The following is a 57,671-nucleotide window of genomic DNA, read 5'->3' as shown; positions in this document are numbered from 1 at the left end:
AAAAGGCTAGTGAGTAAAACAAAACTGCTTGTAGTTAATTTAAATATTCTGTTCATAAGACTAAATTCTGTATTGATTTATGCTGAGGGTATTATCTGTTTATACCTTTTCCTCGTCAATAAAATTAAGGCTGGCTTTTTTAGCTGGAATATAAAGCATTGACGTTATAATATTTTGGAAATCAAAACTCTGTTCTTGTACATGTTTAGCAGTAAAATCTAGGAGTTGTTGTTTATCAGGAATTTTCTTGATAGAAATAATTAGAACTATATTTTTATGATCTGGATATTCAACTAAAGTCACATAGTTAAAAGCTTGGCGTATTAATAGTAAGATTTGCTGTAATTGAGCTGCATCTTTAGGAAGTAAGTTTAAAAATATGACTCCATCTTCATTTAGTTGTTGTTTCAATTTATGATAAAAATCGACTTTAAGTACGCAACTACTATGATCTTCACTGTTAAAAATAATAAGGGACTGAAAAACCAAAGGTGATTGCTCAGTTTTCTTAGTTGCGAGCCAACGGTACCCTTTATGTTCTCTTACTTTTGCAATTGCATCAGTTGATGTGCATTTATCTACTGATGGTTTAAATCTTGTATCAGGCTCTGGGGTTACAGTTTCTTTACCAAAAATGGCGACTTTAGTGCCTAGGGATGCATTAATTGTAAGAGAAAAAGAAACATTCATTTTAACGGTTGATGAAAACGATGAAGCACAAAAAATAAATGTATTAGTTGGCTTAGGAATAGCTGAGTGGGTATCGATTTCTGGAAATATTAATGCGGGAACAGAGGTGATTATTCGTGGTGCAGAGCGATTACAATCTGGTGATAAAGTAAGGCGTCAGAAGGATTTAGTAGCAAAAAGATAGCGCAATATACAAGCCCCTACTTTAGGGGCTTAATTTAACTTTAGTTAATTTTTTATAGTGCTTCTATCGTTGCAATAGCTTGACTAAACGCTGATAAATAAAGCTCTAGACATTCGCCTTCTTCTTGCCAATTAACACCTATGATGACACCATCTTCATTTAAATCTTCAACCCAAAACTCAAGCCATTCAGCTACTGATATTTCCGCTGGCGTATAGTTTTTCCATTCATCTACACAGTGAAGTTGAGCCAGTTCACTACTTGACCATGTTGGCATAACATCAGCGTTTTCAAAATTAATAGAATCTAAAACAACCCAATCTTCACTTTCCTTATCTTGAAGCGCCCAAAGTATTTGTGTTGGCTTAATATCAGCTAAAAATGTGGTCAGTGTTTGATTGTTATCTGTCATGGTTTGCTCATTTAAATATAATTAAGAATAAGATTATACGGGGAAGTGTTTTAATGGACAAATTAATAAAAGGTTAAAAAATTAGCTAATAAAATTTGAAAGCTTGGATAGCTAAAATTTGGCTCTGTTGTAGCTAATTGTTGTTTATAATTATCAGTGCCCATAATGCTTTGAAGATAAAGACAATGAAGACTAAATCATTCACTCTAAAACGTAACCAAATAACTTCAGCACTTTTATCTATGACACTAGCACAAAGAGAGGTCATTCATCGATCAATTCGAACATCTCAAGTATAAATGCTCATTCAGGAACTCAGGAACTGTTTCAGCCTATTTTTGATACCAACCCTTCTTGTCCTCACTGTTCTTCAGCACATTTAAGAAAGTGGGGAAAGTCAGGTGGAGCACAAAGATATCGTTGTAATTGTTGCGCTAAAACCTTCAACATTAAGACAAAAACACCTTTGGCTCGGTTAAGGATGTGCCATCTATGGGAAGAGTATGCGCGTTGTATGGAGCTAAAATTAACACTTCGCCAAGCGGCATCTACTTGTAATATTAACCTTAAAACTGAATTTTTATGGCGCATGGCCTTATGTGAATATTGCAGAGCATAAAAACTGTGATCATAAACGATTAATTAATTGAAAAGGCACAGTGATAGAAAATGTTTATCACATCCAAACCGTTAATTGTTTTAAATCACACACTTCAAGAGCTGGGTCATAGGCAAAATGAAAGGATAGCAACTAAGTATTTACCAAGTTATCTCGCTTGGTTTAGAGAAAGCAGCTCAAAGTATGATTTTAAACAAATTTTGGTCACAGCTTATAGGTGACAATAGTGTAATGGAACAGAGCCTAAATTTAAGTGATAAAAACACTTATTTTAGCGCCATTATTGGTAATGACGCTCATCGTTTTAAATTCTGGAATATTATTCTATCATCCTAAAGAAAATTTAACTGTGTGGTTCAGCTTATGGGTAATTTACCCGCTATTTTCTGCGTTACCCCAGAAGTGATTTATCGCACTTTTATATTTAAGCGCTATAAATCATTACTGCCTAATATCAATCAAAGGGTTATTTTAAGCAGTCTTGCTTTTGGCTTTTTACATATCGTTTTTCGTAATTGGCAAGCTGTTGTGCTTTTAATATTGGCAAGTATTATTTTTTGCAATACGTATGTGAAATCTAAATCAGTATTTTTAGTAACGCTTGAGCATAGTTGCTTTGGTTTAATCGCTTATATACAACAGGGATTGGTTATTACTTTGATAGCAGTTTAATTAGTTAGTAATAATTTATGTTTTTAGTTTAATTACACTTAAAATTTCTCTAGAATTCACCCCTTATTTTTATACCTTTTCTGGTTTGATTGAAACCTATACATAAAAATTGAGCAATAGTAATGAATTTTAATAAAGTAGTGGATTTTTCTGCGAAACTAAAAAATAATAAGGTTTTTGAGATTTTTGTGATCTCAATTATTGTATTATCGGCCCTTTTAATAGGTGCAAAAACCTATGAAATACCTGCATCGGCGCTTGGAGCATTAAAATTTTTAGATTGGTTTATAACACTGATCTTTTTATTCGAAATTGTGATCAGGTTCATTGCAGAGCAAGATAAAAAACGCTTCTTTTATAAAGCGTGGAATGTTTTTGATACTTTGATTGTAATTGTGAGTTTAATTCCAATTGAAGACAGTGAGTTAGCTTTAGTAGGGCGTTTAATTCGTATTTTCCGGGTGATGAGAATGGTATCCTTTGTACCTGAACTAAGGTTATTATTAAACTCCTTGTTAAGAGCATTGCCGCAATTAGGTTACGTTGTATTGCTGATGTTTATTATTTTCTATATTTATGCAGCAATTGGCAGTAGTTTTTTTGCAGAAATTAACCCTGTTTTATGGGGACACATATCTATCTCAATGTTGACCCTATTTAGGGTTATGACATTCGAAGATTGGACTGATGTCATGTACGAAATCATGGATGTGCACTCATTATCTTGGATATATTTCTTATCTTTTATTTTTTTAACAACGTTCGCGTTTTTAAACATGGTAATAGGTATTGTTGTAAATGTATTAGAAGATGAGCATTCAAAAGAAAAAGAAGCGCAAGATAAAGAGGATGGCAAACTAACCATTGAAGATTTATCTGCGCAAATTGAAGAGTTGAAAAAAATCATTGCGCAGAAGTAATAAGTTTATATTGGCTGTTACTTTTTTGAAGGTATCAATTTTACATTAATCTTATTGGTATTTGATTTTTCAAAAATCACTCCAGTTGGCCCTTTACTTGGTATTGGGCCTAGTTCTAAATTTAGTTCATTTATTTTCGATTCTTTAGCTAAATATACAGCCCAATAATATATATGCTTAGACTTTGGTGCTTTTATAAATCCGACTCCAATTTTATCTTGTTCATGATAAAACTTTAATTTGCCTAATAGATGTGTTGCATGAGATTTTGACCCTTTGAAACCAGCCCAAACATTTACCGAACTTTCTTGACCGCCGGCTAATGCCTCAACTTGATTTGCCATTCCTATGCCATAATAGTCAGGTAGGGGAAAGTTTTGATCTCTCAAGCGCCTATTTGCCCCACTGTGTATTACCCATCCTGATTCAGCCATTTCTTTAACTTTAATTGTAGCCGCTCTAGTAAGTCTGGCATCGCAGGTTAGGTGGCGCCTTAATTGAGTTGAGTCATTTATAATTAACTGTGTTAATTCTTGAGCTTGGATGTTGTTTCCACATTCATTGTCTTGATTACAAAATGATGAAAAAGATAGTGTTAGCATTGAAAAAAATATTGAATTTTTGAAAAACATGTTTTTAAACCAAATTAATGTAATTCTGATACATTAACACAAAATTTAACAATATGATTTTCGAAAAGTGAAATCAGTTTACTAAGCTGTTAAAATACAGCTAACAATTAATGAGAGATAATAGTTATGTCAGCATTTTGGAATTTTAGAGTTATTTTGTGTGAAGCTGATGGCGATAATGAAGCTTTGTATCAAATCCATGAAGTAGAATATAACCTTAAAGGTAAAGCGGTTAACTGGTCAGAAACAAGCGTCGCACCTTATGGTAAAAGTCTAAATGAATTACAAGAAGATGTTTCGCGCCAACAAAGTGCATTTGAAAAGCCGATTCTAAAACTAAAACGCAAACAACGTGGATATGAATTAGTGGATGTTGCAACGGGAGATGATGCGTTTTCTGAAATCCCAGCAGGTTTAGTTCAAGAGTCGTAAGCTATTCTTGTTGTAGATATAAAAAAAGCGCATATGCGCTTTTTTTATATCTGAAATTAAGTGTCAAAACTAGGCTTGTTTAATATCTGTCACATTTTCAGCTTTGTTAGGATCAGCTTTCTTTTCTTTTGCTGCTTTTTCAGCAGGTGCTTTATTCCCTTTTAAGGCACTCATAAATAATTCTTTATTTTTAGCTATTTCAAGTGCTAAAGTCTCAACTTGCTGTTCACTTAAAGCAACATCAATTTTTTCTAACATTTGCTCCATTGATTCAGCGATATCGAGCATTTTGTCGTAGGCATCAGCATCTTTTTTGCTGGTAAAGGTCATACGCTCCACTCCATTTCTTTCAACCACATATTTGATAACAACAGCCATTATTTATTCCTACAGTACACTGGTTTTTTATACAGTAAACTTTACAGGGTAAAATTTCAAGTCACAAAAGCATTTATTATATTATTTTTGACAAATAGAGAGTTATATTCTTTATTTAAAGGGAAGGTTTTGTAACTTTTATAGTTAACTGTTAATTATCGTCCAAAGATGGACATCATGGAGGAAGAACATGAAGTTTAATACAATTATCGTTTTTATTTTTACATTATTAATGAGTGCGCCTACTACAGTAGTCGCCCAAAACTCTGCTGAAAATGAAGTGGTTGTAAATAATCACTTAATCAACCTTAATACTGCTGATCAAAAATCGCTAGAATTATTACCGGGAATTGGTAAATCGAAAGCAGCTGCAATTATCTTACATAGAGATAAAAATGGGGATTTTAAATCAATAGAAGATTTAAAAAACGTAAAAGGATTAGGTAAAAAGGCCGTCGCGAAACTGGATGGAAAAGTAAGGTTTTAATTAGTTCAAATTAAAAGAGTAAACTAACGGCTTTAGATTACTCTTTTTATAATTGTAGCTAATTATCGAAAAATTCAGATTTAGCCTGTTCAATATATTTTTGGGCAAAATGTAAAGAAACAGGGGTCGTGATTAATGGATAACAAAACCCTACAATCAGTAAGTAAAACATAATTTCCCAGCTATCAATCTTCGCTATAATTAAAAAGATCGGTGTAAGTAATAATAATTTTAAAATATTTAAAATTGTTTTTTGCGGAACTGATAAATGAGTTAACGCTAAACGAACAATTTGAGCACGTTGGGTATACTTTAACCCTTTTAATTCAGGCATATTTCTTGATGTGAAGTACATTTTGTTTCCTATTAAATACGCTTTTTCAGTAAATTAGTTAATATCACTGTAATTAAAATTAAACTGTAAATACCAAAGATAACTTGCATCCAATAAGGCATTGATAAATCTAAAAATTGCCAACTTATTTCACCACAATCCCCCGGTGCGGCAAAAAAGCTAGGGATCCATTCATGTAATGGCATGATACTAGGGAAATTAGGTGTAACTTCACATGAATAGGCAAAGATATCAGTAGTTGTTTGCATATCGATATGTTCTACAGCGATGAAATATCCCCAAATAGCAGAAATTGACCAAATACCATAAGCAATAATCCTAACAAAAATATTATTCGGGTTAGTTAAAGCAATAAGTCCTGCGATAAATATGCCTAAAACAGCCGTTCTTTGGTATATACACATAATGCATGGCGCTAGGTCCATTTTGTATTGAAAAATAAGCGCGGTTACTTCTAGAATTAAAGCACTCATCATGAGAATAAACCATGCAGAACGTTTGAATACTAAATTAGCAATATAAGTCATAAGGACCCTTAATAAAAAAAATGTTTTAAGCGATAAAAAGTCATTCTTTTTTAGCGCTTGTTAGTTATGCTTGATCTGGTACAATCAGTTTAACATAGAGATATTATACCCATTATATCAATTCCATTGAGTCTTAATCAATTTTATTAAATAAGTGTGTGTAGTGGCCAATGTATTGAGGTAAATTATTATTTTGGAAATATCATGAAAATTTTTAACGCAAAAAGCCCCGCTGGCTTTGCTGAAGAATACATTGTTGACTCGATTTGGAATGGTGATTTTCAACCTGGTTCTATCTTACCGGCTGAACGTGAACTATCTGAAATTATTGGTGTTACAAGAACAACCTTACGAGAAGTATTACAACGATTATCTAGAGATGGTTGGTTAACGATCCGTCATGGCAAACCAACTAGAGTTAATGATTTTTGGGAAACATCAGGCCTTAATATCTTAGAAACGTTAGCGCGTTTAGATAATGAGAAAATGCCAGAGTTAATAGATCAATTATTATCTGCGAGAACAAATATCAGTGCGATATATACGCGTGCTGCAATAAAAAATAATGCAGAAAAAGTGATTAAAATCTTAAAAAGGGGCGAAGAGATAGCAGATACTGCTGAGGCGATTGCTGAGTATGATTATCGAATGCACCATGAATTGGCTTTTGCATGTGGTAATCCTATTTATGTATTAACTCTTAATGGCTTTAAAGGTTTTTATTCAAGAATCGCAACACATTACTTTTCGGATCAACGTACTCGTGATTTAGCTCGTTCTTTTTATAAAGATTTAATATCACTTGCAGAGCTAGGTAAACACGACCAAGCGATATATCTAATTCGTCAATATGGTATAGATTCAGGGGTTATTTGGCAAGAATTAAAAGAAACCTTACCTGAAGGCATTATGGATATATAAAACATAATGCTTTGTAGAATAGTTCGTTCTTGAGCGAACTATTTTTTGTTTGTTTTCCCACCGTTCGTTTTTATCAATTATATACATCGTAAAATACAATTGTTATTTAATTGATTATCCCCTTATGATGTTCTCAGAAAATAAAAAATGAAAAATAATTGAAAATTCATAAGTTTCTACTTGGGTTTTTATATTTAGTCACTATATTAATAGCGACGGACATTTTCCGTTATATCGAATTAAATTAATTTATTGGAGATCACAATGGGTGTATTAGTAGGCCGTCAGGCACCAGATTTTACAGCTGCAGCAGTACTTGGTAACGGTGAAATCGTAGATGCGTATAACCTTCACGAGTCAATTAAAGGTAAAAAAGCAGTAATTTTCTTTTACCCGTTAGATTTCACTTTCGTATGTCCTTCAGAGTTAATCGCATTTGATAAACGTTTTGCTGAATTCCAAAAACGTGGTGTTGAAGTAATTGGTGTTTCTATTGATTCACAATTCTCACACAACGCATGGAGAAACACACCAGTAAATGAAGGCGGTATCGGTCCAGTACAGTACCCTCTAATTGCTGATGTAAAACATGATATCTGTCAAGCATATGACGTTGAGCATCCAGAAGCTGGTGTTGCGTTCCGTGGTTCATTCCTTATCGATGAAGCTGGTGTTGTACGTCATCAAGTAATCAATGATTTACCACTAGGTCGTGATATTGACGAAATGTTACGTATGGTTGATGCTTTAGCATTCCACACTGAGCACGGTGAAGTATGTCCTGCTGGTTGGTCTGAAGGTAAAAAAGGCATGGACGCAAGCCCAGAAGGCGTTGCTAAGTTCCTAGCTGAGAACGAAAACGACCTATAACTTTATAATTATAATCGTTTAAGAAACCGCCTTTTGGCGGTTTTTTCATTTCTATAACAGATAAATTTATTAGCTAAACTCGCATCTTGAAGTTGATTGGGTATAATGTCGAAAAATTTAGCTCTGTGGATAACCCAATGCAAATTCTTGCTGATCAAAACATGCCTTTAGTTGAAGAGTATTTTTCTGATTTTGGTCAAATAACCCGTTTTGATGGTCGTTCAATCACTTCCGATATGCTGATTGATGTCGATGTATTATTAACGCGCTCTGTCACTAATGTAAATGCTGATTTATTGGCTCATGCTAATAAATTAAAATTTGTTGGTACAGCTACAATAGGCACGGATCATATTGATCAAACTTATTTAGCGGATAAAAATATTTATTTTACGAGTGCACCCGCATGTAATTCAGTTGCCGTTGCAGAATATGTTATTAGCGCTATATATGCTTTATCTCAAGAAGATGACTTTAAAGTTCAAGATAAAGTGGTTGGTATTATCGGTATTGGCAATATTGGTACACGATTAAATGCGAAATTAAAAGCGCTGGGTATTAAAACTTTATTGTGTGATCCATTAAATCAATCTAATGATTTAGAGTATGTTTCTTTTGAAACCCTTATCGCACAATCAGATGTCATTTCATTGCATGTACCTTTGATTAGTGAAGGCAAAAATAAAACAAAGCATTTATTTAATGGGCGAATATTAAATACTTTAAAACCAGGTACTATTTTAATCAATGCGAGTCGCGGTGATGTGATTGATAATCATGCGTTACTTGATCTTATGAAGCAAAATAAATCGCTTTCGTTAGTATTAGATGTTTGGGAAAACGAACCAAATATTTTAACTGAACTACTAGATTATGTGCGTTTTGGCTCTGTTCATATTGCAGGACATACATTAGAAGGTAAAGCCCGTGGTACATTCATGTTATACCAAGCTTTATGTAAACAAAATAATGTTGAAATTAAATATCAGTTAAATGATTTCTTACCAGAACCTGTTATTAAAAATATAAGCATTAATCAAAATTTTGGGCCGTCGGATTTAAGATCTCTAGTGCATCATATTTATGATGTGCGCTGCGATCATAGTCTGATCCGGCACCAATTAACAGTTAAAGGTTTTGATTGCTTAAGAAAAAATTACCCTGTTAGGCGTGAGTTTTCCGCTATAAATATATTGGGCACAAACAAACAACAAGCCGATCAATTATCAAAGTTAGGCTTTGCTATACATAATGAGGAAAAATAATGTCACAACAATTTAATGTTGCAATATTAGGAGCAACCGGCTTAGTTGGTCGTCAAATTATAGAAACATTAGCTGATAGAAAGTTTCCAGTTGAGGAGCTTTTTCTATTAGCTAGCGATAAAAGTGCAGGCGAAGAAATTAAGTTTCAGGGTAAAGAAATTGAAGTGCAAGATGTTGCTAATTTTGATTTTTCAAAAGCTCATATTGCTCTATTCTCTGCGGGAAGTGAAGCGGCTGAGCAATACGCATATGTAGCAGCTGATTCGGGCTGTATTGTCATTGATAATTCTTCAAAATTTCGCTCATCATACGATGTGCCATTAGTGGTACCTGAAGTGAATCCTGATACGTTAGCTGATTACCGTAATCATAATATTATAGCTAATCCAAACTGCGCCACAATTCAACTGATGTTGGTGCTAAAGCCAATTTATGATGCATATGGCATAGATCGTGTAAACGTATGTACGTATCAATCAGTATCAGGCGCAGGTAAAAAAGCATTAGATGAATTAGCAAAGCAAACTGCTAATTTAATGAATGCACGCCCACTAGATAATGATGTTTTTGATAAACAGATCGCATTTAATGTATTACCAAAAATTGATGATTTTGCTGATAATGGTTATACATTAGAAGAAATGAAGATTGTTGAAGAAACGCAAAAGATATTAGGTGATAGCAGTGTAATGGTAAACCCAACAGCTGTTCGTGTCCCTGTATTTTATGGTCATGCTGAAGCGGTTCATTTAGAAACGCGTTCTCCTGTTGATATTGAGCATATAAAACATTTATTAAATGATGCGCCTGGTGTTCAATTAATTGAAGATGAAAATGACTACCCAACACCTGTCACTGATGGCAGTGGCTCAGATGAAGTTTTTGTGGGTCGTCTAAGAGCGGATATTAGCCATCCTATGGGATTAAATCTTTGGATTGTATCGGATAATACCCGTAAAGGAGCTGCAACAAATAGTGTGCAAATAGCTGAAACTTTAATAGCATCATATTTATAGACTTAGTTAAACAAAAAAGGCCTTAGGGTCTTTTTTTGCCTCTTATGAATACAAATTTTTATTTTTTTCCTATAAGAAACCTTCTAATAATTTAATTTTTCTTAATTTTTTTCTACTTAGATATCTAACACTCTAATTTTTAAAGTCTTTCAATGGAAATTACAGAACATCTAGTTTATAGTTTGAAATTGGAATAATGCTTGCAACAATTTTAATGAAAATATAATTAAATTTCTAAATCTCGCTTTTAAAAGCATGATTGTTTGAATAATAAGTAAAGGAATCGCATGCGCAGTTTAGCTTCAATTTTTCTTTTAGTGTCTATTTTCTTATCTGCCACTACTTTGGCCGAAGAAACTCGATTAAAAGGCCCTAAAAATGCAGATTATGGTAAGCAGGGGCGTTCAATAGGCCCAATTAAAGATACTGATACTTTGTGGCGAATTGCAATGAAGGTAAGACCTAATAAATCAATTAGTATTTATCAAGTCATGCATGCATTATATGAAAAAAACCCTCAATCTTTTCTAGATAAAAATATGAATCACTTACGTACTGGTTCTTATTTAAAAATCCCTTCAATTCGTGAATTCCATAGCATAGAGCCTGAACTTGCAAAGAAAAAATCAGACCAAGATGATTCTTTATGGGAGAAAAAGAAACAAGGTAAATTAACAACCAATGAGATAGATTTAGTAGCAAAAAAAGTAACGCAAGCTAAAAAATCAGATGTTGACGCTGCAAAAGACGAATTAAAAATTCAATTAAATGAAATCCAACAAGACCAAGGAAAGAAACTTGCTGACTTAAAAGATAAGTTTAGGGAGTCGGTAGAAAGTTCAAAAGTTATTCTAGATGAAAATGAAAAGTTACAATCTCAATTAAACTTAATTTCAAATGAGTTAGATTTAGTTAAAGAGCAATTAGGTAATGATAGTAAAATACAACAACAATTACGTGAGTTATTAGCCAAGCAAAATGAATTTTTAATTCAACAAAAACAAGCTGAAATGGAGCGAAATAAAGGAATGAAGTGGGACGATCCTATTTTTATTGCTTTATATGCCAGTATACCTGCACTTTTACTGATAGGTGCAATGGTTGCCTTCTTCCGCCGTCGCAAACAAAATGAAGCACCAGCAGATGATATATCATTTGATAAGCCAACTGCAGAAGTACCACCACCGCCACCTTTTGAAGCAGAACCAGCAAACTTATCTAGCGAGCCTGATTTAAATGATTCATTAGAAGATGATTTACTAAATGATGATTTATTAGCAGAAGACTCTATTCAATTAGATGATGCTCTTGATGGTGACATGTTGCCTGAGCCTGATGAAATCCTTTATGAGGAAGATGAGCCGGATTTAGATTTTGACGAATTAGATGGAGATTCACTGCTAAATCAAGATGAATTAGATGGATTATTAAGTGATGAAATAGTTTTTGATGAAGAACCTGATGATTTACTGCCAGATGAGCCAAGTGCTGCAACCGATTTATTAGATAATGATGATATTGACGCGTTTTTAGAGCAAGATTTTGATCAACCGGTCTCTGAAATAGATGAAGATGGTATGTCTGATGAACTTTCAATGGGTGATATGTTAGGTGAGGCTGATATCGCTTTAGACATCCCTGAAGATCTTGAACCAACAGATGAAATAGCAGCAGATGATGATATAGATTCATTATTAGACAGTGTATCAGTTGATGCCGAGCCTAGCGATGAAATAGCAGCAGTTGATGCCGAGCCTAGCGATGAAATAGCAGCAGATGATGATATAGATTCATTATTAGACAGTGTTTCAGTTGATGAAGAGCCTAGCGATGAAATAGCAGCAGATGATGATATAGATTCATTATTAGACAGTGTTTCAGTTGATGCCGAGCCTAGCGATGAAATAGCAGCAGATGATGATATAGATTCATTATTAGACAGTGTTTCAGTTGATGAAGAGCCTAGCGATGAAATAGCAGCAGATGATGATATAGATTCATTATTAGGCAGTGTTTCAGTTGATGGAGAGCCTAGCGATGAAATAGCAGCAGATGATGATGATATAGATTCATTGTTAGACAGTGTTTCAGTTGATGGAGAGCCTAGCGATGAAATAGCAGCAGATGATGATATAGATTCATTATTATCTGAAAATTTAGGCGATGCACTTGGTGACGATGTAGAAGCTGAGTTAGAGGTTACTCCTGAACCTGAAATCGAACAACAAGATTTAAATAAAAGTGCTGATTTAGATGCGCTTGATGATATAGACGCTTTATTAGCAGATGATTTAGATGATGAACTCGGTGACGATTTAGAAACTGATTTAGAAGTTACTCCTGAACCTGAAATCGAACAACAAGATTTAAATGAAAGTGCTGATTTAGATAAACTTGATGATATAGACGCTTTATTGGGTGATGAGTTAGACGATGAACTCGGTGACGATTTAGAAACTGATTTAGAAGTTACTCCTGAACCTGAAATTGAACAACAAGATTTAAATGAAAGTGCTGATTTAGATGCTAAGTTAGAGGTCACAGCCGAGCCAGAAATCGAACAACAAGATTTAAATGAAAGTGCTGATTTAGATAAACTTGATGATATAGACGCTTTATTAGCAGATGATTTAGATGATGAACTAGGTGACGATTTAGAAACTGATTTAGAGGTTACAACCGAGCCAGAAATCGAACAACAAGATTTAAATGAAAGTGCTGATTTAGATAAACTTGATGATATAGACGCTTTATTGGGTGATGAGTTAGACGATGAACTCGGTGACGATTTAGAAACTGATTTAGAAGTTACTCCTGAACCTGAAATTGAACAACAAGATTTAAATGAAAGTGCTGATTTAGATAAACTTGATGATATAGACGCTCTATTGGGTGATGAGTTAGACGATGAACTCGGTAACGATTTAGAAACTGATTTAGAAGTTACTCCTGAACCTGAAATTGAACAACAAGATTTAAATGAAAGTGCTGATTTAGATAAACTTGATGATATAGACGCTTTATTGGGTGATGAGTTAGACGATGAACTCGGTGACGATTTAGAAGCTGAGTTAGAGGTTACTCCCGAGCCAGAAAAAGATCCAACTTTAGATGAGAGTGAGTTTGTACATGAAAACTTAGATAACTTTGATGAAGAACTAAACACAAGTGCTGAATATTTAGAAATCGATTTAGGTGATGACCCTCTACTAGAAGCCGGTGATTTTGATTTGTCATCAGAAGATGAATCAATAAATGATGCGCAAATTTCATTAGAGCAAGAACATGCAGATTCACCAAGCGAAGAATTAGAAGAGTATCCTGAGTTAGCACTTGACGATGCACTTGCTGAAATTGAAGCTAATGAAGAAAGTGTCCAGCTTTCTCAAGCCGAAATTGAACTTGCGGAATCAATGAGAGCACCAACATCAATTGAAATAGAAGATGATTTTGGTTTAAAAGAAGAAGCCCTAGGTAATTTATCATTAATTGAAGATGATGAATTGGACGCTGTGCGTGACGATGAGGACTTACTAAACTTATCATCTGATGATTCGGAAAATGACTTAGAACAGTTAGAATCTGATTTAATGTCAACAGATCAAAACCTATCTACAATAGACATTGATGAAAAAACGCATGAAATTGAAATGGATCTCGAAGGTCTATTAGAAGAAACTAGTGACGATACTTTATTAGAATCTCAAAATGAGAGTAGTGAGATTGATGACTCGTTAAGTGATTTAGAAAGTACAGATTTTGATTCATTACTTAATGAGTTAGCTGAACCAGAAGATTTGACCAATCTTGATTCGCAAGAGTTTGAAATTGATTTTGATAGTTTATTATCAGAAGAAAATACATTAGAAAACGCAATTGAGATAGATGATGATCTTGAACTAGAAGATGACTTTGAATTAGAAACTAGCCTAGGCGGTGATACCGACTTTTTGAATATTACGGATTTAATTGAAGAAAGCGATGATATTGAACCTATAGACGAACCTTACGATAGTGTTGATATGGATGTTGGTTTAAGTGAATTTGATGAATTACTAGCTGGAGAAGAAAGTTTAGATGTTGATGCTCAAAATGGCGGTTATTCGGCTAAGTTAGATTTAGCGCTGGCTTATTTAGAGATTGAAGACTTTGAAAGTGCATCTAAAGCAATTCAAGATGTTATTGATAATGGCCCACCTGAAGTTCAAAGAGAAGCCCAGCAATTGAAGAAAAAAATTAAACTATAATCTTTTAGTTAATCAAATAACAAAAAACACTGCTATTTATATCAGTGTTTTTTTGTTTTTAAGCTTGTCGCCCTAGTCGCATTTTTGGCTTAAATGGGTATAATACGGCGCTTTAGTAGTTTCTATTGGATTAATATGCGAATAGCACTTGGTATAGAGTATGATGGCTCACAATATTATGGCTGGCAACGCCAAGATAATGTGATCAGTGTACAGGAAGAGGTTGAAACCGCACTTTCCAAGATTTGTAATGAAAAGGTTGTGGTTTTTTGTGCAGGCAGAACTGATGCTGGTGTACATGGCACAGGACAAGTTGTACATTTTGAAACAACATCTGTGCGCGATATGAGTGCATTTACATTAGGTATGAACTCTTTATTACCAGATACAGTTGCTATTCGTTGGGCAAAAGAAATTCCATTTGATTTTCATGCAAGATATAGCGCGGTGGCAAGGCGTTACCGTTATATTATTTATAATAGCCCATTACGACCTGGCATTTTAAAAAATGGTGTAAGCCATTATTATCAGCCTTTAGATGTAGAGAAAATGCAACAAGCTTGTCCTCACATTGTAGGTGAACATGACTTTACTTCATTTAGAGCAATACACTGCCAAGCTAATTCACCAAACCGAAAGATAATTCACTTAAAAGTAGATCGTTATGGTGATTTTATTGTTATAGATGTTAAAGCTAATGCTTTTTTACATCATATGGTTAGAAATATAACAGGATGTTTGATTGATATTGGTTTACATAAACAAAAACCAGAATGGATGAAAGAGATTTTAGAACTAAAAGATAGATCTCAAGCAAGTCCAACAGCAAAAGCAGGCGGTTTATATTTAGTTGATGTGGAGTATCCTGAAAAATGGGGAATAGAAAAAACACATCCAGGACCCCTGTTTTTACCTGATTTCTAAACAGACCCACAGCTAAGACCAGTTTTTTATACCTTACTGATAGAAATCGTGTTCTAATTGATAAAATTTATCTGTATGTATAAATATATAGGCAGGTAATAGACTAAATTTATAAGAATTAAGAGAATCGCACATGAGTTGGTTAGAAAAAATCTTACCTAAAACAAAATCTTCAGGTCGTAAAGAAATTCCTGAAGGCGTATGGGCTAAATGCGGAGACTGTGATGCTATTTTATATAAAGCTGAATTAGAAAAATCACTAAACGTTTGTCCTAAATGTGATCACCATATGCGTCAAAGTGCGCGAAGTCGCATTGAAGCTTTCTTAGATACTGCTGATAGAGTAGAGCTTGGCCTAGATTTAGAAGCGCAAGATTTATTAAAATTTAAAGATTCTAAAAAATATACTGATCGTCTTAACTCTGCTAAAAAAGTGAGTGGTGAAAACGATGCATTAGTAGCGATGACTGGTCGCTTAAAAGGCATTCCTGTTGCTGTTGTTGCATTTGAATTCTCATTTATGGGCGGTTCTATGGCATCAGTTGTAGGTGCGCGTTTTGTTGAAGCGGTTAACAAATGTCTAGAAAATGATATGCCGTTAGTCTGTTTTTCTGCATCAGGTGGCGCAAGAATGCAAGAGGCATTAATGTCTTTAATGCAAATGGCTAAAACAAGTGCAGCCCTTGCTAAAATGAGTGAAAAAGGCCTACCTTACATTTCAGTGTTAACAGATCCAACTATGGGCGGTGTTTCTGCTTCTTTGGCTATGTTAGGTGATGTAAATATTGGTGAACCTAAAGCATTAATTGGTTTTGCTGGCCCACGTGTAATTGAACAAACAGTACGTGAAACTTTACCTGAAGGTTTTCAGCGTAGTGAGTTCTTATTAGAGCACGGTGCCATTGATATGATTGTAGATCGCCGTGAAATGCGCGATACGATTGCAAGAATTGTTGCTAAATATATGAACTTACCTTCAACAGAACAAGAACATAGAGTTGCTTAGTTTTGTCGCTTTTGAGCGGTATTTTATATAAAATACTGCTCAAGCCAAGATTAATTACAAAAGTGAAAATATGTCACAGTGTATTTTAAGCCAATCATCAAGCCTTGATGATTGGCTTTGTTATTTAGAAAGTATCCATCCTGCCAATATAGAAATGGGTTTAACACGTGTTGAGAAGGTTGCTCAACAGCAAGGGTTATCAAATCTTTCTAGCAAAATAATCTTAATTGCAGGTACTAATGGCAAAGGAACAACAGCACGCTGTTTAGAAGCGATGTTACTCGCTCAAGGCTACTCTGTTGGTACTTATGCTTCACCTCATATATTTCATTATAATGAAAGAGTCAGGATAAATGGCAATAAACTTGACGATCAAGAGCATGTTGATGCATTTCATGCTTTAGAGCATGGACGTGGTGAAACGACACTGACTTATTTTGAATATTCGACCTTAGCGGGTTTAGAGATATTTAAACGTCATCAAGTTGACTATATATTGCTAGAAGTCGGTTTAGGTGGCAGATTAGACGCGACTAACATTGTATCTCCTATCGCTTCAGTGATCACAACAATTGATTTAGACCATAAAGACTACCTTGGCGATACCAGGGAGTTAGTTGGTTTTGAAAAAGCGGGAATTTTTAGAAAAGATACGCCTGCGATAGTGGGAGATTTGAATATACCACAATCAGTAATTGATTATGGTACTAAAATATCAGCCAATATGATTTTATCTGGTACTGATTTTAAATATCTCGACCATGGTTCGTCATTTGAGTGGCACTATGAATCAAATAAGATTGAATATAAGCAACCTGCCATTCCAGCTCAAAATATTGCGACAGCATTAACAACACTTAAGAGTTTAAACTTACTCCCTAGTGATAAAATAATAACTCAGGTGATCAATACATTAAAAGTAGAAGGGCGCTTTGAGTGTTTAAGCCAATCTCCATTAGTGTATGTTGATGTGGCACATAACCCAGAATCTGCACGTTACTTAGCTAAACAGCTACAAATATTAAAGTCACAAGATTATAAAATAAATGCATTAGTGGGCATGTTAGAAGATAAAGATCAAAAAGCGGTTTTATCAGAGCTAACACAGATTGTTGATAATTGGTCCATTGCAACACTAACATGTTTTAGAGGTGCTAAAAATGATGTGTTAGCAGAAAAATTATCGTGTTTAGGCATAAACGATGCTCAAAAATTTGCGTCTGTTGACAATGCGTTAGATAATCTTTTATCAAAGATGCAAGGAACAGATAAAAATGGTGAAAAACAACTGTTGATTGTTTTTGGTTCATTTTACACTGTGGCAGATGCAATGCTTTTTCTTAGCTAAGGGGAAATTTAGGTGAATTTAGGGTTTATAAATAGGTTAGTAGGCACAACTATCGTTGTTATTGCAGCAGTTGTGTTTATTCCAAATATCTTAGATGGTGAAAAGGTCCAATTTAAAGAGGGTTTTAAAACAATGCCCGATCGCCCTGAATTTAAAACAGTTGATTTAGATTTAGAGCAAGCACAAGCTGACTTAGAATCTAAATTACCAGATACCTCGACTGAAATATTGGATGAAATAGCGCTTGATATTACACCATCAGAAATAGCAAACACACAAGTAAAGCACGTCGACACGGCCACAGAAAGTGTTACAACTAATACAACAGCAAAGAGCGATGTTGTTGAGGTGAGTACATATAAACCTGAACCTAAAAATGAAAAACGTGCTAAAAGCGAAAACTTAACTGATTTTGCTTATGTTATTCAGTTGGGTAGTTTTTCTCATAAAGCAAATGTAGCAAGTTTATTAGCTAAATTAAAAAAAGCAGGTTTTACAACTTTTACGAAACCTATATCAACACCATCTGGTCAGCTGACTAAGGTTTTTGTTGGCCCTATGATTAAAAAGTCTGCATTAGAGCGCAAACTACCAGCATTAAAAACGCTAACGGGTCTAAATGGTAAAGTAACTGTATTTGATGTTACAAAATGATCTGGCATTTTAGGCTCGTGTCTTATAAAATGCGCCCGAAATTAACAAAGGCTAATTTATATGATTTGGGTTGATTATGCCATATTAGGCATTATTACACTTTCTGCTATGATAAGTTTGATCAGAGGTTTTATAAAAGAAGCAATCTCCCTTGCTATTTGGGTTGCTGCCTTTTTCATCTCTAGCTTTTTCTATGAGCACTTAGCTGCTTTTCTAACATCCATTTCAGAACCTTTATTAAAAAATGCCGCCGCTATCTCTATTTTGTTTGTATCCACTCTTTTCTTAGGCGGATTATTTAACTTTATTTTAGGTAAGCTAGTTGAACATACTGGTTTATCAGGCACAGATCGTGTTATCGGTCTTGCATTTGGTGCACTTAGAGGTGTATTAGTTGTTAGTGCTATATTATTTTTTCTAGATGCTTTCACCAGCGCGCCAAAAACGCATTGGTGGGAGACTTCAACGTTAATCCCTGAATTTGGCTTTGTTATTGAATGGTTTTTTGCATACCTTGAAAATAACTCTAGCTTTTTAACTTCAGTAAACCCTTAGTCGGCAAGGATAAATAACATGTGCGGTATTGTTGGTATAGTCGGGAATTCTCCTGTTAATCAGGCAATTTATGATGGCTTAACTGTGTTACAACATCGAGGTCAAGATGCGGCTGGTATAATCACCATTAACAACCATACTTTTAGTTTGCGTAAAGATAATGGTTTAGTGAAAGATGTATTCCATACTCGTCATATGAAGCGTTTACAAGGTGATATGGGCATAGGCCACGTCCGTTACCCAACTGCAGGTTCATCTAGCTCAGCTGAAGCGCAACCTTTTTATGTAAACTCACCTTTTGGTATTTCATTAGCCCATAATGGTAATCTAACGAATGCAGAAGCTTTAAAACAAGAGTTATTTTCAGTTGCTAGACGTCATGTAAATACGACTTCAGACTCTGAAGTTTTATTGAATGTATTAGCACATGAAATCGCATTGACTGAAAAGCTAAGTTTAGAACCAAAAGATATCTTTAAGGCTGTGACAGCTGTAAATGATAAAGCTGTTGGTGGTTATGCTGCAATTGCTATGATCATTGGTCAAGGCATGATTGCATTTCGTGATCCAAATGGTATTCGTCCATTAGTATTTGGTAAGCGCGAATCAGATAAAGGCACAGAGTATATGTTTGCCTCTGAAAGTGTTGCACTCGATAGCTGTGGTTTTGAATTTATCCGTGATGTTGCCCCTGGTGAAAGTATTTTTGTTAATAACGACGGCCAGTTGTTTTCACAGCAATGTTCAGAGCATGCTTCTTATTCTCCATGTATTTTTGAATTTGTATACTTTGCACGCCCAGATTCTACATTAGATAATATCTCTGTTTATGCGGCACGTGTAAATATGGGTACTAAACTAGGTGAAAAAGTAGCGAAAGAATGGGCTGATAAAGAGATTGACGTTATCATTCCAATTCCTGAAACATCATGTGATATCGCACTTGAAATGGCTGCAGTGCTTAAAATTCCATATCGCCAAGGTTTTGTAAAAAATAGATATATCGGCAGAACGTTTATCATGCCGGGCCAAGAAATGCGTAAAAAGTCAGTTCGTCAAAAACTTAATGCAATTGGCCGTGAGTTTAAAGGTAAAAATGTATTATTAGTTGATGATTCAATTGTACGTGGTACTACATCGGCTCAAATCGTTCAAATGGCAAGAGAGTCAGGCGCTAAAAATGTGTATTTTGCATCAGCGGCACCTGAAATTCGTTTCCCGAACGTTTATGGTATTGATATGCCATCTGTGACTGAATTAATTGCACATGGCCGTGAAGTTGAAGATATTAATGAATGTATTGGTGCTGATGGTTTAATTTTTCAATCTTTACCTGACTTAATTGAAGCTGTTTCAAAAGAAAACCCTGAAGTTAAGGCATATGAAACGTCAGTATTTAATGGTCAATATGTGACAGGCGATATCGATCAAACATATTTAAATCGTATCAATGATTTAAGAAATGACTCTGCTAAATTTGATAATGAGCAAGCAATGTCATCAGGACTTGAATTACACAATCAAGACTCTATCGATTAATAAATTTGATTAGCGAGTTAAGATAATAAAAAGGAGCTAAATAGCTCCTTTTTTAATGCTTTAATAATGACTTTTAAACTACTCTCAGCCAACTAAGCAAACATAGGTCCATAACCTGTTGTCCACATCATGGCGGTTAAAGCCAAAATACATACAAGTAGAATTAAGCCAGTTGTTACTACAGAGCTTGCATAAATAAAACCGCGTTCTTCAGGAATATGCATTAAAATTGGTACGCCGGTATATAGCAAATAAACAGAATAAGCTAAAGCGAAACATCCCACTACGACGATAAACCATAAAACAGGATAAAATGCAGCGAACGCCGTCATAAAAATTGGGGTTGCTGTATATGCTGCCAGCTCAAGTGTTTGTGTATATGTTGGATTTGCACCAAAAGTTTTAGCCATCCAATGTGCTAATAACCCTAAAGCACACACACCACCAATTAATGCGAAGTACATGGCAGTCGCAATCAGCATGGCACTAGATTCTGTTAAATGAATTGGATCCCCAGTACCAATACTCCAGCCTAAATGAACGGAAGAATAATAGCCCATAATTGATGGAATTAATGCAATTAGTAAAATGTGAGAAATGCTATATTTTAAACTTTCATGACGTTTATCAATGGTTTGCCATTCATCTTTTGGATGTGCGTATATACCCCAGAGGTGATTTAAAATCATAATTATTACTTCCTTCTTTTATTATTTTGAGTTGTTTTTATTAGTCTTACCTTTTAGGTATTGTTGAATGTTAATATTTTGTCAAGTTTATAAGTGTTTTAATCAATAATAGGCATGAGAAAAAATGATTATATGAAGCCTTCTTATGGATAGAGAACAAGATGTACTTGTTTGATTATGATAAAATGTATTTTTAAATTTAGCTTCTTAATATGAGATATTCATGACTAGCGAACAGTTATTAGCACCCATTAAAGCATTTTTACAATGTGATACTCCTGATGAATGGATTAATGAAGCTAAAAAGCCTGAAAACTTAAAAATATTATTATTAGATCACCTTATTTGTGAGCTAAAAGCGGGGCAAACAGCGATGTGGCTGATCCGTAAATATGCTGTTGATAAAGAAAGTGGCAAAGCTTTGCTTGAATGGTTTCAACCATATGAGAAATACGTATATAAAAAAGAAGGGACTTTAGAAAGTTTAGCTGAACACGCTAAGTTATCTAAGGCAATAGTGCCTAAAAGCAGCTCTGTTTTTGGTCAGGATTTAATTGATAAAATGGTATTATTAATTAAAGAAGAGCTTCATCACTTTTATCAAGTATTAGAAATAATGAATGATAGAGGCATCGCGTATGAAAATATTACGGCTGGGCGATACGCAAAAGGCATGATGACACATGTACGTACTCACGAACCTGCAATATTAATAGATAAATTGATTTGTGGTGCATATATAGAAGCACGTTCTTGTGAACGCTTCGCAAAAATAGCACCGCACTTAGATGATGACTTAAATAAGTTTTATGTCTCTTTATTACGTTCAGAAGCACGTCATTATCAAGATTATTTGAGTTTAGCGCAGCAAGTTGCAGGTGAAGATGTTGATATCAGCGATAGAGTGAAATTTTTTGGTGAAGTAGAAGCACAACTGATTACTTCAGAAGATACTGACTTTAAGTTTCACTCAGGATCACCAAGTTTAACATCAGGCTAATTTAAAAAATTTTACTCAAAGTCAGTAAAAATAAGCTCTTGAGCGTCTTTTGTAACAACTAAGTACGAACCTTGTGTATACCAGTCACCTAAAACAATACGTTTGGCTGGTGTACCATCAATATCGTGTTCATGTACTTTTGGTCTATGCGTATGTCCATGGATCATTAAATGAGTTTGAAATTTTTTGAAAGTATCTATTACGGCATCATGTGTTACATCAAGTACTTCAGGTGCTTTATCCATTTGGGAAGCTTTACTACGTTCTCTTGCTTTTTTAGCAACGCTTTGTCGATAAAACAATGGCATAGCTAACATGAGTTTAGGCCACCACCAACCTCGGCTTTTCTTTCTGAATTTTTGGTACTCTATATCTTGAGTACACATTTCATCTCCATGAAGAATTAAAGTTGGGGTACCGTATAAATCAATCACTGTTCTTTCATTTAATATTGATATTCCAGATAGCTCAGCATATTTTTTACTGACTAAAAAATCTCTATTTCCATGAATAAAATAAACAGGGATCCCTTTATTTGTAATTGCATTTAATTCTTGAGCTATTTTTAATGTCAAATCAGTTTGATAATCATCACCAACCCAAACTTCAAAAAAATCACCAAGAATATAAAGCGCATCTAGTTCACTCGTTACTTGATTATCTAGGAAGTCAAAAAATGCTTTACTAATATCTGGTCTAGACTCGGTTAAATGCAGATCTGAGATAAATAAGGTTTTATTCATAAATAAATTTGCTTCGAATATTTATTTGGGCCACTTTGTGGAGAAAAGAAAGGGCTAAAAGATTAGCCCTTAGGTATTACTATGCTTCTACTGTGACTTTAGTGATAATAACATCTTCAAGCGGTACATCTTGGTGGAAGCCTTCACTACCAGTTGCTACATTTTTGATAGTTTCAACAATATCAAGACCTTCAACAACTTCAGCGAATACACAGTATCCCCAACCTTGAGATGTCTCACTTGTAAAATCTAGGAAGTTGTTATCATTAACATTGATAAAAAATTGCGCTGTAGCTGAATGTGGATCAGGAGTACGAGCCATAGCTAAAGTACCTTTCTTATTAGAAAGACCATTTGTTGCTTCATTTTGGATTGGATCTTGTACTTCTTTTTGCTCCATACCAGGTAAGAAACCACCGCCTTGAACCATGAAACCATCGATTACACGGTGAAAAATAGTGCCATCGTAAAAGCCTGAATTAGCATATTTTAAAAAGTTTTCTACCGTTTGAGGTGCTTTTTCAGCGTTTAGAGCGATTTTGATATCACCGAAGTTGGTATGTAAAGTAACCATGAAATTTCCTATCTTAAAATAGAGTGTTTATATTAATTGTATTCTATCTAAGTTCGCAGCGTTCTACAAAGTGATATGGCTAACAGAAGCAGTAATTAAGACACTTTTTGATAATTGCATTCACCTAACAAAAGTATCTAGAGCAAGTTGGCTGTAAGTGATAAGATAGCACTCAAATAAATTTGACCCCAAAAAGTGAAGGATTTTTAGTAAATGGTACAAATATACAACACACTGACAAGACAAAAAGAGGCATTTAAACCCCTAGTTGATGGCAAAATCGATATGTATGTGTGTGGTATCACTATTTACGATTACTGTCATATAGGACACGCAAGAACATTTGTTAGTTTTGATGTTATTGCGAGATACCTTCGACATATCGGTTTTGATTTAAAGTTTGTACGTAATATTACAGACGTAGATGATAAAATCATCAATCGCGCAAATGAAAATGGTGAAACAATTGATGCGTTAACTAAACGTATGACAAAAGCCATGCACCAAGATTTTGATAATTTAGGCATGTTACGTCCAGATGTAGAGCCTACAGTAACAGATCATATTCCTGAAATTATTGAAATGGTTGAGCGTTTGATCAATAAAGGGCATGCATATGTTGCTGAAAATGGCGATGTATTATTTAGTGTTTCAAGTTTTGAAAATTATGGTCAGTTATCACAGCAAGATTTAGATATGCTACAAGCGGGCTCTCGTGTTGAAGTTGATGAGAATAAAAATTCTCCTTTAGATTTTGTTTTATGGAAAAAAGCAAAAGTTGATGAGCCATCTTGGCAGTCACCATGGGGAGCAGGACGTCCAGGTTGGCATATCGAATGTTCAGCTATGAGCAACAAACATTTAGGTGAACACTTTGATATTCATGGTGGTGGTTCAGATCTACAATTTCCACATCATGAAAATGAAATAGCACAGTCTTGTTGTGCTAATAACGGTAAATATGCTGATACTTGGATCCACACAGGCATGGTTCAAGTTAACAAAGAAAAAATGTCTAAATCTTTAGGTAATTTTTTCACTGTAAGAGACGTATTAAAAAAATATGATGCAGAATCTGTTCGTTACTTTTTAATTTCAGGTCATTATAGAAGCCAACTTAATTATTCTCAGGATAATTTAGACCAAGCACGTTCTTCATTAGAGCGTATCTATACTGCCCTACGTGGTGTAACACCTATTGCAGTTGAATTAACTGATAATGAATATGCAATAAAATTCAGAAAAGCGATGGATGATGACTTTAATACACCTGAAGCGTTATCTGTTGTGTTCGAATTAGCTAAGGAATTAAACCGTATTAAAGAAACAGATGACAATAAAGCATCTCAATTGAGTTTTATATTACGCAGTCTTGGTGAAGTTTTAGGTATTGCACAACAAGTACCGACTGATTTCTTACAAGGCGATCAAGAAGATGACGAAGTAGCAATCATTGAAGCTTTAATTAAACAGCGCAATCAAGCAAGATCAGATAAAGATTGGGCTATGGCTGATGATGCAAGAGATAAGTTAAATGAAATGAAAATTGTTTTAGAAGATAGTGCTGCTGGTACTACTTGGCGTAAAGCTTAAATTTAGTCATAAAAAAACCGCATTCTATGCGGTTTTTTTATGACTAAATTATCGATTTAATAATTAGCTATGGTAATTTTCACATGCTTCTAAAGTATTTTCTATCAAACTTGCAACTGTCATTGGGCCTACGCCACCAGGCACTGGCGTGATAAAGCTGGCATTGTTTTGTGCAACATCATATTCAACATCACCCACTAACTTACCTGAATCTAAACGGTTGATACCCACATCTATTACAATTGCACCTTCTTTAATCCAATCACCAGGAATAAATGCCGGTTTACCAACGGCAACAACTACTAAATCAGCACGACGAACGTGGTCTTCAAGATCCTTTGTGAATTTATGACATACAGTAGTAGTACAGCCTGCAAGTAATAATTCTAAAGACATAGGGCGGCCTACTATATTAGATGCACCAACAACAACAGCGTGCATACCTCTGTATTTAACACCCGTTGAATCAAGTAAAGTAATAATCCCTTTTGGAGTACAAGGACGAAGTGCTGGCATACGTTGTGCTAGTCTACCTATATTGTATGGATGGAAGCCATCAACATCTTTATGAGGAGTAATGCGTTCAAGTACTTTTTCGGCATTTAATCCTTCAGGTAAAGGCAGCTGAACTAAAATACCATCTACTTCAGGGTCATTATTTAACGAATCAACCAGATCTAAAATTTGCTCTTCAGTTGAATCTACTGGTAGGTCATAAGATTTAGATAAAAATCCAACTTCTTCACAGGCTTTGCGTTTTGAACCTACATATACTTGACTGGCAGGATCTAAACCTACAAGTACAACAGCTAAGCCAGGAGCTCGTAAACCATTTTCTAGACGCTGTTTTACTTTTGAAGCTACTGCATTTCTAACTTGTTTCGCAATTGCTTTACCATCTATGATGTTTGCCGTCATGGGTGACCTTTAAATTTGGGGTTATAGGACTTTTGTTACAGGTTATTTTCTCACGAAACGGGTGATGCGCCAAGTAAGTCTGCTTTAGATAATAAAGATAATGATGTTTTATAATTAAAAGCAGACAAAGATTAATCAAAAAACCTAAAAAACAGTCAGTATGATTTAATTTTAGGCACTTAGAAATATTTATTAAAAAAAGGTTTGACCTGCCTACATCAAATCTCTATTATGCACCCCGTTGCCAACGAGTACTTACTCGAAAGTAACTGAATATTCGGCGATTAGCGCAGTTTGGTAGCGCACTTGGTTTGGGTCCAAGGGGTCGCAGGTTCAAATCCTGCATCGCCGACCACTTTATTTTTATAAAGATAAGTGGTTAAATAAAATAAAATGCGCCCTTAGCTCAGCTGGATAGAGCAACGCCCTTCTAAGGCGTGGGTCGAAGGTTCGAATCCTTCAGGGCGCACCATTTTATTTTTATATTCAAAGATTTAAATTATGGCGGTTGTAGCTCAGTTGGTAGAGCCCTGGATTGTGATTCCGGTGGTCGCGGGTTCGAGCCCCGTCAATCGCCCCAATTTGATTCTAAAAATAAGTATAGTTCGGCGATTAGCGCAGTTTGGTAGCGCACTTGGTTTGGGTCCAAGGGGTCGCAGGTTCAAATCCTGCATCGCCGACCATTTATAAATTAGTTCATAAATATAGTTCACATTTAAAATTTTATTTTCGGCGATTAGCGCAGTTTGGTAGCGCACTTGGTTTGGGTCCAAGGGGTCGCAGGTTCAAATCCTGCATCGCCGACCATCTTAAAATACCTCAATTAAAGAAATAAATACGGCGATTAGCGCAGTTTGGTAGCGCACTTGGTTTGGGTCCAAGGGGTCGCAGGTTCAAATCCTGCATCGCCGACCATTTCTTAAAGTTTCTATCTACATCTTATCTATATTTAATTAATCATTTTTATCGCTCAAGATACTTATTCAATTTGCGATACACAGCTCGTTTATCGTTAGTTTTTACAAAATCACCATTCAAAAATTTTAATTTGTCACTCTTATTTAAAAAATCATATTGGTTACTCGACTATCTGAATATTTACGCTATAATGCCGCGACTAATATTAAATAAAAAACGTCTACGGACGATCAAGCAGTAATTTTTATTGTTTGAAAGGAAGGCGTATTGAACGCCAAAATATATAGATTGAGGTAAATCATGCAAGTTTCTGTTGAGACGACTCAAGGCCTAGAGCGCCGTTTGACTATCACTGTTCCAGCTGTGAACATCGATACTGAAGTAAAAAAACGCTTACAACAATTATCAAAAACTCAACGTATTGATGGTTTCCGCGCAGGTAAAGTTCCAGTTTCTGTAATCAAAAAACGTTACGGTGCAGCTGTACACCAAGAAGTTGCTGGTGAACTTATGCAACGTCATTACATTGATGCTGTTGTTGCTGAAAAATTAAATCCAGCAGGCGCACCTACTTTTGCTCCTAAAGCATTAGAAGCAGGTAAAGACCTAGAATTCGCTGCAACTTTAGAAGTTTACCCTGAAGTTGAATTAAAAGATTTAGAAACTATCAAAGTTGAAAAGCCAGCTGTTACTGTAACTGACGCTGATCTTGAAAACATGTTAGAAACTTTACGTAAGCAACACGCTAACTGGACTGTATCTGAAGATGCTGCGTCAGAAAGCGCTCGTGTTACTATCGATTTTATCGGTAAAGTTGACGGTGAAGAGTTTGAAGGTGGCAAATCTGAAGATTTCCCTCTAGAACTTGGCCAAGGTCGTATGATCCCAGGTTTCGAAGATAACATCATAGGTAAAAAAGCAGGCGAAGAATTAGTTGCTTCTGTAACTTTCCCTGAAGAATACCACGCTGAAAACCTTAAAGGTAAAGACGCCGAGTTCGCAATCACAGTTAAAAAAGTTGAAGTTCAGGAATTACCAGAACTTAACGACGAGTTTGCTGTTGTATTCGGTGTAGCTGAAGGCGGTGTTGACGCACTTAAAGTTGAAGTTAAAAAGAACATGACTCGTGAACTTGACCAAGCTGTTAAAGCAAAAGTTAAAGAGCAAGTAATTGAAGGTCTTTTATCAACTAATGATGTTGAAGTACCAAGCGCTTTAGTTTCTCAAGAAGTTGATACTTTACGTCAGCAAGCTGCACAACGTTTTGGTGGCGACGCTAAAAACATGCCTGAGCTTCCTGCTGAATTATTTAAAGAGCAAGCTGAGAAGCGTGTTAAGACTGGCCTATTATTAGGTGAAGTGATCAAATCAAACGAAATCAAAGTTGATGATTCTAAAGTTGAAGAACTTATCTCAACTATGGCTTCTGCATATGAAGATCCAACTGAAGTTGTTGAGTACTACAAATCTAACGAGCAAATGATGCAGCAAATGCGCAATGTTGCTATGGAAGAGCAAGCTGTAGAGACTCTTTTAGCAAAAGCAACTATCTCAGATGTTGAGACTGCTTTTGATGATATTATGAACCCACAAGCGGCTCAATAATACACCTTTAGCATAAAGTCATTGACTTAAATCTCTGCTAAAGTTTAAATGGCTCGTGTATCTGTGTTATTTCACTTGATACTCGGGCCTTTTTACATTTTAGCCTATAATTTTTCTCCTAATAAAAAGCGAATAAGGAAATTGATTTAAATGTTTAATAATATTACAGCTCCTTCAGACGCATTAGTTCCTATGGTTGTTGAACAGACACCAAAAGGCGAGCGCTCTTATGATATTTATTCTCGATTACTAAAAGAGCGAGTTATATTTCTGACAGGTCAAGTTGAAGATAATATGGCTGACTTAATTGTTGCCCAATTATTATTTTTAGAATCAGAAAATCCAGAAAAGGATATTTTCATCTATATCAATTCGCCAGGCGGTTCAGTGACTGCTGGAATGGCAATTTATGATACGATGAATTTCATCAAACCAAATATTAGTACTGTATGTGTTGGTCAAGCAGCAAGTATGGGTGCTTTTTTATTATCAGGTGGCACAAAAGGTAAGCGTTTTTGTTTACCCAATGCACGCGTGATGATCCATCAACCTTTAGGTGGGTTCCAAGGCCAGGCATCTGATTTTGAAATTCATGCTAAAGAAATCTTGTCTATTAAAGATAAGTTAAATAGATTACTTGCAGAACATAGTGGGCAACCATTAGAAGTTGTTGCAAACGATACAGATCGTGATAACTTTATGAGTGCTGAACAAGCTGTTGAATATGGCATCGTTGATGCTGTACTTACACAACGCGATTAGTGCAAAATAAACGAATAATTAAATAAGTGTGCGCATCTAAGTTTTTTTTACTAATATTTTAGTATAAAGACCTTAGTGATGCGCTAGGAAAGAGGTAGCTTAATGTCCGACACTACTGACGGCGATAAGAACAGTAAACTTTTATACTGCTCATTCTGTGGCAAAAGCCAACATGAAGTACGCAAATTAATAGCAGGTCCGTCTGTTTATGTTTGTGATGAGTGTGTAGAGTTATGTAATGATATCATCAGGGAAGAAATACAAGATATTGCTCCTAAGCATATCGCATCTGAAAAACTGCCTGTGCCAAAAGAGATACGCGCACACCTTGATGACTATGTTATAGGCCAAGAGCATGCTAAAAAAGTATTGTCTGTTGCTGTTTATAACCATTACAAGCGCTTAAAAAATCAATCTACAACAACATCTTCAGTTGAATTAGGTAAAAGTAATATTTTACTTATTGGGCCTACAGGTAGTGGTAAAACTCTATTAGCTGAAACATTAGCTAAATTATTAGATGTACCATTTACAATGGCTGATGCAACAACATTAACTGAAGCTGGTTATGTTGGTGAGGATGTTGAAAACATCATTCAAAAATTACTGCAAAAATGTGATTATGATGTAGATAAAGCACAACGTGGTATCGTTTACGTTGATGAAATTGATAAAATTTCACGTAAATCAGATAATCCATCTATTACCCGTGATGTATCAGGTGAAGGTGTTCAACAAGCTTTACTTAAACTTATTGAAGGTACTGTTGCATCTGTGCCACCTCAAGGTGGTAGAAAACACCCACAACAAGAGTTTTTACAAGTTGATACTTCTAAAATATTATTTATTTGTGGCGGCGCATTTGCCGGCTTAGATAAAGTTGTTGAAGCTCGTGGTCATAAAAATACGGGTATTGGTTTTGGTGTAGATGTTAAATCATCAGAGAAAACACAAACGTTAAGTGATAACTTAAAAGATGTGCAACCTGAAGATTTAATCAAATTTGGTTTAATTCCTGAATTTATCGGTCGTTTACCTGTTGTAGCCACTTTAGGTGAGTTAGATCAAGATGCATTGATCCAAATATTAAACGAACCTAAAAATGCATTAACAAAGCAGTATGATGCCTTGTTCCAAATGGAAGATGTTGGACTTGAATTCCGCGAAGATGCATTAATTGCAATTGCTGAAAAAGCAATGGAAAGAAAGACAGGCGCACGTGGTTTACGTTCGATTGTTGAAGCCGTATTACTTGATATCATGTATGAATTACCTTCTATGGAAAATGTTAGCAAGGTTGTTATAGATGAAACAGTAATTAAAGGTGAGTCTGATCCTATATTAATTTATGAAAACCCGCCTACAGATAAAGCAGCATCTGAATAGCTTGATTTTTAGCTGGTTTAGTATATAAAACAAACAAAAAGGAACCATTCGGTTCCTTTTTTCATAAAATGATTGATCTTTAGTTTAGTTATCCCCATATTCAATTCATGCCCTTTTTTTTTAAATACCAATGCAAATAAATTATAAGTAAAAAAACTTAATTTTTTGTATTGATATCAGCCTCAAGAGAATAATAATGACGCTTGAACGAACTGATTGTGTTGAGATTCCAGTATTAGCCCTAAGAGATGTGGTTGTTTACCCACATATGGTGATCCCTTTATTTGTTGGACGTGAAAAATCTATCAAATGCTTAGAAGCGGCAATGGACAATGACAAACAAATATTTTTAGTAGCACAAAAAGATGCCAGCATTGATGAACCTGAAGTTGAAGATGTTTATCAGGTTGGTACGATTGCGACGATCCTACAATTGTTAAAGCTACCTGATGGTACGGTTAAAGTCTTAGTCGAGGGCACACAGCGTGCTCAAATTACAGAGTTTACTCAAACTGATGAATTTTTCATTGCACAGTCGCAATATATCGTATCTGAAGAAATTGACGAGCAAGAGCATGATGTATTTATTCGTAGTGCTGTTAGTCAATTTGAAGGCTACGTTAAACTTAATAAGAAAATCCCACCTGAAGTACTGACATCAGTTTCGGGCATAGATGAGCCTGCACGTTTGGCTGATACTATGGCGGCACATATGCCATTAAAAGTAGCTGAAAAACAAAAAGTACTTGAAATTGCTAATGTGACTGAACGCCTAGAGTTTTTGATGGCTCAAATGGAAGGTGAAATTGACTTACTTCAAGTAGAAAAGAAAATTCGCTCTCGTGTTAAAAAGCAAATGGAAAAAAGCCAACGAGAGTACTATTTGAATGAGCAAATGAAAGCGATTCAAAAAGAGTTAGGTGAATTAGATGATACGCCTGATGAATTTGAAGCATTAGCTAAAAAAATAGATGAAGCAGGTATGCCTCAAGAGGCAACAGACAAAACCAAAGCTGAATTAAACAAGCTTAAAATGATGTCTCCTATGTCTGCAGAAGCCACTGTTGTTCGTTCATACATAGATTGGATGATAGGTGTTCCTTGGAAAAAACGTTCTAAAGTTAAAAAAGATTTAGCCAAAGCGCAAGAAGTACTTGATTCAGATCACCATGGTCTAGAAAAAGTTAAAGAACGCATAATGGAATATCTTGCAGTTCAACAACGTACTAATAAACTTAAAGGTCCTATCTTGTGTTTAGTCGGTCCTCCTGGCGTTGGTAAAACGTCGTTAGGTCAATCAATTGCTAAATCAACGGGTCGTCAATATGTACGTATGGCACTTGGTGGTGTAAGAGATGAAGCTGAAATACGAGGTCATAGACGTACTTACATTGGTTCTATGCCAGGTAAGATCATTCAAAAAATGTCAAAAGTAGGTGTTAAAAACCCATTATTCCTATTAGATGAAATTGATAAAATGTCATCTGATATGCGTGGCGACCCATCTTCTGCATTATTAGAAGTATTAGACCCAGAGCAAAATACCAGCTTTAACGATCACTACCTAGAAGTAGATTACGATTTATCAGATGTGATGTTTGTAGCAACTTCTAATAGCTTTAATATTCCAGGGCCATTATTGGACCGTATGGAAGTGATTCGTTTATCAGGTTATACCGAAGATGAAAAGCTAAACATTGCAACTAAACATTTACTTGTTAAACAAATTAAACGTAATGGCTTAAAGCAAAATGAAATTGAAATTGAAGATAGTGCCATTATCGGCATTATTCGATATTACACACGTGAGGCAGGTGTACGTAATCTAGAGCGTGAAATTTCAAAATTATGTCGTAAAGCAGTAAAAGAAATTTTATTGAATAAAGACATTAAAAAAGTGGTTATTAATCAAGATAACCTTGAAAACTACTTAGGTGTGCAACACCATGATTATGGTAAAGCTGAAGGTGATGACCGCATTGGGCAAGTGACTGGATTAGCATGGACTGAAGTAGGCGGTGATTTACTAACAATTGAATGTGCTGCAGTGCCAGGTAAAGGTAAGTTAACTCACACGGGTTCTCTTGGTGATGTTATGCAAGAGTCAATTCAAGCTGCAATGACTGTCGTTCGTAGCCGCAGTGAGAAACTTCGCATTAATGAAGATTTTTATTTGAAACGTGATATTCATGTTCATGTGCCTGAAGGCGCAACACCTAAAGATGGGCCGAGTGCCGGTGCTGCTATGGTATGTGCATTAGTATCGAGCCTAACAGGTAACCCTGTACGCTCTGATGTTGCAATGACAGGTGAAATTACACTACGTGGTGAAGTATTGCCTATTGGTGGCTTAAAAGAGAAGTTATTAGCTGCACATCGTGGTGGTATTAAGACAGTTATTATTCCAAATGACAATGCAAGGGACTTAAAAGAGATCCCTGAAAATGTATTGCAAGGCTTATCAATTCACCCAGTTAAGTGGATTGATGAGGTATTAGAGCTGACTTTATTAAACCCAATTGAGAGTTTTTCAGTCGCTTCTAAGTAAATATTAACAAAAATGTTAAAAAAATTGAAAAAAGTGCTGTAAAGGGCTTTTCAAATTAAAAAGGTATGATAAGTTAGGCTCTGGTTTTTAAGTGCAGCCCTTATCCTATAAGGATTTGGCTAACTTACATCAAATTTAACTAAGATGTCGAAAGTCTTGTTTTCGATGATAATAAAAATATAAGGGGATGTTGTTGTGAATAAATCTCAACTAATAGATCAAATGGCTTCAAGTGCTGATATTTCTAAAGCTGCAGCAGGACGTGCACTAGATTCTTTCATCAATTCAGTTTCAGGCGCACTTAAAGAAGGTGATTCTGTTGCATTAGTTGGTTTTGGAACATTTTCTGTTCGTGAACGTGCTGCGCGTACTGGTCGTAATCCACAAACTGGTGCTGCAATTGAAATCGCAGCTGCAACAATCCCAGCTTTCAAAGCTGGTAAATCACTTAAAGATGCCGTTAACGCTTAATTCAACATTTAGTTGATTGTGAAAGTTAGGGATGTTTATTCCGTTAATAGCTTCAAGTAAAAAGGCGCATCTGATAAGATGCGCTTTTTTTACACCAAATTTTTCAAGTTGAATTACCAATCGGTTTCCAAGTCCAATTTAGGCTGATGCTGATTTGTAATTTTACTTGGTACATAAAGAGATAAAATAATGTTAGAAAGAATTAGAGAAGGATCACAAGGTGTAACAGCTAAGATTGTCCTTGGTTTAGTAATATTATCATTTGCCTTAGCGGGTATTGGTAGCTATTTAGGTTCACCGAACGATCAACCTGTTGCGGTTGTTAACGGACAAAAAATTAGTCAAACAACCTTTGCACGTGCTTATGAAAACGAGCGCAGTCGTTTAGAGCAACAATTTGGTGAGTACTTCTCACAAATTTCATCAGATCCAAGTTATATGGCACGTGTTCGTGAAAATGTAATCGAGCGTTTAGTACAACAAGAATTACAAACGCAGCTTGCTAACGAATTAGGTTTACGTGTGAGTGATGAAGCGTTAAAAGAAGAAATTCGAGGTATACCTTCTTTTCAAATTGCAGGTCAGTTTAGTAATGACCGTTATATTCAAGTTATTAGACAAATGAACTACCAACCAGATGCATTTCGTGATTATTTAAGAACGGAAATGACACGTAGCCAACTTGTTTCTGCAGTAGCAGGCACTGACTTTGCATTAAATGGTGAAGTAAGCATAGCAACGCAACTTGAAGCTCAGGTACGTGATCTAGATTACTTAATTGTTTCTGCCGATAAAGTAAAAGCGGGAATTGAAGTAACAGAGACTGAAATCTCAGATTATTACACATTAAACCAATCGCAGTTTATGTCTCAAGAGCAAGTTTCTGTAGAATATGTTGAATTATCTTCAGATTCAGTCGTATTAGATACACCTATTACAGAACAAGATATTGAATTGGCTTATGAAGAAAATAAGGCTCAGTATGTTGAAGCGGAAAAACGTCGTGTTGCACATATCTTAATTGATAACAGTGAAGACGATGCTGCTGCAAAACTTAAAGCTGAAGCTGTACTTGCTAAATTGAATGCAGGTGAAGATTTTGCAAAATTAGCCGAAACAGAATCAGATGATATTGTTAGCGGTGAGCTTGGTGGTGATTTAGACTGGATTGACCGTGATATGATGGATCCTGCTTTTGAAGATGCGGCATTTGCATTAAAAGCTAAAGGTGATGTAACTGAAATAGTTAAATCTGAATTTGGTTATCATATTATTAAACTAACAGACTTATTAGCGCAACAAATCAAAACATTAGATCAAGTTAAAGAAGAATTAAAAGCGTCATTAGAAAAAGATGCTAAAACAGAGCTTTTCTACGGTAAACAAACAGAACTTGCTGAACTTGCATTTGAAGTTGCCGATTCACTTGAAGATGCTGCTGGTGCAATTAATCATGAAGTAATGTCTACTGCATTATTTAACCGTTTCAATGCGCCTGCTGCGCTAAGTAACCCAGCAGTTGTTAAAGCTGTTTTTTCTGCTGAATTAATCGAAGATGGTGTTAACTCTGAAGTCATTGAGTTAGGTGATGAGCATGTAATCGTTGTTCGTATAAAAGAGCATAAAGCTGCAGCGACTAAGCCTATGACTGAAGTATCAGAGCAAATTAAGTCAATATTAGTTAACCAAAAAGCTGCCGAACTGACTAAAGAAAAATCAGATAGTTTGTATGTAAAAGTTCAAGCTGGTTCTACTTTAGCTGATATCGCAACTGAAGCTGAAGCTGAAGTTAAGCAAGTGACAGGTTTAACACGTAGCGATCGTTCAGTATCATCTGAAATTGTACAGTCAGTATTTAAACTCGCACATCCTACAGATGCAGCTGTAACTGATTTAGTGTCACTTAATAATGGTGATGTTGCAATCGTTGCATTAACTAAAGTAACAGCAGCTGATGCCGTTACTGTAGAGCCACAAGTTAAGCAAAACTTCGCAACAAAACAAATTAATAAAAATTATTTAGTTTTTGTTAATTCATTAAAAGCTGATGCTGAAGTAGTTGCTGCAAACTTAACTGTTGCAGAACAAAACTAAACTTCTAAATTTAGAATTAGAAAAGGCGCATTTTAATGCGCCTTTCTTGTTTGTGAAATATGTCGAGGGACTAAATGCTATTTTTTTTAAATGAGATACTGCTCTGAGTTTATTCTACCATGTAGTATCATAAATAGAGCTGCGAAAGAGATAGATTAGCAGTTCAATAATCTTTGAGTTGCTTTACATTTATGTTGTTTAAATAGATCTAAAGTTTTACCCGATTCAATCACTTTTCCTTGGTCTAATACTAAGGTTTGATCGCTCATATGTTTAACCAAGCTTAAATGATGTGTGATAAGTACATAGCTTAAACCGGTTTCTTGCTGAAGTTTAAGCAATAAATTAACTGTTTGCGCCCTTACAGAGGGATCTAAAGAAGATAAAGCTTCATCTAATACCAAAACCTTAGGTTCTAAAATTAAAGCACGAGCGAGAGCGACACGTTGTAGTTGTCCGCCTGAAAACATATGGGGGTAATAATGTTGGTGCTCAGCTAATAAACCTACTTTTAATAAAATTTTATTAATTGTGTCTTTACATTGTAAATCATCAAAATCAGTATTCATCAAAAGAATTTCTTTTAATGTTTTACCTATTGTGATCCCTGGGTTAAGTGACTTAGATGCGTCTTGAAATATTAATCTGATATCACGACAACTGGTTTTTCTTTTACCGTCATCTTCAATAATATTGCCTTCTAGTAAAATTTGACCTTTTTGGCTTATTTCAGCGCCGGCTAATATTTTAGCTAAGGTACTCTTACCAGAACCCGTTTCGCCAATAATCGCAATTGTTTCACCTTTTGATAGGCAAAATGAGATGTTATCCAAAACTTGGAATTTTTTACGTAAAAAATATTTGTCTCGCACTTTAAACGTTTTTGATAATGCCTGAACTTTTAAGATTGGCTGCATTTTAAATTCCTTTTAGTTTTTTCTGCGGTCATTAAAGGAAAGTGACATGCAAAGCTATGCTCTTGTTGTGAATTAAGTTTTGGTGTTTTTACACAATCTTTTTGAGCTTGAGGGCAGCGAGGGCCTAAACGACAGCCAATAGGCAAATGCTGTAATGTCGGGATTGTGCCATTCAAAGCGTAAATCTCATGCTTGTGCTCTAAGCCTTTATTATAATCGGGTAAACTTTTTAATAAGGCACTAGTATAAGGATGATAGGGGGTTTTATATAAGATCTTAGTTGGTCCCGCTTCAACCATTTGACCGCAATACAGTACATGTAAGCCATGAGTCCAGCTCGATAGTTCTTCAAGTTCATGGCTGATCATCAATATAGACATGTTTTTTAATAAATTTAGACTTTTTAATAATCTGAACACTTGTGCTCGGGTCGTACTTTCAAGTGCAGTTGTTGGTTCATCTGCAATAAGTAGTTTTGGTGAGCGTGCAATCGCCATAGCGATCATTACTTTTTGACAAATCCCATCAGATAATTCGTGGGGATAGCTGCTCAATACTTTGGTATGATCTCTAATGCCTACTTTATGTAATAAAGCGATTGCTCTTTCATTCCTTTGTTTATTTTTTTGCCAGAAGTATCCTTTTAGGCCTTTATCAGGAATACTTTCAGCGATTTGATCTGCGATTTTTGCTGTAGGGTCGAGACAACTGCTAGGATCTTGATAAATCATGGCAATTTCTTGCCCAATGAGTTTTCTACGTTTTTCAGGAGAAAGCCGCATTAAGTCGATACCTTGCCAATGCATTCTATCAGCAGTGATACGCCAGCGAGAGTTTAATACGCCAACAATTGCTTTAGCTATGAGGCTTTTACCTGAGCCTGATTCACCTACAAGCGCATGTACTTCACCTTCTTTTAAGCTCAGGCTAATTTTGTCTACAGCGCGAATAATGCCATCAGGTGTTTCTAACTCGATAGTGAGATTGCGAATATCTAATAATTGCATTGTATTTTACTCCAATAGAGCAAGACATTACTGTTTTGTTTTACTTGGGTTTTAATTAAATAATTCAAGTTAAACAACCCCATTATATCGCTTTACGTTTTTTGAGTGCACTTCTGAGTCCATCACCAACGAGGTTAGTGGCAAGTACTGCGAAAAATAATAAAATACCCGGCAGTGCAACAGTCCAAGGGGCTAAATAAATAAAGGCTAAATTTTCAGATAAAATAGCACCCCATTCAGCGGTTGGTGGTTGCGCGCCAAGCTTTAAAAACCCTAAAGCAGAAATATCTAAAATAGCTGTTGAAAGTGACATAGTAAAAATTACCACGATATGCTCATAAATATTAGGGAAAATACCACGACTCAAAATATGCCAGCTGTTTGCGCCATCTAACCATTGCGCAACAATATAATCTTTAGATAACTCTTGCACCACTAGGTTTCTAACAGAATGAATATACTGAGGCAATAAAGCTAAAATAATTGCCCACACCGTATTTAATAAACCAGGGCCCAATAATGCAATTATAATGATAGCTAATAACAGAGAAGGAATGGACAAAGTCACGTCGAGTAAGTGATTTAAAACACTAGAGCGCACGCCTTTACTCATGCCTGCAAAAACACCTAATACAACGCCAAGTAAAGTAGTTATTAAAGCCGTTAAAATTGCCAAACCAAATGTATATGTTGTGCCATTTATCAAGCGCGATAAAATATCTCTGCCTAGGTCGTCTGTGCCTAAAATAAATCTGACATCTCCAGCATCATTCCAAGATGGTGGTAGTAATAAGGCATCGCTATGTTGCTGATTAACACCATAAGGCGCAATAACAGGGGCTAAAGTTGCCAGTATTGTTAAAGCAATAAATAACCATAACCCAACTAAAGCAACATGATTTTCTTTAAAGTGACGCCAAAACTGGCGTAATGGCGATTTATTAAGATCTTCAGAACTAATATCTGTATTTATATTAAATTTTGCCATGAGTTTGGTTCCGGCTAATTGGGTCAAACAAAGAATGCATTAAATCGGCTGTAACCGTCGCTAAAATGATAAATGTAGAAACGGCTAATAACCCGCCTTGAATAGCTGGAAAGTCTCTTTGGTAAATACTATCAATTAACCAACGACCAATACCTGGCCAAGAAAAGATAACTTCGGTGATCATGGCTAAAGTGATCAACGTACTAAACTGTAAACCAATTTGTTTAATTACGGGTAAAAGCGCATTTCTAAGTGCGTGTCGAAAGATAAGTTGGCTTCTACTTAAACCTTTAGCTCTCGCAGTTTTTATATAGTTTTTCTCAAGTACTTCAAGCATAGAGTCTCGGGTAAAACGAATAAGTACCATAGTAGGGTAAGTAGATAAAACAATTGTTGGCAATAACAAATGTTTAATCGCATCTATAAATGCATTAAATTTATAACTTACATCGCTCAATAATATATCTATTAAAATAAAGCCTGTCACATCAGGTATTTCATATAATAAGCTCACTCTTCCAGACATAGGCAGTAAGCCTAACTGCAAACAAAAAAACATGATCATGAGTAAAGCGAGCCAAAAAACGGGTGTTGAATATCCTAATAAAGTAAGGGTATTAATGATTTTATCAGGCCACTTTTTGTAATACGCAGCTGAAATGATGCCAGCTGGAATACCAAATACAATTGATGCTAATAGCGCATATAAAGCTAATTCTAATGTTGCAGGGAATAATGCAACAATATGGTCAAAAATAGGCTCTTGTGATGCAAACGATATGCCCCAATCTCCTTGACTAACTCGTGTTATAAAAGAAATAAATTGTGTTGGAATACTCTGATCTAATTTATATTTCTCAGACAAGGCATCTGATTCATGAAATGAAATATTTTGAATTCCGCTTAAATTACTTAAAGGATCGCCTGGGAATAAAAAACTTAAAGAAAATGTGAAAACGGATAAAAGTAACAGCATAAAAGAGAGTAAAATTATACGGCGCAATACATATTCTAAAGCCATTATAGTTTCCTTGCCTTAGCCAGTGATACCCCACCAAAAGACTTGATTTCAATATTTTCAACGCTGGTAGAGCTCGCTTGAAAGCGCATTCCTTGTGCTATTGGTAAAAGAGGTAACTCTTGAATAACCATTTGTTGTGCTTGAAAGTAAAACTCTTTTCTTTCCTCAATTTCGATTGTATCTAATGCTTTTGATAGCAATAAATCAAACTCAGGATCACACCAATTGGCTGCATTTTTACCATTAAGTGCTGCGGCGCAACTCAATAGCGGGCTAAAAAAGTTGTCAGGATCGGGTGTATCTGCTGACCAACCTAGAAGTACCGTATCGTGAGCATGCTCTTCAAGTTTTTTTATAAAGGTATTCCATTCATATTCAACAATATTAACTGTAATGCCTATTTTCTTTAAATCACTTTGTATTAACTCAGCCATTTTTCGTGCATTAGGATTGTATATTCTTGCTACTGGCATCGCCCATAAGTCCATTTTGAACCCTTCAACTATACCGGCTTGTTGTAATAGGCGTTTGGCTAGTTCTGGATTGTAGTTTGGCATATTGACTTGGGCTTGATACGCCCATGAATCATTTGGCAAAATAGACTCTAATCGTTTGCCATTATCTAGATATACAGCATGCATTATTTTTTCAATGTCGACAGCATGAGCAAGCGCTCTTCGTACTCGACTATCATCGAATGGGGCTTTTTGTGTATTGAAAGCCCAAAAGCCAATATTTAAATTAGGTTCTTTTTGTACTTTGATATCGTTTCTGCTGGCTAAAATAGAAAGCTGAGATGAGTTTGGATGAGGTGTCACATCACACTCATTTGTTAACATTTTTGCAATTCGTGTCGTACTATTTGGTGTAATATCATAAACCAACTGTTCTAATTCAACTGGGTGTTTCCAATACGATTTATGTTTATAGTAACGAATTAATATATCGCGTTTATAATCCTTAAATTTATAAGGGCCAGTACCCACCGGAAAGTTATCTAAATTATCTAGTGTTTCATTAATTTCTAAATTCTTCGCATATTCTGCTGATAAGATCACGGAAAAGTCCGTGGCAATATTAGCTAAAAAACTGCTCTGTGCATCAAATAGTTCAAATGAAACACGATAATCAGACTCTTTGATGATGGACTTAATCAATTGATCTAAACCGATGCTTTGAAAGTAAGGATATTGCCCGCCGCCAACAAAGTGGTATGGATTATAGGCATCAAATAAGCGACTAAAAGTAAATACAACATCATCGGCATTAAAGTTTCGAGTGGGAGTAAAATAATCAGTTTGATGAAATTGCACATCTTGCCGTAATTCAAATGTGATCTTTTTTCTATCTTTTGAAATTTCCCAAAACTTAGCAAGTTCAGGTAAAAACTTGCCTGTATTAGCGTCAATACTGATCAAACGGTTATATAACTGATTTGATGTTAAATCTATTGTAGACCCTAAAGTAGTGATCTGTGGATTAAAGCTAACAGGGTTAGCTTCGGCACAGTATATTAACCCATGGCTATTTTGATTTTTAAGGGCGTGTTCAGAACAGCCTGTAAGCATAATAATGACTATGCTAAAGATGAATTTACTCACTCATCATGCCTCTTTATTTTTGTGTTTATTGAGCATTTTCTAATAAATTGTACTTTTTTAGATATCCTCTAAGCTGATGATACGTTAAACCTAGCATTTCTGCAGTCTTCTTTTGATTAAATTGACTATTTTTAAGTGCATTTTTAATTAAATCTATTTCAAATTGATTTGATAATGTCTTTAAATCACATGGAAAGTTATTTGTATTAATGTCAGGCACAGTATTAACTGCTGGTTTATGGGAAACTTCAGGGGTAACTGAATCAATATTAACAACGCGATCTTGTGTTTTTACTCGACTAACAGGGCGATATGGGCTTTTAAAAGGGTCAAGAATAATATTATGAACAGGGATGTGTGCATTAGCGCTGCGATAGACACTTCTTTCAACTGTATTTTTGAGCTCACGGATATTACCAGGCCATGGATAATCTAATAATGTTTCTTGTGCTGCGCGGGTAAAGCCACTAAATAATTCCCACTCTAGATCACGTGCCATATTTATGGCAAAGTTCTCGGCTAGCAGTAAAATATCATCTTTACGTTCGCGCAGGGGGGGGAGTGTTATGACATCAAAAGCTAATCTATCAAGTAAATCGCTTCTAAATTCACCTTTTTCGGCTAATGTCGGTAAATCTTCATTTGTAGCACAAATTAAACGGGTATCTACTTTTACGGTGCTTTTACCACCAACACGTTCAAATTCACCATATTCGATCACACGAAGCAGCTTTTCTTGCACTAAACCAGAGGTATTGGCTAATTCATCTAAAAATAAGCTACCGCCATCAGCACGTTCAAATCGACCTTCATGTCTTTTACTGGCACCGGTAAAAGCGCCTGACTCATGGCCAAAAAGTTCACTTTCAAGTAAATTTTCACTTAAAGCTGCACAATTCAGTTTAACGTAACTCTGATCCCAACGTTTAGATAAGTAGTGCAAACGAGCTGCTATCAGTTCTTTACCCGTACCGCGTTCACCAATAATCATCGCAGGTTTATGTAATGAGGCTACTTGTGAAACATGTTCAAGTACTTCTAAAAAACTATTAGATTGTCCAAGTAAATTATCTTGTTGTCGAAACTGGCTCATCTATGATCCTAAAATTTAGTCATTTACACTATTTAGTAGTGTATTTTAAATAATGGAGTAACAACAGTTATTTCTTAAAGTAATTATTAATTCCATTAAAACAATGTGTTATATTAATTTTTAAAGTTGGCAAGTATCTTGATACGTTAAGTTAGAAGCAAACTAAGTTAGATAAATACGGTAATCAATTAGAGGTATATAATATGGGTATTTTTTCACGTTTTACAGATATCGTTAATTCTAATATTAACGCAATTTTAGATAAGGCCGAAGATCCAGAAAAAATGGTACGCCTTATCATCCAAGAGATGGAAGATACGTTAGTTGAAGTGCGTTCAACTTCAGCTAAAACAATTGCAGAAAAAAAAGAGCTTGCACGTCGTGTTGAAAGGTTAAATGCACAAGTAGATGAGTGGCAAACTAAAGCTGAGCTTGCTTTATCTAAAGATCGTGAAGATTTAGCAAGAGCTGCACTTGTTGAAAAGAAAAAGGCGACAGAAACAGCAACTGCTGCTGAAAATGAACTAAATCATGTGGAAGAGCATATTGGCAAATTACAAGCTGAAGTGACAACTTTGCAAGAAAAACTGGCAGATGCAAAAGCAAGACAAAAAGCGATTGTATTACGTCAACGCTCTGCAGAATCACGCCTTGAAGTTAAACGTACTTTAGATAGCTCGAAGGTTGATGATGCATTAAGCCGTTTTGACCGATTTGAAACTAAAATAGACGGTTTAGAGTCTCAAATTGAAGCATATGATTTAGGTAAAAAATCATTATCGGATGAGATCGCCTCATTACAACAAGAAGATAAAGTGGACGATGAGCTTGCTGCACTTAAAAAGAAAATGTCAGGTAAATCTGACAAGTAAGCAAAGTGGTTAGAACAAGTACCAAAATTGATTTAATAAATAATAACCAAGGTTAGTTTTGGTACTAAAATCAAGGGATAAAGGAGAGTAATATGAATGGTTTTGAAGCAGTAATCGCACCATTAATGGTTTTCATGATTTTTATTGCACCATTATGGCTTATTTTACATTACAGAAGTAAAAAACAAGTTAGCCAAGGTTTAAGTGAACATGAACATCGTCAACTAATTGAATTATCGAACAAAGCGGAAAAAATGGCTGAAAGAGTACAAACTCTTGAGTCCATTTTAGATGCGGAGGCACCGCAATGGAGGAGTAAAGTATGAATAAATCAAAGCGTGAACTTTATCGAGATCCAAGTCGTGGAAAAATTGCAGGTGTGTGTGCAGGTTTAAGTGATTATTTTAATATGGAGCTATGGTTAGTTCGTATTATCTTTATTTCAGCTGTTTTATTAACAGGCGGACCATTTTTTGTAGTCGCTTATATTGCTTGTTGGTTTATTTTAGATAAAAAAGAGCTGTCAGCGGATGAAATTTTAAAAACGAACGACAAGGAAGAGCGTCCTGTTGAAGTTAAATTTAAAGTGTGGCAGGCCGGAGAGCCACCAAGACGTGCATTACAAGATTTAAAAGAGCAACTTTCTCGAGTGGATAGCAGAATTCAAACAATGGAAAAATATGTTACTTCACCAGAATTTACGGTAAGTCATGAAATTAATAAACTTTAAGGAATTTAATGCCATCAGGCGTATAGATACCCAAACCATACTATAAAATGGCTTGGGTATTTTAGTTAATGGCATTGGCTATGTATGTTAAATAAATTAATTAATACAGTTAGTTCTTCAATCAATTCACAACTTAATTCTAATAGTGCTAAAAAGCTGAAACATCAAGCGCATCAAATGTTGCATCGTAGCTTAGATCAGCATATTACGTTAGCTGTCACAGGTTTCAGTCGAAGTGGTAAAACAGCATTTATAACCGCTTTGGCAGAGCAACTTACTATGAAGGCTACTAAAGAAAATTTACCTTTTTTTGAAGTTGTTCAGAGTGAAAGGCTGATCGCAGCGAAATCAGTACCGCAAGACGCATTAGCGCTACCCACATTTCCTTATCAAAATGCATTAGCATCACTTAAAGATGAGCAACCAAATTGGCCTGAATCAACACAAAGAATAAATACCCTAAGGTTAGCGCTAAAATATCAGCCAAATTCAGGTATCCGTGGTCAAATTAGTGATTCATCAACGCTTATTATTGATTTAATTGACTACCCAGGTGAGTGGTTGATGGATTTACCTATGTTATCGCTCAATTTTGAGCAGTGGAGTAGTCAGCAGTTAGCACTTTTACAGCAAAATCCTAGAGCACAATATGCAAGTGAATTACAAGAACAACTAGCGTCATTAGATTTAAATGCACCCGTTGAAGAATCTAAATTAGCACAAATTGCATCAATGTATAAAATGCTGTTAAAACGCTTTAAAAAAGACGCAAAATTGACAATATTACAGCCTGGTCGTATGTTGATCCCAGGTGACTTAGATGGCGCTCCCTTATTAATGTTTTTCCCTGTAAATATTAATAATGAAACTACCGTTGTTGAAGGTTCAAATTTAGCGCATCTGAAAAAACGTTATCAGGCGTATATTAAAGAAGTTGTTACACCTTTTTACCAAAATTATTTTTGTCGATTTGATCGTCAAATCATATTAGTTGATTTATTAACAGTGTTAACGCAAGGCTCAGAGGTATTAGCAGAGCAAGGTAGGGCAATTGAGCAACTTCTTGAACATTTTAATTATGGTCAATCGAGTTTTATAAAACGATTGTTTTCACCAAAAATAGATAAACTCTTATTTGCTGCAAATAAATCAGATCATTTAAGTTCAGAGCATCACAAAGACTTGGCAATATTATTAAATAGTATTGTGCAACAAGCTCAAAATGAGCTTAAATTTAACGGTGTTGAAGTTGAAACTATGGCTATGTCATCAATTTGTGCAACAAAATCGGTAGAAGTTAAAGATAAGAATAATGTAGTTATAAAGTGTATTTATGGTAAAGAAATGCAAAGCGGTCAATGGATGACCTATTTACCCGCACAACCACCAATGAGAGCGCTTAGCCAACACGAATGGCCAAAACAGGGATTTTCATTTCCAGAATTTTATCCTCAATTAACACCCGATAATAATTTAAGGCATGTGCGCTTAGATCATGTATGTGAATTTTTATTAGGTGACAAATTAAAGTAAAGCCCCTCATTATTTTGAGATAAATGAATTAATTAAAGGAACACTCGGTGAATTCAAATAAAACAGTCTACCAACAAGGTCGGGTAATTGAAACTTTAGCACAAGATGATGTTGCGCAGTTACTTGAGTCAGCAGAGACATTACAAACAGGTGCTAAGATTGATGATGATACTGAACATTTCAACGAAAGCGATCTATATGATATGGAAAGTGAGCCTAGTGATGAGAATGCGCCAAATATGGAAAGTGTATATAAAAATAAACCAAGTTCATTGCTTAAAAAAACATTTGTATTGAGCTTAGTTACTTTAATTATTGCAGAGCTTGGTTTAACCGTATACCAAAGCTTTAACAGCTCACTTATATTAGGCTGTTTATACAGTGCACTAATTGTAAGCGCGTTAGGTTTGATTTCTAAAGTATTTATAAAAGAATATCGACAACTTAAAAGGTTAAAGTCAAATCAATTACAGCGTACTGATGCCAATAGGCTACTTCACTCACAACAAATAGGTGAGGCAATAAGTTGGCTTAATAAATTAAATCAACACCAAGAAATACTAGGATTTATTGAATTTAAAAATACGCTTGAGCCGCATCATACCGACAAAGAAGTGATGACGCTTTATAGTAATACTGTATTAACTAAACAAGACGAAAATGCACAAAAGTTGATAAATAAATACGCATTAGAATCAGGCTTAATGGTCGCGTTAAGCCCAATTGCATTAGTAGATATGGCTGCTGTTTTATGGCGTGGTACGAAATTGATTGAAAGTATCGCAAAAGTATATGGTATTCCTTTAGGATATCTGAGTCGAATAAAACTTTATCGTTTATTAGCAAAGCAAATGTTATTTGCCGGTAGTGCTGAATTGGTTTCAGACTTAGCAACAACAGCTTTGGGTGCTGAATTGGCAGGAAAAATATCTGCAAGAGCAGGCCAAGGAATAAGCGCAGGTATTTTCACAACTCGAATTGGCTATAAGGCTATGGAACTAAGTCGACCAGTGCCTTGTTTAGAAAATAAAAGAAAGCTGTTAGCAAACTCAATGTCATTATTAGTTAAAGGGATAAGTAAAAGAGATTAGTCAAAAATTTAATTAATATTGTGGCAATTTTAATAGATTAGATAACACTTCTTTATATTAGAAACAGAGTTGATTTTTTGTATAGTAAAGCTTACTAATAAACCCTCTGTACGACCTGTTTTTTATGGCTGTAATCTTTTGTTTCCTTTTTTGTATGTAATTCATTACAAAGTGAGGTGTTTCTTGCTTTTCAAATTAACTCTTGGGGGTTAATAATTTCTTAGCTTTAAAATAATATGTTCTTAACAAGTTGGAGCGCATTTTTATAATCAGCGCTGCCAAAAAAGAATTATTAAAAAGGCTGAACATGTCTAAAGTAAGTCAGTATATTTCCAAAGAGCCAGATGAAAATGGTTTTATAAATTGGAGCGACGAAGAAAATGCAATTTGGTCAGAATTGATTACGCGTCAATTAAAGTGCATAGAAGGAAAAGCCTGTGATGAATATATGGCTGGGTTAAAACTTCTAAATTTGCCAACAGATAAAATTCCACAATTAGAAGATGTAAGCAAAGTTTTACGCGAATCTACCGGTTGGCAATGTGAACCTGTTCCTGCATTAATCAGTTTCGATAAGTTTTTTGAATTGCTTGCAAACAAAAAATTTCCTGTCGCTACTTTTATCCGTAGTAGAGAAGAATTTGATTATTTAAAAGAACCCGATATTTTTCATGAAATTTTTGGTCACTGTGGCATGCTGACAAATAAATCGTTTGCAGATTTTACACATAAATATGGTCAAATTGGCTTACAAGCAAATAAAAAAGACCGTATTTATTTAGCGCGACTTTACTGGTTCACTATTGAATTCGGTTTAATGATGGTTAACGATCAAATCCGTATTTATGGCGGTGGTGTGTTATCAAGTCCAGGCGAAACACAATATGTTTACTCTGGGGAGGCTAAAATTGTGCCATTAGAGGTTGTTAACGTATTACGTACACCATACCGCATTGATATTATGCAACCTATTTACCACACTATAAACTCGATTGATGACCTATTTGATATATCAAATATGGATTTAATGTCATTAGTTGAAAAAGCAAAAGCATTAGGGCTACATAAGCCATTATTTGAACCAAAAGAAAAACTAGCAAGTTAAAGGATAAAGAATGTCTGATTTAAGTGCACAAAAATGTGAAGCGTGTCGTGCTGATGCACCTCAAGTTTCAGATGAAGAATTAGCAACATTAATTAAAATGATCCCTGATTGGGTACCTGTTGTAAAAGATGGTGTAATGCAACTTGAACGTGAGTTTAAATTTAAAAACTTCAAGCTAGCACTCGCATTTACTAATAAAGTAGCGGAACTTGCTGAAGAAGAGTTTCACCACCCAGGTATTTTAACTGAATGGGGCAAAGTAACCGTTACATATTGGACTCATGCTATTAATGGTCTACACAAAAATGACTTTATTTGTGCTGCAAAAACTGATGCTTTATTAGAAGGCTAAGTAGTCAATACTTAAAATTTAGTGATAGATAAAAGGCTCCTTATGGGGTCTTTTTAGTTTGTGAATTTACACGTTGTCACACTATGCTTACAGCCAAATTTAACTAATAATGTAAACAGATGTGTCTTACTATGGTAATTGGAAGAGTGCATCATTATGATCAATTGTTAATAAATGTATTCATAAATAAAAACGCCATGGGAATTGCAATGAAAAATATAATAACAGGTGCATTATGCACATCTTTATTATTTGTAGCTGCTTGTAATGAAACAAGCACTTCAACACAAACAGCTAAAACAGCGCCAACAGAAATAAAAAAAACGGCTTTAGCTTCTGGTATTGAAAAAGCAAATATGGACACAAGTGTTCGTGCACAAGATAACTTTTATCAGCATATTAATGGTGGCTGGCTAAAAAATACTGAAATTCCAGGTGACAAGACTGCAATCGGATCTTTTTATGATTTACGTGATAAAGCAGATAATGATGTAAAAGCCATTATTGAAGAATTAGCAGCAACAAAAGATCTAAAGTTTGGTACTGATGAGCAAAAAGTAGCTGATTTATTCCGTTCTTACATGGATACTGAGGCAAGAAATGCTGCTGGCATTAAACCAGTTCAAGCCATTTTAGATCAAATTACAAATCTAAAAGACAAAAATACATTAGCAACATTCTTTGGTGAAACACAAAAGATAGGCATTAATAATCCATTAGCATTTTATATTAGTGTTGATGCAAAAGACTCAAGTCGTTATGCAACACATATCTGGCAAAATGGTTTAGGTTTACCGGATAAAGATTATTACTTTAATGAAACCGAACGCTACGCGAAATTACGTGAAGGTTATGTTGCTCATATTGAAAAAATGTTTGTGTTAGCTGGGTTAAAAGACGGTGCAGCTGCAGCAAAAACCATTATGGCGCTTGAAACCAAATTAGCTGATTTTCATTGGACACGTGTTCAAACCCGTGACAGCGAAAAACGCTATAATAAATTTGAAACAGCAAATTTAAATACGATCACAGATAAATTTAACTGGGACCTTTACTTAGAAGCGCAAGGCGTTGCAGCACAAAAAGATATTATTATCAATCAACCTGATTTTGTTAAAGGTTTTGGTGACATATTTGCTGATACCAGTATTGCTGATTGGCAAGCATATTTAACTTTCCATGCATTAAGTGCAGGAGCGGGCTATTTAACTGCTGACTTAGATAATGAAAACTTTGACTTCTTTTCTAAGCAATTGAGCGGTCGCAAAGAACAGCGCCCACAATGGAAACGTGGTGTAAGTGTGGTAAATAGCAATTTAGGTGAAGTGATTGGTAAAGTATATGTTGGGCGTCACTTTACTGCTGAAGCTAAGTCTCGTATGAGCACGTTAGTTGAAAATTTACGTTCTTCTTATGGTGAAAGTATCACTGATTTAGAATGGATGTCTGAAGATACTAAAAAGTCAGCACATGTTAAATTAGCCGCTTTCACACCAAAAATTGGTTACCCAGATAAGTGGGAGGATTATTCAGAGCTTGAAATTAAAGCTGACGATCTTGTTGGCAATATTATGCGCTCAGCAAAATTAGGTCATAAAAAACAATTAGAAAAATTAGGTGGACCTATTCGTAAATGGGAGTGGGGTATGACCCCACAAACAGTGAATGCTTACTATAACCCTACAGTCAATGAAATCGTATTTCCTGCTGCAATTTTACAACCTCCATTCTTTAATATGGCAGCAGATGATGCAGTTAACTATGGCGGTATTGGTGCGGTAATTGGTCACGAAATGGGTCACGGGTTTGATGATCAAGGCAGTAAATATGATGCAGAGGGTAATTTACGTAACTGGTGGTCTGAGCAAGATTTAGCTGAGTTTGCTAAACGTACTAAGTCTTTAGTTGATCAATATAGTAAGTATCATGTATTTGAAGACTTAACAGTTAATGGTGAATTAACATTAGGTGAGAACATCGGTGATTTATCTGGTGTGACTATCGCATACAAAGCTTATAAAGCATCTTTAAATGGTCAAGAAGCACCGGTAATTGATGGCTTAACGGGCGATCAAAGGTTCTTTATGGGTTATGCGCAAATTTGGCGTTCAAAAATTGTAGAAGCGTCAATGCGTAATCGCGTAGCAACTGACCCGCATTCACCAGGTGAGTTTAGAGCGCTTGGTTCACTTTCTAATATGAATGAATTCTATGAAGCATTTGATATCAAGAAAGGCGATGCTATGTATATCGCACCTGAGAAACGCGTGAAAATTTGGTAATAAACCTACCGAGTGGTTTTATTTAAACCACTCTGTGGCAAAAACAGTAATGTAAAAGGAAGTGTATGCTTCCTTTTTTACTCGCTAAATGAGATAAATAAAGAGTGTGATTCCCAAAGTGTTTTATCGTGAATCTAACAGATAAAAATCATTTTTTAAGTGATTTAACCATTACGTAAAGATAATAAAGCTTTTAAATTGATAGGTTTACTTTTATCTTCATTATAAAGTTTAAAGCCTTCTTCCCTTTTGTCTATTGCGATAATAGACATACGATCCGCTAACTCATTGCCTTCAACGCCAACGTGACCATTTACATGTAAAATCTGTACTTTACTTTTAATCGCACTGTATAAAGCAAACATTTGTTTAATAAGTTCAAGATTTTTGATTTCACCAGATGGCTTTTTCCAACCTTTTTTCTGCCAGCCAGCTGCCCATTGTGTAATGCATTGAATTGAATACTTTGAATCACAAAAAATAGCGATGCTTTTGCCTTGTTTGCTTTCATGATCGGCTATACGCATTGCGTAATGTAGCGCATTTAATTCAGCTGTATTATTAGTCCCATATGAATTAAATAAACCGTACCAAAGTTCATCTATTTTTTCATCGCGATATACCGCTATGCCTGAGCCTGCTTTGCCAGGGTTTGGCTCACAGCCACCATCGGTATATATTTTAGTATTGATATCCATAGCATCAATTTCTTTGGCTGTGTATGTTTTAACGCCATTTGTATTAATACGTTTCTTTGGGCCATTTGCAGTGGTGCCACTGGCACTTTTAGCTGTACTATTACTAGATGAAGAACTTGAAAAAGCCTCTTGAGCTTCATCTAAAGTGGGGAAAGATTTGTATTGTGCACCAGAGTACTTTTCAATTTGTTGCTTACACGTGGCCCAATCATTAAAAATACCGGTTTTTCTACCTTGCCATACTACATAAAATTTCTTTGCCACGAATTTGATACCTTAGGGATATGTTTAACATTAATGTCTTAGGTATTTTGTCTTAAAAAGCGAAGTTGTCAAAGCTGTATTTAGTGTTTTTTAGCATTATCTATATTTCTAGTGATTTGAGTTACTTGTTGCTCTTTCTCTAAGCTACAAGCGCGCATTTGTTTAATTGTGCCGGCTTTACAATTACTGGCGAGTTCTTTTTGAGCTTCAACTGCTCTTATTATCCAAAAAGGATCTTGAGCACATGCAGTTAATTGAATGCTCAATATAATTAGGCTAAATAACTTAATTGAATTTTTCATTTTACATTTTCTCCTTTAAAGTTTGTCAGTCATACCGATTCCGATAATTAAGTACCACTCAGAATTTCCTTTTAGGCGGGTTTCAAAGCCCTTTACGCTGCGTTATTGATATTGATAAGGGAATAACCATTGTCTACAACCAATGCTTTGCTAAAAGCGCTTTAAATTCCCGCTGAGTAATCAGTTAATTAACTAAATGGTATAAGTATAAGTAAAAAAGGTGAATAATAGTGTTGGATTTTGTTGGGAATTGTAATTTTTTTCAAAAAAGGATCTTTTAATATCTAACTGTAATATTTCTGTCATAAACCTTTGGTTAAATGCGCTGGTCATAAAAATTTAATTAAATCGTCATAATTGGGGCGGTTGAAAACAGGTGTAGTATGAGTAGTAGAACTGAACAATTGACAGATGTATCTATGAGTAAAAAGGTTTTTAATTGGGCTGCAGTTGCATTTTTTGTGTATATGGTGCTTGTTGCCGTAGGGACTGTAAGCAGTGGTTTTAAATTATTCTCTGGTGGTACTGAAGGTGCCAAAGAAATATTTGAATTTGCAACGAACCCTTTTATTGCATTGTTATTAGGTGCGTTAGCGACTGCACTTGTGCAATCATCATCAACAGTCACATCAGTGATTGTTGGCTTAGTTGCAGGTGGTTTACCAATTAGCATTGCAATTCCTATGGTAATGGGTGCAAATATTGGTACAACCATTACAAATACAATTGTAAGCGTAGGCCATGTACGTGATAAAGAAGAATTTAAACGTGCTTTTAGTGCTGCAACCGTTCATGATTTCTTTAATTTACTAGCTGTGGTCATCTTCTTACCATTAGAAATTGCATTTGGTTTCTTACAAAATGTCGCTCAGTATTTATCTCACTTCTTTGTAGGTGATACTGATATGTCGATAAAAAGCTTTAACTTTATTAAACCTTTAACAAAACCGACAGTTTCTTTTATTAAAGATACATTAGATTTTATTCCTGGTTCTAACTTAGGTTTAGCTATGGTTGTTGTGGGTATTTTTATTATTCTTGTATCTGTAACGTCACTTGGAAAAGTATTACGTAAAGTTATGGTAGGGCGTGCTAAAACAATTTTGCACAATGCAATCGGTCGTGGTCCAGTTGCAGGTATCACGTCAGGTACTGCGGTAACGATTATGGTACAATCATCATCAACAACAACGAGCTTAATGATCCCATTAGCGGGTAGTGGTGTATTTACGACAAAACAAATTTACCCATTTACGTTAGGTGCTAACATTGGCACAACAATCACAGCATTACTTGCGGCAACGTCGATATCAGGTGCTGCAAGTGAAGTGGCACTGACTATTGCTTTGGTTCACTTACTGTTTAATGTATTTGCAGTTGCATTAATTTATGGCTTACCTTTCTTACGTGATTTACCAATTAAAGCAGCTGAAAAACTGGCTGTCGTAGGAACTGAAAATAAATTATTAGCTTTACTTTATGTAGCAGGTAGTTTCTTTATTATCCCTGGTCTGATGGTGTTTTTAGTTAAATAACGATTAAATAAATTGAAAAGGCGCTGTTATTAATTTAACAGCGCCTTTTTTATGGAAAAAACTAATTATTTTTCTTCGTACATTAAATAATAGCTTTGTTCCATACCGAGTGCTCTATAAGTATTTTGTGCTGAAGTATTTTCTTTTTCTACATAAAGCCTAAAGCTTGCTGCACCGCCTTGCTCGTGAGCTAAATCTTTTACTGCTTGGTATAGTTTTGTATAAATGCCCTGTCGTCTATTTTCAGGGCGAATATACACACTTTGGATCCAATAATAATCTTTGGCCCTCCAATCACTCCATTCAAAAGTAACCATAAGAGACCCTACAATGTCATTATCTATCTGGGCAACTAAATAAAGCCCTTTTTCAGGTGTATTTAGTAAAGTTTGTACGCCTAAGGTGAGTTTATCGGTATCTAATGACTGGCCTTCTGTTTCAAGTGCCATGGCTTGATTAAAATTAACTAATGATTGTAAATCACTTATTTGACCTTTTCTTATCTTCATATGTCCTCATTTTATTTTAATACCAGTCCCGTTTATAAAATATGCGTTCAGTGGGAGTTCAAAGCGATTTAGACACAGGTTATACGTTCCAAACATAACCTAAGTACCTCCATCCATGGAGGTAAGGCATTGCTTACAGAAAATGGTTATTGCCTTTTCAAAATCAATAACGCCGTAAAAATCGCCTAACAGAAGCCTTTTAGGGTTTCTAGTTTAAGATTTGCCAAGAATTCTAAACCTCAGAGGCTCTGAATGTAAATTTAATTGATGGAATTGGTATCGATATAAAAAAGGGAGCATAAGCTCCCTGTTTTGAATTTAAATTAATAGTTACTTATTTAAATTCAGCGTTAATTGTGCATTTTTACTAAGCTCAGTTAATCCTAACTTATCATAGCTTTTAACCATCATTTCAAGTGCTTCATTGGTGTAGCTGCTTTGTGAAAAGTGCTCTACAACATATTTTCCACGGTTAGCAGCAGCTAAATAGGCTTCTCGCTCATAATAATAATCAGCTACTTTAATTTCATAACGTGCCATTTTATTTAATAACCAACCTAAGCGTTTTTTTGCTTCAGGAGTATAGTGACTTTGCGGGAAGCGTTTAACTAAAGTGCTTAAGTCTTTAAATGCTTCTCGGGTCTTTTTTGGATCTCTATCAGCGCGATCCACCCCAAAATATTCTTGGAATGCATTTTCATCAGCTTTTATATTTACTAAACCACGCATGTAGTACATATAATCTAGATCTTTATGGTTTGGATTTAAGCGCACAAATCTATCTATATTAGCTAATGATTGAGCCACATTGTTTGATTGATAGTATGCAAAAATTAAATCCATTTGCACTTGTTTTGACATAGGTCCAAATGGATATCTAGAGTCAATAGCACTCAATAATTCAATTGCACGTACATACAAACCAGAGTCTAAGGTCTGTTTTGCATCTAAATATAAAGCTTGTGCAGATTTGTTTGGCACACGTTCAATTTCTTTTTGTTCTGGTTTTGATGAACATGCACTTAGTGTTGAAAGTATCAAAGCGATACTAAAAGCACGTTTTCCCATTGTATTTATCATTTATTTTTTACCTTATTCTTAATAACGTCGGCATAGGCTAGGCCAAATCGTTAAAAACGAGTAAACTATACCAATTAAGCGATTCTACCCCAGTCAGCGGCAGCTTGCACTGGTAAATTTAGGTAAAACTGACAAATGGCAGAGCAAATTTCTTTAACCGCTGAAGTTCCTTTTGAACTTGGTGGCAAACGTCTAGACCAAATATTAGCGCAATTGTTCCCTGATTATTCACGTTCGCGTATAAAAACGTGGATTTTAGATGATATGGTGCAAATAGATGGCGAAACTTTAAACATACCAAGAGAAAAGTTACTTGGTGGTGAAAAAGTTGCTATCGAAGCTCAAATTGAAGAGCAAAGAGAATATGAAGCACAAAACATAGATATTGATGTTGTTTATGAAGATGATGATATTTTAGTTGTAAATAAACCTGTTGGTTTAGTTGTGCATCCAGGTGCTGGTAATCCTAATGGTACTTTATTAAATGCATTATTATATCGTTACCCTGAAATAAAAAATGTTCCACGAGCAGGTATTGTTCACCGTCTTGATAAAGATACTTCAGGATTAATGGTTGTTGCTAAAACGATTCCGGCACAAACGTATCTTGTTGCAAATTTACAAGCGCGTGTTAATTTTACCCGTGAATATGAAGCAATTTGTCTTGGTACTATGACTGGCGGTGGTATGGTGGATGAGCCAATTGGCCGTCATGCGACAAAACGTACTCATATGGCGGTGGTTTTAGATGGTAAACCTGCGATAACGCATTATAGAGTAGCTGAAAAATATCGAGCACATACACGTTTACGTTTACGTCTTGAAACTGGTCGTACACATCAAATTCGTGTGCACATGGCATATTTAGATCATTCATTAGTGGGTGATATTGTTTATAGTGGTCGTCCTCGTCCACCTAAAAAAGCAACACCAGAGCTTTCTGATGTGCTTAAAACCTTTAGACGTCAAGCGCTACATGCCGTTATGTTAACATTAGAACATCCTATTTCAGGTGAGATTATGAGTTGGGAAGCGCCTATTCCTGATGATATGGTTCAATTAACACTTGCACTGCGTGAAGATACTAAGCAAAACCCTCAAAAAGACTTTTAATTAAAAAATCGTATTGCGTCGTCAATACGATAAGGAGTTGAATTAATGGCATGTATCTCTACAGCTTGGATAACTCCTAAAAATATTAAATCTTTTACAACAACTCGAAAAGGTGGTGTTTCTAAACCGCCTTTTGATAGTTTCAATATTGCATATCATGTAAATGATAATCCAAATGATATTTTAACTAATCGTGCGTTATTACATGAGCAACTTCCTTGTAGTGCTGTTTGGTTAGAGCAAATACATAGTAATAAAGTCATTGAAGTTAATTCAAAAACTGATTTAAACATCGTTGAACAGGCTGATGCGCTATTTACCAAAGAAAAAAATATACCTTTGGCTATTATGACGGCAGATTGTTTGCCTATTTTACTGACTGATGAAAAAGGCAGTCAAATAGCAGCAATCCATGGTGGTTGGCGAGGGCTTGCTGGTGGCATCATAAATAACACTGTGGCATGTTTTGATTGTAACCCCTCAGATATAAAAGCGTGGTTAGGCCCTGCGATTGGTCCTGAAAGATTTGAAGTTGGCCAGGATGTTATTGATGCATTCTCAAAATTAAATATAAATCACCTATTGGGTTTTAAGCCTCAAAAAAATGGTAAATTTCTTGCTGATATTTTTGTATTAGCTCAACAATTGCTTATTCAATTAGGTATTTCACATATCAGCAGTGAGCAGCGCTGTACTTATGATGATCCTGAGCTATTTTATTCCTATAGAAGAGATAACCAAACTGGGCGTATGGCAAGCCTGATCTGGATTGAAAACTAAATAACGCTCATAAATATTTAATCATTTCGTTAATAAAATATTGAAACAAGTCAAAATCACTCCTCTTTAACCTTGAACATTCAAACAATAATACCCATAAATAGTGTAGTTACCGAAAATAGATTTTTAGAGGCTAACAATGCGTTTAGACCGACTGACCAGTAAATTACAAGCTGCATTATCAGATGCACAATCTCTTGCATTAGGCCGAGACCATCAATTTTTAGAACCTGTGCATTTAATGTATGCCTTGCTACAACAAACAGGTTCAAGTATTCGAGCTTTACTTGTGCAAACGGGTGTTAATCCTAATGAAATGAATACTAAATTATCACAAGCGATAGAAAAGCTATTTAAAGTTGAAGGCGTAGGTGGTGATGTTCAATTATCATCAAATATGATCAACTTGCTAAATTTGAGTGATAAATATTCGCAAAAAAGAAAAGATAAGTTTATTTCTAGTGAAATATTTGTATTAGCTGCATGTGAAGATAAAGGCCCATTAGGCGAGATTTTTAAATCACTCAAAATAAATGCAAGTAAAGTAGAAACTGGTATTCAAGCCATAAGAGGTGGGCAAAAGGTTGATGACGCTAATGCGGAAGACAATCGCCAAGCCCTCGAGAAATTTACTGTTGATTTAACTGAACGTGCTGAACAAGGGAAATTAGACCCTGTAATTGGAAGAGATGATGAAATTCGTCGCACATTGCAAGTATTGCAAAGAAGAACTAAAAATAACCCTGTTTTAATTGGTGAACCGGGTGTTGGTAAAACAGCCATTGCTGAAGGTTTAGCCCAAAGGATCATAAATGGTGAAGTCCCTGAAGGTCTAAAAGGTAAA

Annotated in this window: 57 protein-coding genes, 6 tRNA genes and 1 pseudogene (2 of these 64 only partly in view); 43 read left to right on the top strand and 21 right to left on the bottom strand. The window is 35.3% G+C overall.

All coding sequences use genetic code 11. From position 1 onward, the window contains the following. Both PSA_RS14500 and PSA_RS14495 read right to left on the bottom strand, forming a co-directional pair. Nucleotides 1–56, bottom strand: the 5' portion of a protein-coding gene (locus PSA_RS14500; RefSeq protein ID WP_042142345.1) for a hypothetical protein. Its footprint begins 322 nt before the window's first position; 56 of the gene's 378 nt are visible here — the first part of the coding sequence; its start codon is at nucleotides 54–56; its stop codon lies beyond the left edge, outside the window. A gap of 43 nt (nucleotides 57–99) precedes the next feature. Further along, a complete protein-coding gene (locus PSA_RS14495) occupies nucleotides 100–690 on the bottom strand; it encodes a hypothetical protein (protein WP_042142343.1) in 591 nt (196 codons plus the stop codon). On the opposite strand from PSA_RS14495, the gene PSA_RS14490 reads away from it, so the two are divergent. Then, on the top strand, nucleotides 647–874 hold the full coding sequence (locus PSA_RS14490; RefSeq protein WP_042142341.1) for a hypothetical protein: 228 nt from the start codon (nucleotides 647–649) through the stop codon (nucleotides 872–874). The genes PSA_RS14495 and PSA_RS14490 overlap by 44 nt on opposite strands. 52 nt (nucleotides 875–926) lie before the next feature. Here the strand turns inward: PSA_RS14490 and PSA_RS14485 are convergent, their stop codons facing one another. Next, nucleotides 927–1,286 (bottom strand): DUF2750 domain-containing protein, encoded by a 360-nt coding sequence (locus tag PSA_RS14485; protein ID WP_042142339.1) that lies wholly within the window; start codon nucleotides 1,284–1,286, stop codon nucleotides 927–929. A 185-nt stretch (nucleotides 1,287–1,471) separates the two neighbouring features. Here PSA_RS14485 and PSA_RS24640 point away from each other — a divergent pair. The 3 genes and pseudogenes from PSA_RS24640 (at nucleotide 1,472) to PSA_RS14475 (ending at nucleotide 3,497) form a co-directional block, all read left to right on the top strand. Next, nucleotides 1,472–2,126: pseudogene (locus PSA_RS24640) on the top strand (hypothetical protein). Nucleotides 2,127–2,268: 142 nt separating this feature from the next. Beyond that, on the top strand, nucleotides 2,269–2,577 hold the full coding sequence (locus tag PSA_RS14480) for a CPBP family intramembrane glutamic endopeptidase (protein ID WP_052379793.1): 309 nt from the start codon (nucleotides 2,269–2,271) through the stop codon (nucleotides 2,575–2,577). 122 nt (nucleotides 2,578–2,699) lie between these two features. Continuing rightward, entirely contained in the window at nucleotides 2,700–3,497 is a 798-nt protein-coding gene (locus tag PSA_RS14475) for an ion transporter (protein WP_042142338.1), read from the top strand. Between the two features lie 17 nt (nucleotides 3,498–3,514). On the opposite strand, the gene PSA_RS14470 is transcribed toward PSA_RS14475, so the two are convergent. Next, entirely contained in the window at nucleotides 3,515–4,129 is a 615-nt protein-coding gene (locus tag PSA_RS14470; protein ID WP_052379792.1) for a hypothetical protein, read from the bottom strand. Nucleotides 4,130–4,255: 126 nt separating this feature from the next. Here PSA_RS14470 and PSA_RS14465 point away from each other — a divergent pair, with 126 nt between their 5' ends. Then, on the top strand, nucleotides 4,256–4,561 hold the full coding sequence (locus PSA_RS14465; RefSeq protein WP_042142336.1) for a hypothetical protein: 306 nt from the start codon (nucleotides 4,256–4,258) through the stop codon (nucleotides 4,559–4,561). A gap of 69 nt (nucleotides 4,562–4,630) precedes the next feature. Here PSA_RS14465 and PSA_RS14460 read toward each other — a convergent pair whose 3' ends face one another. After that, nucleotides 4,631–4,939, bottom strand: a complete 309-nt coding sequence (locus tag PSA_RS14460; protein ID WP_042142334.1) for a YebG family protein — start codon at nucleotides 4,937–4,939, stop codon at nucleotides 4,631–4,633. A 190-nt stretch (nucleotides 4,940–5,129) separates the two neighbouring features. On the opposite strand from PSA_RS14460, the gene PSA_RS14455 reads away from it, so the two are divergent. Continuing rightward, the gene (locus PSA_RS14455; protein WP_052379791.1) at nucleotides 5,130–5,426 is read left to right on the top strand and encodes a ComEA family DNA-binding protein; all 297 of its coding nucleotides are present in this window, start codon (nucleotides 5,130–5,132) and stop codon (nucleotides 5,424–5,426) included. Nucleotides 5,427–5,484: 58 nt separating this feature from the next. Here the strand turns inward: PSA_RS14455 and PSA_RS14450 are convergent, their stop codons facing one another. Together PSA_RS14450 and dsbB are read right to left on the bottom strand one after the other, a co-directional pair. Next, a complete protein-coding gene (locus PSA_RS14450; protein WP_042142332.1) occupies nucleotides 5,485–5,781 on the bottom strand; it encodes a DUF6170 family protein in 297 nt (98 codons plus the stop codon). Nucleotides 5,782–5,792: 11 nt separating this feature from the next. Beyond that, complete coding sequence (dsbB, locus tag PSA_RS14445; protein ID WP_042142330.1) at nucleotides 5,793–6,308, bottom strand: disulfide bond formation protein DsbB; 516 nt, start codon at nucleotides 6,306–6,308, stop codon at nucleotides 5,793–5,795. A 204-nt stretch (nucleotides 6,309–6,512) separates the two neighbouring features. On the opposite strand from dsbB, the gene fadR reads away from it, so the two are divergent. From fadR to purF, 11 genes are all read left to right on the top strand, one after another. Next, nucleotides 6,513–7,229: a fatty acid metabolism transcriptional regulator FadR gene (gene fadR / locus PSA_RS14440; RefSeq protein ID WP_042142328.1), complete on the top strand. Its 717-nt coding sequence runs from the start codon at nucleotides 6,513–6,515 to the stop codon at nucleotides 7,227–7,229. Between the two features lie 264 nt (nucleotides 7,230–7,493). Then, complete coding sequence (locus PSA_RS14435; RefSeq protein WP_042142327.1) at nucleotides 7,494–8,099, top strand: peroxiredoxin; 606 nt, start codon at nucleotides 7,494–7,496, stop codon at nucleotides 8,097–8,099. A 137-nt stretch (nucleotides 8,100–8,236) separates the two neighbouring features. After that, nucleotides 8,237–9,364, top strand: a complete 1,128-nt coding sequence (locus PSA_RS14430) for a 4-phosphoerythronate dehydrogenase (protein WP_042142325.1) — start codon at nucleotides 8,237–8,239, stop codon at nucleotides 9,362–9,364. Continuing rightward, nucleotides 9,364–10,380, top strand: coding sequence for an aspartate-semialdehyde dehydrogenase (locus PSA_RS14425; protein ID WP_042142323.1), 1,017 nt, complete (start codon nucleotides 9,364–9,366; stop codon nucleotides 10,378–10,380). Before PSA_RS14430 ends, PSA_RS14425 begins: the two co-directional genes overlap by 1 nt. Before the next feature lie 287 nt (nucleotides 10,381–10,667). Then, entirely contained in the window at nucleotides 10,668–14,627 is a 3,960-nt protein-coding gene (locus PSA_RS14420) for a FimV/HubP family polar landmark protein (protein ID WP_059364945.1), read from the top strand. Between the two features lie 135 nt (nucleotides 14,628–14,762). Further along, the gene (truA, locus tag PSA_RS14415; RefSeq protein WP_042142307.1) at nucleotides 14,763–15,551 is read left to right on the top strand and encodes a tRNA pseudouridine(38-40) synthase TruA; all 789 of its coding nucleotides are present in this window, start codon (nucleotides 14,763–14,765) and stop codon (nucleotides 15,549–15,551) included. Nucleotides 15,552–15,684: 133 nt separating this feature from the next. Further along, nucleotides 15,685–16,557, top strand: coding sequence for an acetyl-CoA carboxylase, carboxyltransferase subunit beta (gene accD, locus PSA_RS14410; RefSeq protein ID WP_042142305.1), 873 nt, complete (start codon nucleotides 15,685–15,687; stop codon nucleotides 16,555–16,557). A gap of 70 nt (nucleotides 16,558–16,627) precedes the next feature. Next, a complete protein-coding gene (folC, locus tag PSA_RS14405; protein ID WP_042142303.1) occupies nucleotides 16,628–17,905 on the top strand; it encodes a bifunctional tetrahydrofolate synthase/dihydrofolate synthase in 1,278 nt (425 codons plus the stop codon). A 12-nt stretch (nucleotides 17,906–17,917) separates the two neighbouring features. After that, nucleotides 17,918–18,559 (top strand): SPOR domain-containing protein, encoded by a 642-nt coding sequence (locus tag PSA_RS14400; protein WP_042142300.1) that lies wholly within the window; start codon nucleotides 17,918–17,920, stop codon nucleotides 18,557–18,559. Between the two features lie 60 nt (nucleotides 18,560–18,619). Further along, nucleotides 18,620–19,114: a CvpA family protein gene (locus PSA_RS14395; RefSeq protein ID WP_042142298.1), complete on the top strand. Its 495-nt coding sequence runs from the start codon at nucleotides 18,620–18,622 to the stop codon at nucleotides 19,112–19,114. Nucleotides 19,115–19,132: 18 nt separating this feature from the next. Continuing rightward, nucleotides 19,133–20,653: an amidophosphoribosyltransferase gene (purF, locus tag PSA_RS14390; RefSeq protein ID WP_042142296.1), complete on the top strand. Its 1,521-nt coding sequence runs from the start codon at nucleotides 19,133–19,135 to the stop codon at nucleotides 20,651–20,653. Between the two features lie 92 nt (nucleotides 20,654–20,745). Here the strand turns inward: purF and PSA_RS14385 are convergent, their stop codons facing one another. After that, nucleotides 20,746–21,342, bottom strand: coding sequence for a Yip1 family protein (locus PSA_RS14385; protein ID WP_042142294.1), 597 nt, complete (start codon nucleotides 21,340–21,342; stop codon nucleotides 20,746–20,748). 223 nt (nucleotides 21,343–21,565) lie between these two features. On the opposite strand from PSA_RS14385, the gene PSA_RS14380 reads away from it, so the two are divergent. After that, on the top strand, nucleotides 21,566–22,342 hold the full coding sequence (locus PSA_RS14380; RefSeq protein WP_042142292.1) for a tRNA isopentenyl-2-thiomethyl-A-37 hydroxylase MiaE: 777 nt from the start codon (nucleotides 21,566–21,568) through the stop codon (nucleotides 22,340–22,342). 11 nt (nucleotides 22,343–22,353) lie between these two features. Here the strand turns inward: PSA_RS14380 and PSA_RS14375 are convergent, their stop codons facing one another. Then, a complete protein-coding gene (locus PSA_RS14375) occupies nucleotides 22,354–23,085 on the bottom strand; it encodes a UDP-2,3-diacylglucosamine diphosphatase (RefSeq protein ID WP_042142290.1) in 732 nt (243 codons plus the stop codon). 79 nt (nucleotides 23,086–23,164) lie between these two features. Then, nucleotides 23,165–23,659 (bottom strand): peptidylprolyl isomerase, encoded by a 495-nt coding sequence (locus tag PSA_RS14370; RefSeq protein WP_042142288.1) that lies wholly within the window; start codon nucleotides 23,657–23,659, stop codon nucleotides 23,165–23,167. A gap of 213 nt (nucleotides 23,660–23,872) precedes the next feature. Between PSA_RS14370 and cysS the strand changes: the two genes are divergently transcribed. Beyond that, nucleotides 23,873–25,252: a cysteine--tRNA ligase gene (cysS, locus tag PSA_RS14365; protein WP_042142286.1), complete on the top strand. Its 1,380-nt coding sequence runs from the start codon at nucleotides 23,873–23,875 to the stop codon at nucleotides 25,250–25,252. 63 nt (nucleotides 25,253–25,315) lie between these two features. On the opposite strand, the gene folD is transcribed toward cysS, so the two are convergent. Next, entirely contained in the window at nucleotides 25,316–26,170 is an 855-nt protein-coding gene (folD, locus tag PSA_RS14360) for a bifunctional methylenetetrahydrofolate dehydrogenase/methenyltetrahydrofolate cyclohydrolase FolD (RefSeq protein ID WP_042142284.1), read from the bottom strand. 278 nt (nucleotides 26,171–26,448) lie between these two features. Here folD and PSA_RS14355 point away from each other — a divergent pair. From PSA_RS14355 to PSA_RS14300, 12 genes are all read left to right on the top strand, one after another. Further along, nucleotides 26,449–26,525 (top strand) — tRNA-Pro (locus PSA_RS14355). Between the two features lie 40 nt (nucleotides 26,526–26,565). Further along, nucleotides 26,566–26,642 (top strand) — tRNA-Arg (locus PSA_RS14350). Nucleotides 26,643–26,674: 32 nt separating this feature from the next. Continuing rightward, nucleotides 26,675–26,750 (top strand) — tRNA-His (locus PSA_RS14345). A gap of 26 nt (nucleotides 26,751–26,776) precedes the next feature. Then, nucleotides 26,777–26,853, top strand: a tRNA-Pro gene (locus tag PSA_RS14340). 47 nt (nucleotides 26,854–26,900) lie between these two features. Continuing rightward, a tRNA-Pro gene (locus PSA_RS14335) sits at nucleotides 26,901–26,977 on the top strand. A 31-nt stretch (nucleotides 26,978–27,008) separates the two neighbouring features. After that, nucleotides 27,009–27,085: transfer RNA gene (locus PSA_RS14330), tRNA-Pro, on the top strand. Nucleotides 27,086–27,388: 303 nt separating this feature from the next. Next, complete coding sequence (gene tig, locus PSA_RS14325) at nucleotides 27,389–28,693, top strand: trigger factor (protein WP_042142266.1); 1,305 nt, start codon at nucleotides 27,389–27,391, stop codon at nucleotides 28,691–28,693. Nucleotides 28,694–28,843: 150 nt separating this feature from the next. Then, entirely contained in the window at nucleotides 28,844–29,455 is a 612-nt protein-coding gene (gene clpP, locus PSA_RS14320) for an ATP-dependent Clp endopeptidase proteolytic subunit ClpP (RefSeq protein ID WP_042142264.1), read from the top strand. Between the two features lie 102 nt (nucleotides 29,456–29,557). Then, nucleotides 29,558–30,841 carry an ATP-dependent protease ATP-binding subunit ClpX gene (gene clpX / locus PSA_RS14315; protein ID WP_042142262.1) on the top strand — a complete coding sequence of 428 codons (1,284 nt, stop codon included), beginning with the start codon at nucleotides 29,558–29,560 and terminating at the stop codon, nucleotides 30,839–30,841. Between the two features lie 196 nt (nucleotides 30,842–31,037). After that, nucleotides 31,038–33,389 carry an endopeptidase La gene (gene lon, locus PSA_RS14310; protein WP_042142260.1) on the top strand — a complete coding sequence of 784 codons (2,352 nt, stop codon included), beginning with the start codon at nucleotides 31,038–31,040 and terminating at the stop codon, nucleotides 33,387–33,389. 195 nt (nucleotides 33,390–33,584) lie between these two features. Continuing rightward, complete coding sequence (locus PSA_RS14305; protein WP_042142258.1) at nucleotides 33,585–33,860, top strand: HU family DNA-binding protein; 276 nt, start codon at nucleotides 33,585–33,587, stop codon at nucleotides 33,858–33,860. Nucleotides 33,861–34,049: 189 nt separating this feature from the next. Further along, nucleotides 34,050–35,954 (top strand): SurA N-terminal domain-containing protein, encoded by a 1,905-nt coding sequence (locus tag PSA_RS14300; protein ID WP_042142257.1) that lies wholly within the window; start codon nucleotides 34,050–34,052, stop codon nucleotides 35,952–35,954. A gap of 155 nt (nucleotides 35,955–36,109) precedes the next feature. On the opposite strand, the gene PSA_RS14295 is transcribed toward PSA_RS14300, so the two are convergent. The 6 genes from PSA_RS14295 to pspF all read right to left on the bottom strand — a co-directional run bounded on the left by PSA_RS14295 (nucleotide 36,110) and on the right by pspF (nucleotide 42,581). Then, a complete protein-coding gene (locus PSA_RS14295; RefSeq protein WP_042142255.1) occupies nucleotides 36,110–36,871 on the bottom strand; it encodes an ATP-binding cassette domain-containing protein in 762 nt (253 codons plus the stop codon). Beyond that, complete coding sequence (locus tag PSA_RS14290; RefSeq protein WP_042142253.1) at nucleotides 36,856–37,878, bottom strand: oligopeptide/dipeptide ABC transporter ATP-binding protein; 1,023 nt, start codon at nucleotides 37,876–37,878, stop codon at nucleotides 36,856–36,858. Before PSA_RS14290 ends, PSA_RS14295 begins: the two co-directional genes overlap by 16 nt. A gap of 82 nt (nucleotides 37,879–37,960) precedes the next feature. Beyond that, nucleotides 37,961–38,866 carry an ABC transporter permease subunit gene (locus tag PSA_RS14285; RefSeq protein WP_042142251.1) on the bottom strand — a complete coding sequence of 302 codons (906 nt, stop codon included), beginning with the start codon at nucleotides 38,864–38,866 and terminating at the stop codon, nucleotides 37,961–37,963. Next, nucleotides 38,853–39,887: an ABC transporter permease gene (locus PSA_RS14280; RefSeq protein WP_042142249.1), complete on the bottom strand. Its 1,035-nt coding sequence runs from the start codon at nucleotides 39,885–39,887 to the stop codon at nucleotides 38,853–38,855. Before PSA_RS14280 ends, PSA_RS14285 begins: the two co-directional genes overlap by 14 nt. Next, on the bottom strand, nucleotides 39,887–41,488 hold the full coding sequence (locus PSA_RS14275) for an ABC transporter substrate-binding protein (RefSeq protein ID WP_042142247.1): 1,602 nt from the start codon (nucleotides 41,486–41,488) through the stop codon (nucleotides 39,887–39,889). Before PSA_RS14275 ends, PSA_RS14280 begins: the two co-directional genes overlap by 1 nt. A gap of 25 nt (nucleotides 41,489–41,513) precedes the next feature. Beyond that, on the bottom strand, nucleotides 41,514–42,581 hold the full coding sequence (gene pspF / locus PSA_RS14270; RefSeq protein WP_042142245.1) for a phage shock protein operon transcriptional activator: 1,068 nt from the start codon (nucleotides 42,579–42,581) through the stop codon (nucleotides 41,514–41,516). A 203-nt stretch (nucleotides 42,582–42,784) separates the two neighbouring features. Between pspF and pspA the strand changes: the two genes are divergently transcribed. The 8 genes from pspA (at nucleotide 42,785) to PSA_RS14230 (ending at nucleotide 50,546) form a co-directional block, all read left to right on the top strand. Continuing rightward, nucleotides 42,785–43,453, top strand: a complete 669-nt coding sequence (pspA, locus tag PSA_RS14265; RefSeq protein WP_042142243.1) for a phage shock protein PspA — start codon at nucleotides 42,785–42,787, stop codon at nucleotides 43,451–43,453. Nucleotides 43,454–43,545: 92 nt separating this feature from the next. After that, nucleotides 43,546–43,779, top strand: coding sequence for an envelope stress response membrane protein PspB (gene pspB / locus PSA_RS14260; RefSeq protein ID WP_042142241.1), 234 nt, complete (start codon nucleotides 43,546–43,548; stop codon nucleotides 43,777–43,779). Next, the gene (gene pspC, locus PSA_RS14255; RefSeq protein WP_042142239.1) at nucleotides 43,776–44,183 is read left to right on the top strand and encodes an envelope stress response membrane protein PspC; all 408 of its coding nucleotides are present in this window, start codon (nucleotides 43,776–43,778) and stop codon (nucleotides 44,181–44,183) included. The genes pspB and pspC overlap by 4 nt, the downstream gene beginning before the upstream one ends. A gap of 120 nt (nucleotides 44,184–44,303) precedes the next feature. Next, nucleotides 44,304–45,716: a YcjX family protein gene (locus PSA_RS14250; protein WP_371257861.1), complete on the top strand. Its 1,413-nt coding sequence runs from the start codon at nucleotides 44,304–44,306 to the stop codon at nucleotides 45,714–45,716. Nucleotides 45,717–45,763: 47 nt separating this feature from the next. Continuing rightward, a complete protein-coding gene (locus PSA_RS14245; protein WP_231665265.1) occupies nucleotides 45,764–46,807 on the top strand; it encodes a TIGR01620 family protein in 1,044 nt (347 codons plus the stop codon). Nucleotides 46,808–47,114: 307 nt separating this feature from the next. Next, the gene (gene phhA / locus PSA_RS14240) at nucleotides 47,115–47,912 is read left to right on the top strand and encodes a phenylalanine 4-monooxygenase (RefSeq protein WP_042142236.1); all 798 of its coding nucleotides are present in this window, start codon (nucleotides 47,115–47,117) and stop codon (nucleotides 47,910–47,912) included. A 10-nt stretch (nucleotides 47,913–47,922) separates the two neighbouring features. Further along, on the top strand, nucleotides 47,923–48,264 hold the full coding sequence (locus tag PSA_RS14235; RefSeq protein ID WP_042142234.1) for a 4a-hydroxytetrahydrobiopterin dehydratase: 342 nt from the start codon (nucleotides 47,923–47,925) through the stop codon (nucleotides 48,262–48,264). Between the two features lie 209 nt (nucleotides 48,265–48,473). After that, nucleotides 48,474–50,546 (top strand): M13 family metallopeptidase, encoded by a 2,073-nt coding sequence (locus PSA_RS14230; RefSeq protein ID WP_042142232.1) that lies wholly within the window; start codon nucleotides 48,474–48,476, stop codon nucleotides 50,544–50,546. A gap of 164 nt (nucleotides 50,547–50,710) precedes the next feature. On the opposite strand, the gene PSA_RS14225 is transcribed toward PSA_RS14230, so the two are convergent. Then, entirely contained in the window at nucleotides 50,711–51,508 is a 798-nt protein-coding gene (locus tag PSA_RS14225) for a ribonuclease H family protein (protein WP_042142231.1), read from the bottom strand. A gap of 80 nt (nucleotides 51,509–51,588) precedes the next feature. After that, nucleotides 51,589–51,810, bottom strand: coding sequence for a hypothetical protein (locus PSA_RS14220; RefSeq protein ID WP_042142229.1), 222 nt, complete (start codon nucleotides 51,808–51,810; stop codon nucleotides 51,589–51,591). Between the two features lie 383 nt (nucleotides 51,811–52,193). Here PSA_RS14220 and PSA_RS14215 point away from each other — a divergent pair, with 383 nt between their 5' ends. Continuing rightward, the gene (locus PSA_RS14215) at nucleotides 52,194–53,345 is read left to right on the top strand and encodes a Na/Pi symporter (RefSeq protein WP_042142227.1); all 1,152 of its coding nucleotides are present in this window, start codon (nucleotides 52,194–52,196) and stop codon (nucleotides 53,343–53,345) included. Between the two features lie 65 nt (nucleotides 53,346–53,410). On the opposite strand, the gene PSA_RS14210 is transcribed toward PSA_RS14215, so the two are convergent. Beyond that, nucleotides 53,411–53,854, bottom strand: a complete 444-nt coding sequence (locus PSA_RS14210; RefSeq protein ID WP_042142225.1) for a GNAT family N-acetyltransferase — start codon at nucleotides 53,852–53,854, stop codon at nucleotides 53,411–53,413. 330 nt (nucleotides 53,855–54,184) lie between these two features. Beyond that, nucleotides 54,185–54,934 carry an outer membrane protein assembly factor BamD gene (locus PSA_RS14205; protein ID WP_042142223.1) on the bottom strand — a complete coding sequence of 250 codons (750 nt, stop codon included), beginning with the start codon at nucleotides 54,932–54,934 and terminating at the stop codon, nucleotides 54,185–54,187. Nucleotides 54,935–55,069: 135 nt separating this feature from the next. Here PSA_RS14205 and rluD point away from each other — a divergent pair, with 135 nt between their 5' ends. From rluD to clpB, 3 genes are all read left to right on the top strand, one after another. Then, nucleotides 55,070–56,047, top strand: coding sequence for a 23S rRNA pseudouridine(1911/1915/1917) synthase RluD (gene rluD, locus PSA_RS14200; protein ID WP_042142221.1), 978 nt, complete (start codon nucleotides 55,070–55,072; stop codon nucleotides 56,045–56,047). A 45-nt stretch (nucleotides 56,048–56,092) separates the two neighbouring features. Beyond that, nucleotides 56,093–56,827 (top strand): peptidoglycan editing factor PgeF, encoded by a 735-nt coding sequence (gene pgeF / locus PSA_RS14195; protein ID WP_042142219.1) that lies wholly within the window; start codon nucleotides 56,093–56,095, stop codon nucleotides 56,825–56,827. A 139-nt stretch (nucleotides 56,828–56,966) separates the two neighbouring features. Then, nucleotides 56,967–57,671 carry the beginning of an ATP-dependent chaperone ClpB gene (clpB, locus tag PSA_RS14190; protein WP_042142217.1) on the top strand. It continues 1,872 nt past the right edge of the window, so the window shows 705 of its 2,577 coding nt (coding positions 1–705); its start codon is at nucleotides 56,967–56,969; its stop codon lies off the right edge, out of view.

The organism is Pseudoalteromonas sp. '520P1 No. 423' (assembly GCF_001269985.1).
Taxonomy (GTDB): Bacteria; Pseudomonadota; Gammaproteobacteria; order Enterobacterales; family Alteromonadaceae; genus Pseudoalteromonas.
The sequence above is the reverse complement of the archived record's forward strand: the minus strand, read 5'-3'. Positions and strand labels throughout refer to the sequence as shown.

What these genes read in the sequence shown, in the direction of transcription:
- folC (WP_042142303.1), top strand. Translation starts at nt 16,628, where the DNA reads ATGTCACAGTGTATTTTAAGCCAATCATCAAGCCTTGATGATTGGCTT.
- PSA_RS14220 (WP_042142229.1), bottom strand. Translation starts at nt 51,810, where the DNA reads ATGAAAAATTCAATTAAGTTATTTAGCCTAATTATATTGAGCATTCAA.
- PSA_RS14230 (WP_042142232.1), top strand. Translation starts at nt 48,474, where the DNA reads ATGAAAAATATAATAACAGGTGCATTATGCACATCTTTATTATTTGTA.
- PSA_RS14295 (WP_042142255.1), bottom strand. Translation starts at nt 36,871, where the DNA reads ATGCAGCCAATCTTAAAAGTTCAGGCATTATCAAAAACGTTTAAAGTG.
- PSA_RS14475 (WP_042142338.1), top strand. Translation starts at nt 2,700, where the DNA reads ATGAATTTTAATAAAGTAGTGGATTTTTCTGCGAAACTAAAAAATAAT.
- lon (WP_042142260.1), top strand. Translation starts at nt 31,038, where the DNA reads ATGACGCTTGAACGAACTGATTGTGTTGAGATTCCAGTATTAGCCCTA.
- PSA_RS14290 (WP_042142253.1), bottom strand. Translation starts at nt 37,878, where the DNA reads ATGCAATTATTAGATATTCGCAATCTCACTATCGAGTTAGAAACACCT.
- PSA_RS14460 (WP_042142334.1), bottom strand. Translation starts at nt 4,939, where the DNA reads ATGGCTGTTGTTATCAAATATGTGGTTGAAAGAAATGGAGTGGAGCGT.
- pspC (WP_042142239.1), top strand. Translation starts at nt 43,776, where the DNA reads ATGAATAAATCAAAGCGTGAACTTTATCGAGATCCAAGTCGTGGAAAA.
- PSA_RS14435 (WP_042142327.1), top strand. Translation starts at nt 7,494, where the DNA reads ATGGGTGTATTAGTAGGCCGTCAGGCACCAGATTTTACAGCTGCAGCA.
- PSA_RS14375 (WP_042142290.1), bottom strand. Translation starts at nt 23,085, where the DNA reads ATGAATAAAACCTTATTTATCTCAGATCTGCATTTAACCGAGTCTAGA.
- PSA_RS14210 (WP_042142225.1), bottom strand. Translation starts at nt 53,854, where the DNA reads ATGAAGATAAGAAAAGGTCAAATAAGTGATTTACAATCATTAGTTAAT.
- PSA_RS14370 (WP_042142288.1), bottom strand. Translation starts at nt 23,659, where the DNA reads ATGGTTACTTTACATACCAACTTCGGTGATATCAAAATCGCTCTAAAC.
- PSA_RS14430 (WP_042142325.1), top strand. Translation starts at nt 8,237, where the DNA reads ATGCAAATTCTTGCTGATCAAAACATGCCTTTAGTTGAAGAGTATTTT.
- pgeF (WP_042142219.1), top strand. Translation starts at nt 56,093, where the DNA reads ATGGCATGTATCTCTACAGCTTGGATAACTCCTAAAAATATTAAATCT.
- PSA_RS14385 (WP_042142294.1), bottom strand. Translation starts at nt 21,342, where the DNA reads ATGATTTTAAATCACCTCTGGGGTATATACGCACATCCAAAAGATGAA.
- PSA_RS14455 (WP_052379791.1), top strand. Translation starts at nt 5,130, where the DNA reads ATGAAGTTTAATACAATTATCGTTTTTATTTTTACATTATTAATGAGT.
- PSA_RS14235 (WP_042142234.1), top strand. Translation starts at nt 47,923, where the DNA reads ATGTCTGATTTAAGTGCACAAAAATGTGAAGCGTGTCGTGCTGATGCA.
- pspB (WP_042142241.1), top strand. Translation starts at nt 43,546, where the DNA reads ATGAATGGTTTTGAAGCAGTAATCGCACCATTAATGGTTTTCATGATT.
- dsbB (WP_042142330.1), bottom strand. Translation starts at nt 6,308, where the DNA reads ATGACTTATATTGCTAATTTAGTATTCAAACGTTCTGCATGGTTTATT.
- PSA_RS14395 (WP_042142298.1), top strand. Translation starts at nt 18,620, where the DNA reads ATGATTTGGGTTGATTATGCCATATTAGGCATTATTACACTTTCTGCT.
- PSA_RS14470 (WP_052379792.1), bottom strand. Translation starts at nt 4,129, where the DNA reads ATGTTTTTCAAAAATTCAATATTTTTTTCAATGCTAACACTATCTTTT.
- PSA_RS14450 (WP_042142332.1), bottom strand. Translation starts at nt 5,781, where the DNA reads ATGTACTTCACATCAAGAAATATGCCTGAATTAAAAGGGTTAAAGTAT.
- clpX (WP_042142262.1), top strand. Translation starts at nt 29,558, where the DNA reads ATGTCCGACACTACTGACGGCGATAAGAACAGTAAACTTTTATACTGC.
- PSA_RS14205 (WP_042142223.1), bottom strand. Translation starts at nt 54,934, where the DNA reads ATGATAAATACAATGGGAAAACGTGCTTTTAGTATCGCTTTGATACTT.
- PSA_RS14300 (WP_042142257.1), top strand. Translation starts at nt 34,050, where the DNA reads ATGTTAGAAAGAATTAGAGAAGGATCACAAGGTGTAACAGCTAAGATT.
- purF (WP_042142296.1), top strand. Translation starts at nt 19,133, where the DNA reads ATGTGCGGTATTGTTGGTATAGTCGGGAATTCTCCTGTTAATCAGGCA.
- PSA_RS14285 (WP_042142251.1), bottom strand. Translation starts at nt 38,866, where the DNA reads ATGGCAAAATTTAATATAAATACAGATATTAGTTCTGAAGATCTTAAT.
- PSA_RS14480 (WP_052379793.1), top strand. Translation starts at nt 2,269, where the DNA reads ATGGGTAATTTACCCGCTATTTTCTGCGTTACCCCAGAAGTGATTTAT.
- pspA (WP_042142243.1), top strand. Translation starts at nt 42,785, where the DNA reads ATGGGTATTTTTTCACGTTTTACAGATATCGTTAATTCTAATATTAAC.
- fadR (WP_042142328.1), top strand. Translation starts at nt 6,513, where the DNA reads ATGAAAATTTTTAACGCAAAAAGCCCCGCTGGCTTTGCTGAAGAATAC.
- PSA_RS14420 (WP_059364945.1), top strand. Translation starts at nt 10,668, where the DNA reads ATGCGCAGTTTAGCTTCAATTTTTCTTTTAGTGTCTATTTTCTTATCT.
- tig (WP_042142266.1), top strand. Translation starts at nt 27,389, where the DNA reads ATGCAAGTTTCTGTTGAGACGACTCAAGGCCTAGAGCGCCGTTTGACT.
- PSA_RS14380 (WP_042142292.1), top strand. Translation starts at nt 21,566, where the DNA reads ATGACTAGCGAACAGTTATTAGCACCCATTAAAGCATTTTTACAATGT.
- PSA_RS14425 (WP_042142323.1), top strand. Translation starts at nt 9,364, where the DNA reads ATGTCACAACAATTTAATGTTGCAATATTAGGAGCAACCGGCTTAGTT.
- PSA_RS14495 (WP_042142343.1), bottom strand. Translation starts at nt 690, where the DNA reads ATGAATGTTTCTTTTTCTCTTACAATTAATGCATCCCTAGGCACTAAA.
- PSA_RS14485 (WP_042142339.1), bottom strand. Translation starts at nt 1,286, where the DNA reads ATGACAGATAACAATCAAACACTGACCACATTTTTAGCTGATATTAAG.
- PSA_RS14465 (WP_042142336.1), top strand. Translation starts at nt 4,256, where the DNA reads ATGTCAGCATTTTGGAATTTTAGAGTTATTTTGTGTGAAGCTGATGGC.
- cysS (WP_042142286.1), top strand. Translation starts at nt 23,873, where the DNA reads ATGGTACAAATATACAACACACTGACAAGACAAAAAGAGGCATTTAAA.
- clpP (WP_042142264.1), top strand. Translation starts at nt 28,844, where the DNA reads ATGTTTAATAATATTACAGCTCCTTCAGACGCATTAGTTCCTATGGTT.
- accD (WP_042142305.1), top strand. Translation starts at nt 15,685, where the DNA reads ATGAGTTGGTTAGAAAAAATCTTACCTAAAACAAAATCTTCAGGTCGT.
- pspF (WP_042142245.1), bottom strand. Translation starts at nt 42,581, where the DNA reads ATGAGCCAGTTTCGACAACAAGATAATTTACTTGGACAATCTAATAGT.
- phhA (WP_042142236.1), top strand. Translation starts at nt 47,115, where the DNA reads ATGTCTAAAGTAAGTCAGTATATTTCCAAAGAGCCAGATGAAAATGGT.
- folD (WP_042142284.1), bottom strand. Translation starts at nt 26,170, where the DNA reads ATGACGGCAAACATCATAGATGGTAAAGCAATTGCGAAACAAGTTAGA.
- rluD (WP_042142221.1), top strand. Translation starts at nt 55,070, where the DNA reads ATGGCAGAGCAAATTTCTTTAACCGCTGAAGTTCCTTTTGAACTTGGT.
- PSA_RS14215 (WP_042142227.1), top strand. Translation starts at nt 52,194, where the DNA reads ATGAGTAGTAGAACTGAACAATTGACAGATGTATCTATGAGTAAAAAG.
- truA (WP_042142307.1), top strand. Translation starts at nt 14,763, where the DNA reads ATGCGAATAGCACTTGGTATAGAGTATGATGGCTCACAATATTATGGC.
- PSA_RS14280 (WP_042142249.1), bottom strand. Translation starts at nt 39,887, where the DNA reads ATGGCTTTAGAATATGTATTGCGCCGTATAATTTTACTCTCTTTTATG.